Raw genomic sequence first — 57,379 nt, forward strand, 5'->3', positions numbered from 1 at the left:
TGGAGTTCCTTGCGTCGGCGGGCCGGAAGTCGGTCGCCGAAGACCATCCCGTTGATGTGATCGGTCTCGTGCTGCAGGCAACGGCCCAGCACGCCGCCGGCGGTGATCGTGATCGGCTCGCCGTACTGGTCCTGACCGGTGCAGGTGGCCGTGTCCGGACGGGCCAGCTCGATATTGGCTCCGGGGAGGGAGAGACAGCCCTCGTCCCAGGTCACCAGCCTCCGGTCGCTGCCTTCGGGAAGGGTGATCCGCGGATTGCAGATCACCCCGGTCCGCCGGGTCCAGTTCTCGTCCGGACAGTCGTAGACGAATACGGCCAGGTCGACGCCGACCTGCTGGGCGGCCAGTCCGGCACCGTGAGCGGCGGCGTTGCTGGCAAACATGTCGGCGAGCAGTTGCTGGAGTTCCGGGCCGAAATCGGTCACCGACACCGCCCGGTTGTGCAGGATCGGCGCACCCCAGCGGACGATGGTGCGTACGATCCCCAGACGCATCAACTCGGCGACAGGCATGTTCCCTCCAGCTAACGGCTGGACCAAGCTTGATCCATCACTGGCGTCCGGACAACTCCCGGTGCAGGATGGTCGCTTGTGTCTCTTCCCACCGACGTTCTGCGCGCCGTTCGCTACGTGTACGGCGCGGCCGCGGAGGTCACCGGCGTCGAGTGGCCTGGCGACTGGCAGGTCGCTCGGCTGACGGTCCGCCACGCGGCCGGGCGAACGACTCTGGTCGCCAAGTGGTTGCGATCCAACGCCATGGGATGGCGTACGGACCCGCAGCAGATGCTGGCGGAGGCCGAAGGGCTCCGGTTCGTGGCCGGGCTCGCGCAGGAGCTGGTCCCCGCTGTGATCGCAGCAAACTGGGATCCAGGGTCCGGTGGCGTGGTATTGCTGGAGGATCTTGCACCGCGCGAGCCGTTGGACGCGGTCATCCGGCGTCGGGGTGCATCCGCGACCGAGGGTGGCCGTCGCTCGTTCGCCCGGGCGATGGGGCGGCTGGCTGCCGTAACGGCGGGCAGGGATCGGCGGTTCCCGGGCGGAGCGATCGACCCCGCCCTGGCGCGGCGCAAGCGACTCGGTCTCCTCGGACCCCCGTGGGAGGAGCAGCGACACCTTCTCGAACGCTTCGGCGTACGGATCCCGCAGGCGGCGGAGCAGGAGGTTGACAAGCTGCAGGGGCTACTGGCTGAGCCAGGTCCGTTCCTGGCTCTGTCCAACGGGGATCTGGTGACGAACAACTTCATGATCGACGTCGACGACCCCGATGATCACGGTCGGCTGATCGATTTCGAGTTCGTCAAATTCGATCATGCGCTGGCCCATGCTGCGATCTTCTTCGTTCCCGGCCCGCGCTGGATGGTGGTCAACGATCCGATCGGTGACCGATTGGAGCAGGACTTCCGCGCTGCGTTGGTCGCCGGGATCCCCGAGGCGGCCGACGACGGCCCGTACGATCTCGGAGTCTCGGCCGGCTGCATCGCGACGGGATTCGAGCGCTGCGGCAATCTCACAGTGATGGATCGGCGCCCGCCCGGGCATCCGAGTCGGGTCCAACGGATCGCAACCGTCGAGGCGGCAGCGGCGCAGGCTGAGCGCCGTGGCCTGTGGAGTGCATTGAGCGGCGTTCTGCGTGATCTCGCCGGGAGACTCCGGCACCGCTGGGCGGACGCGGATGTCGATCTTGCCGTCCTCGCGCCTTACACGCCGCGGCCGGAGTAGCTGGGCGCGCTCTCAGGCAGCTGATCGCCGACTGACACAGCCAGGCAATACGGTGAGGGCGTCCGTCCGCCGACCCAGGAGCGTGCCGTGCCCAATCTCGACTCACGAACCGATCTGGAGCGGGTCGCCGCGACCTCGTTGCCGTCCGACGGGCTCGATCCGCGTGATGCCTACATGGCCGTGCACGACGAGATGATGCTCGACGGCAACGCCCGGATGAATCTCGCCACCTTCGTCACGACCTGGATGGAGCCGGAGGCGGGTGCGCTGATGTCCGAGGCGTTCGACAAGAACTCCATCGACCATGACGAATACCCGTCGACCTCGCGGATCGACTCGCGACTGTCCTGCATGGTCGCCGATCTCTTCCACGCGCCGGGGATCGATCCGCAGAATCCGGACTCGGCGACCGGGGTGAGCACGATCGGCTCCTCGGAGGCGGTGATGCTCTGCGGGCTGGCGATGAAGTGGCGCTGGCGCCAGGCACGGCAGGCGGCCGGAAAGCCGGCGGACCGTCCGGTGCTGGTGCTGGGCAGCAACGTCCAGGTGGTCTGGGAGAAGTTCTGCCGCTACTTCGACGTCGAGCCGCGCTACCTGCCGGTCGAGCCCGGCCGGTACGTGATCACTCCCGACCAGGTGCGGGAGTCGGTCGACGAGAACACCATCGGCGTCGTCGCGATTCTCGGCACCACCTTCACCGGCGAGTACGAGGACGTGGCCGGGGTCGTACGAGCGCTGGACGAAGTGGCTGCCGCCGGCGGCCCGGACGTCGGTGTGCACGTCGATGCCGCATCCGGCGGCTTCGTGGCACCGTTCCTGGATCCCGACCTGGTGTGGGACTTCCGGCTGCCGCGGGTGAAGTCGATCAACGTCTCCGGCCACAAGTACGGCTTGACCTATCCCGGCATCGGATTCGCCGTCTGGCGGGAGCGCGCGGACCTGCCGGAGGAGTTGATCTTCCACGTGAACTATCTCGGCGGCGATATGCCCACCTTCACGCTGAACTTCTCCCGGCCCGGCAATCAGATCGTCGGCCAGTACTACAACTTCCTGCGACTGGGCAGGTCGGGCTATCGCCGGGTGATGGCGGACCTGCGCACCGAGGCGACCTGGCTGGCGGACTTCATCCGCAACCGGTTGCCGGACTACCAGTTGGTCAGTGACGGGTCGGCGCTGCCGGTCCTCTCGCTGACCCTGGCCGACCCGACCCGGTTCACCGTCTTCGACGTCTCCCACGAGCTACGCTCCTACGGCTGGCAGGTGCCGGCCTACACGATGCCCGCGAACGCCGAACAGGTCGCGGTGTTGCGGATCGTGCTGCGACACGGCTTCACCGCGGACCTGACCCGTCGGTTCGCCGAGGACCTGGCCTCCGTCACCGCCCGGTTGCAGCAGCACGGCTCGGTCGGCTCGTCGGCGCAGCACTTCGCGCACTGACGCGGCGCCGGACCAGCGGATGATCTGAGGTTGATCACCCGAAGTTGATCACCCGAAGTTGATCAATCGAGCGATACCGGATCCGGAGCCGTCGACTGCTCGGCCCGGTGGGAGATCCACAGGCCGACGATGCCGCCCTCCAGGACGAACAGCATGCTCGGGAAGGTGACGAACCGCAGCTCGACGGCCAGATGCTGGCTGAAGCCGCGCGAGTCGAGCAGGAGATGGACCAGGACCGCGAGCACGAAGTTGAGCAGGATGCCGACCACCCAGGACAACAACGGGGACTTGCTGCCCCACATCGCCCGCTGGATGCTGCCGTTGATCGCGCCCAGCGCTGCTCCGAAGATCACCGCGGTCACGGTCCCGTACACGGTGAAGGCGAGCAGGTAGCTCACCCAGCGGGCGGTCTGGGGGAGCAGGGAGGTGTCGGTGCTGCCGGAATTGGTGACCGCGAGGCCGAAGAGGATCGAGCACAGGATGTAGAGCAGCGAACCCCCGAACCCGGCGCCCGCGCCGGCGGCGGCACCGGTCCGGATCATGCCGTCGGGTGGTGTCGGCGCCGGCCGGTTCCTGAGCTCCTCGGCGACGACACGAACATGGGGTTGGGCGCGCATGACTGACCTCTCCAACGGATTCCTTCGCCTCAACTGTCGTCTCCGGGCGGCTATCGCGGCGACTCGTTCACAGGTTCGACTAACCCATCCGACTGACCCCGCCGCCTGACCCCGCCGCCTGACCCCTCCGCCTGACCCATCCGGTCCGCCGCATCCTGCCCCGGTCGGATTACGTTCCGAACAACTTGTATCTATGATGTACTCATGCATGTTCGTCGGAATCCCGGGTGGCAGCGAGTGGCAGTCGCTCTGGCCACGGTCGCTTGGGGTGGCAACCAGTTCACCCCGCTGCTGGTGATGTATCGGCAGCATTCCGGCTTCTCCAGCCAGGCGGTCACGGTTTTGCTGGCTGCCTATGTGATCGGCATCATCCCGGCGCTGCTCCTCGGCGGCCCGTTGTCGGACCGGCACGGGCGCCGGCCGTTGATGTATCCGGCGGTCCCGATCACCGCGCTCGCCAGCCTGCTGCTCGCGCTCGGGGCGGATTCGGAACCGGTGCTGTTCGTAGGCCGGATGTTGTCCGGGGTGGCGCTCGGGCTGGGGATGGCGGTCGGGACCAGCTGGTTGAAGGAGTTGCGGCCCGGCTCCGGTGCGTCACTGGCTTCGACGGCGCTGACGGCGGGCTTCGCCATCGGGGCCGGGGCGGCCGCGGCGCTGGCCCAGTTCGCGCCCTGGCCGACCGGCCTGGCCTACTTGGTGCACATCCTGCTGGCGGTGGCCGCGATGTTCCTGCTGATCGGCACCCCGGAGACCCGCATCTCGCGGCCCGGGCAGGCGCCATCCCGCCCGTTGCTCGCCGACCTCGTCGTGCCGAAGGCGCGAGAGCGGCGGTTCCTGTTGGTGCTGTTGCCGATGGCGCCGTGGATCTTCGGCTTCGCCGGCAGCGCGTACGCCATCCTGCCGAACCTCCTGGTCGGGTGGTCGAAGGGTCTGGCCACCGGTCTGTCCGGCCTGCACTGCTTGATCGCGCTGGGCTGCGGCATCGCCGTCCAGCCGCTCGGCCGTCGGCTGACCTCCTACGGCGCCCCGACCGCGATCGGCGCCGGCCTGGGCACCGGGGTCGTCGGCCTGCTGATCGGCGGATTCGCGATCGCCGGGCAGATCCCTGCCGCATTCCTGGTCGCTGCCGCCGTCCTCGGCTGTGGCTACGGGTTGTTGATGGTCGCCGGACTCGCCGAGGTGCAGCGACTGGCCGGGCCGGACGATCTGGCCGGGCTGACTGCGGTCTTCTACAGCCTGTCCTACCTCGGCTTCTTCGTGCCGGCAGTGCTGGCCGGGCTGAGCCGCGAACTCGGCTATCCGCTGATGTTCGCCGGTGGTGCGGTGCTGGGACTGGTCGCGCTCGGGACCGTCTTGGCCGGAGGTCGCAGCACCCGACCGGAGATCGTCGTGGCCGCGTCGCGGGAGCTCGCGGCCGACGGTGCCGATTAGGCTCTGCCGCTGTGAGCGACACGCCCCGATCAACGAGGATCCCGTCCGATCCAGCCGCCCCCGGGCCGGGCGCCGATGGCGGCACGGCAGCCGACCGCGCCTATGCCCACGTCAAGGAACGGATCCTCTCCGGCGACCTCGAGGGTGGCGAGCTGATCAGTGAGGGCGAGATCGCCGACGGTCTGCAGATGAGCCGTACGCCGGTCCGCGAGGCCTTCCTGCGCTTGCAGACCGAGGGATGGATGAGGCTCTATCCCAAACGCGGGGCGGCGATCACACCGATCAAGCCCCGTGAGGTGGACGAGGTGATCGAGGCCAGGGCGCTGGTGGAGGCCCACGCGGTCGCCTCAGTCGCCGCCGACCCGGCCCGAGCTGCTGATCTTGCTGCCGCACTGACCATGATCATCGACCGGCAACAGCGGGCCGCCGCCGCCGATGATCTTGCCGGATTCGCCGTCGCCGACGCGGATTTCCATGGCAGCATCGCGGCGGCCAGCGACAACGATCTCTTGATCAACTTCTATCTCGGTCTGCGGGACCGTCAGCGCCGGATGACCAGGGACTCGGTGCAGCGGAGTCCCGGCGCACAGGACCGAATCCTTGATCAGCACCGTGAGCTGGTCGACTTGATCGCGGCACAGGACGCCGACGGATTCGCGGCCAGGATCAGCGAACACCTGGACGACATTCACCGGCACTGACCGCAGCACCTGCTGCCGGATCGGGCGTCCGGGCTGATCATGGAATCAGCCCAGCACCACCAGGATGACTGCGAGGACTGCGGCGAGCATGCCGATGATCTGGGTGCGGCTCCAGTGCTCGGCGAGCCGGAAGCGGGCGATCAGCACGGTGCCGGCCGGATACAGCGAGCTCAGAACCCCGACGATGGCGAGCTCACCGAAGCCGGTCGCGACCAGGTAAAGGATGTTGGCGGCGCCGCTGAGGAGTCCCGCGGCGGTCGTCGACAGCACCGCCCGTGCCTGCGGCGTCCTGGCGGACCCGAGGCCAGCGATCGCAATCGGCAACACCAGCAGCAGCACGACCGACTGTCCGGAGAGCAGCGGCCAGGCGCCGTTCCGGGTGCCGGCCTGGGAGAGTGCCACGAAGAGCAGACCGAATCCGGCACCGGCGAGCAGGCCGAGGACGGCGGCGCCGCCGGCGCGCGATCCAGCTGCCGGTCCCGGCTGCCGGGACACCAGCAGTACGGCCGGCAGCGCCAGGACGATGCCGGCGACCTGGATCGCGCTGAGGTGGTTGCCGAGCAGGATCCCGACGACTGCGGGGATCACGCTGGTCAGCACGCCGCACAGGGGAGCGACCACATTCATGCTGCCGACGGCGAGCCCGCGGTAGAGCGCCAGCACTCCGACCGCGCTGCCGATCCCGCTGATGGCTCCCCACAGGATCGGGCCACCGGCCGGTCCGGCACCGGGGAACAACAGCACGGCGACGATCGCAGTCAGCAGCCCGATCACCTGTGCACCGGCGGTGACGAGCCGGAAATCCCAATCGCGGCTGGTGACTCCGGCCAGGTAGTCAGAGATGCCGTACGACAGCGCCGAGGCGAGTGCGAAGACGACAGCCATGGTCAACGGATGGCTAGCAGGGGATCCGACCAGGGCACGGAGCCAGATCCTATAGAGACGGGGCCAGATCCTGTAGAGATCGCCGGGAGGTTGCCGGGTCAGTCGGTGCCGACCTGCCGGCGGAGCTCTCGCAGGAAGTCCAGAAGCAGCTCACCGGCCTCGGCGATGGTCCCGTTGTTGACGATCTCCAGGTCGGCAGAGGTGTCCGGGGCCGGATCGGCCCGATCGAGGCGGGCTGCGATGTCGTGCTCGGCCTCCCGACCACGCGCCGCCAGCCGCACCCGTCGGACGTCCGGCGAGACACTGACGCGGACCACCCGGAGGTGTTCGTAGCGGGCAGCGAGGCCGCCGAGCACCGTGCGCGACACGTTGGCGATCGCGATGCCGCCACCGCGGATGACCGCGTCGACCGAGATCGGCAACCCGTAGCTGAGCCCGTGCGCCTGCCACGTGCTGGCGAAGCCGCCGGAGTCGGCGACGGCTGCGAACTGGGCCCCGGTCAAGTGCTGGGAGTCCTCACCGGTACCGGGTGACCGGGTGATCACGCGCTGGACGAACGCGACCCCCGCCGCGCGATCGCGGGCATAGCCCAGGACCGAATCCTTGCCGACGCCACTGCCGCCCACGACGGCGACGAACGTTCCCGGACCGACCCGATGTGACGGAGCACGGTCCGTGCCGGTGCTCTCGGGCTCGGGCGGTGAGGTCATGCCGCGCTGGTACCCGCGCTCCGGTCGCGTACCGGCATCGGCTCGGTGAGACGGCCGAAATGCGGGCGCAGCGGATGATAGGAGTGCAACTGGAAGTTCGCACCCGGCTCGGGCTCGACGAAGAGCGCCAGCACGTCGAGTGCGATGTCGCGGCCGAGGCTGTTGGCGAACCAGTCACGCAGTACGGCCTCGACCTCGGGGTGGTGCTCCGGTGCGACCCGGTCGGTCAGAGTCAGGTGGAAGCGGAACTCATCGAAGACGTACGGATAGCCCCAGGCGTCCAGCAGGTCGCGCTGTCGTTCGGTGAGCCGTTCCGGCCGACGCCGAGCACGCTCGGCCGGCTCCAGGGGAGCGCGGAATTCGTCCAGGCCGGCGACCACCTGGTCGGCGAGCGCGCGGAGCGGCTTTGCCGTCACTCCCGGTGTGAGTGCGTAGAAGGAGTCCAGCCTGGTCAGCGCCAGCTGGGGGATCAGGACGTCGGAGTGGTCGGCGGCGAACCGGCCCAGGCACCGGTCCAGTTCGCTGAGGCTGCGTCCGGGGGCGAGTCGGAACGGCGCCTTCAAGGTGCCGTGGAAGCCGTATCGCCGAGCATCGACCGTCAGGCCATCGATGGCGTCCCGGGTCCACCCTGTCGGCTCGCGGCCCTGGTCCCCCGTGTAGCGAACCGGTCGACCGACCGTCGACCGACCGAGCCACTCCTCGGCGCGGTCGAGCAGCTGGGCGCCGTACGGATCCGGTCCGGATCCCGGCGCCGCGTAGATGGCGACTCGATACGGTCCGCCCATGCCTCGACTCACCCACCGCCCCTAAGTTGTCTATAGTTCTCGACAACTGAAGGCTAGTCCCGTTGGACTCCGAATCCGCGACCAGCCGGTGAACGTGGCATGAAGTCATCGGATCGGCGGATCCAACCCGGCCGTCGGATCGGCTGGCGAGCGGATGGGAGGCTTGATACATGTCGCAGATCACCCGACCTTCGACCGGCTACGCGGCGTGGCGGCTGATCGCCGAAGAACTGCGGGCCGACATTGTCGAGGGTCGGCTCGGCACCGGCGCCCGGTTGCCGTCGGAGAACGAACTCGCCCAGCGGTTCGGCGTCAACCGCCAGACCGCGCGGCAGGCCGTCACGGCGCTGGCCGGAGAGGGTCTGGTCGAGGCCCGCCGGGGCAGCGGTACCTTCGTCACCGGTGCGCCTGTCCACGTGCACCGGATCGGCGTACGCACCCGGCTGAGCAGCAGCCTGGGACCTTCCGCCGGGCCAGCCACCGGCCGGGTTCTCGATCATGCCCGAGAACGGCCGCCGGCCGGTATCGCGGCCCGACTGCAGCCGCTCGGCGAGCTGGCGATCCGGGTCGAGACGCTGCGGATCGTCGGCGGCAAGCCGCTCAGTCGTGGTACGCATTGGTTCGATCCGGCCCGGGTGCCCGACATCGTCGCCAACCTGCGGCGTACGAGCTCGGTGACGGCGGCACTGCGGGCGGCCGGGATCCACGACTATGTCCGGTTGTCCACGCTGGTCTCGGCCCGGCACGCAACCGCCGCCGAGGTGGTCGAGCTCGAGCTCGAACCGGGTTCGGTCGTGCTGGTCACCGATTCCGTCGACGCGCTGGTCGACCAGACCCCGTTGCAGGTGGGCATCAGCCGCTTCGCGGCGGCACGGATGGCGCTCGACATCGAGCACTCCTGAAATCCGATCCTGGAATCCGTTCCTGGCAATCGAATCCTGACAGTCCCAATTCCTCACAACCACTGGTTGTGACCGTCAGGACGGCTGGGGCCTGAGAAGTCGCGGCAGCGCGGACTGGATGTCGTCCCGTACGACAAGATCGGCAAGCCGGTCCGCCGGTGTCGGTTCTCGGTTGATGATCACGATGCGCGCTCCTGCCGCAGTGGCGGTCTCGGGATACCAAGCGGCAGGCGCGACCCCGAAGGAGGTGCCGACCGCGAGGAACACGTCGCAGTCGGCGACCGCGGACTGTGCCTCCTCGAAGACCGCCTGGTCGAGGTCCTCGCCGAAGAGGACCGTGGTGGTCTTCAGCATGCCTCCGCACCGCGCGCACACCGGGTCGGTGTCGCCGCCCCGGACGCGGTCCAGGATCGTCCGGGTCTGAGTGACGGTGCCACAGGACAGGCATCGTGTCGTCCGCTCGTTGCCGTGCAGTTCGAGGCAGGCCCGGGATCCGGCCATGCGGTGCAGGCCATCGATGTTCTGGGTGATCAGGGCGCGGATGCGTCCTTGGTCCTCGAGATCGACAAGGGCCCGATGGGCCGGCGTCGGAGTGGCGGCCCAAACTGGCGAGGTCGCCAACGCCGACCATGCCCGCCGCCTGACGTCCGGGTTCTCGAGGAAGTCCTCCAGCGTCGACAGCCGTTCGGCTTCGGGATCCTTCGTCCAGACGCCCTCCGGGCCGCGGAAGTCCGGGATGCCGGCCGCGGTCGAGATGCCGGCTCCGGTCAGAACGGTGATCCGTCCGGCCGCGGTCAGCCACGGCGGCGGCTCTTCCAGTCGATTCATCGGATCCCGAATCTAGTCTCCCGAAGTGTCGGAGAGCACATGCACCGAACGCTTTCGCGGACCAGCCGATTGTATGAGTGTGTCCGAGGGGGTCGTGTCCGAGGGGGGATATGTACGCTAAACCCAATGGTCGGAACAGTCGCCTTCGTGATGTGAAACTCCTTGTTGGAACAGCTCTCGGCGGTTTGGTCCACGGGTCGGTTCTACGATGCGGCGATCTCGCGGATCCAGTCGTTGACCTGTGCCACGGCGTTGTCGAGCGACAATCCGATCCCGCCAGAGTCTGCGGCGCGGGCGAAGTCGGCGCCCCAGTGCTGGTGAGCTTCGATAGTCGGCGGCCATGGCCGTGGCGGCCGTCCGAGTTCGGTGGACTCGGTAGCCCTGGCCCCGAACACCGCGGTACTGGCCTGCCGGATTTGGGCGAGAGTCGGGTTTCGGGTAGTGGCTGTAAGGTCGCGGAGCAGGAGTAGGTCGACAATGTCGCGTGCGCGGTCGTTGATGAAGTCCGGGGGTTGGTGCGGGTCAGAGGCCGCATGAAATTTCTGGGCGATCTGGAAGCGCGTGGCGATGGCGACCAGCGTGTCGGGATCGGGTAGGCCGAATCGGTCGAGTGGCGGCGGCTCGATGAGCTCGTATTCGTCGCCGATGCCAGCTTCGTCGGTTGATACTTCGAATTGGATCCGTCGCCATGTCACGCCGCGCAGGTCGAGAATTATGTCGAATCGCCGTGGTTTGATGATCTTGGTCGGCAGGTCGATCACTTCTATCTCCCCGCGGCGGAGCGTCAGTGGTCCCCACGGGTCGGCGAGTGCATCCTCAAGAGCCGCGAAGAAGGTGTCCATTTCACCGCGGATCAGGCCGTCTACATCCTTTGTGGTCCGGGCTGTCGCGTTGAGCCGGTGCTGAAGCAGGGTGCCTCCTTTGAGTAGAAACAGCTGACGTCGGTCGGCATCAACCGCGCGCTGGACGGCTGCGATTGCTATGGACGAGGCGATCAGCCAGCCAAGCCGTCCTGCTCCGGCTTCCTCGCCGAGGATGCGTTCGGCTTGGGCGATCCAGGTGTTGAGTACCTTGGCCGAGACAGGCTGCTTCGTCTTCGGATTAAGCGTTTTGAGCAGCGTGGCCAGCCGGGATCCGATCGGTTCGGCGGTCATGTGCGGTTCTCCAGCTCTTGGCTCAGCGCGTCGCGCTCGCTGGTCTTCAGGTAGCCCTGGGCCTGGCCGCGTTCGATGGCTTGTCTGAGGAGGTAGGCGGGTGTCCCGTAGGACAAGCACTGCTGGATTGCTGTCAGGGGGGTGACGGTCGGGATTTCCTGCCACCAGCCGAGCTGCACGGGTCGGAGGTCCTGGTAGTGAACCACGTAAACCTGGCCGCCAGAGCGCCGGAATCTACGGTGGGTGCCGACGGTGAGGTGGATGCGGTTGGGGTTGATATCGCTGATGCTGTAGACGTCCAGGGCGGTCTCGTGGCTGAGAGCGGCCTCGGGCACCCGGGTCCAGAGCACGGCCAGCGCGAGGTTGTCGTGCTCGCCGACGGGGTAGCGCGGGAACCGGTAGACGCCGTACGCGGCGCGTTCCAGGGTGCCGCGCTGAATGAGCATCTGAAGGGCATGCTTGTCGATGCCAGCAGAGGTGGCCTGTTGAGCGGTGACGAAGCCGTGCTGGGTGGCGGCGATGTCCCACAGCACGTCGCGTGCCAGCAGTCTTGTGCCCATGGCGAAAGTATAACGGAAACGTGCACCTACTGCCAGGCGCGGCGCGGCCCGTTGGCGATTCTGGCGCTGTCGCGGACCGTCGCCGCCGTTGGGTCGGCTTGCCGGGATTGCGGCGAACGCGGTAGCGCTCTTGATCTTGTCGGTACGTTGACCGCGTGTCCGGCGACGAGGAGCGTATGGGCGTGGAAGAAGTTCGGGTGGTTCACGGTCAGGCGGTGGCAGGCAGGGCTGTCGAGTTGGAGCGTCGTCTGGCGACGCTTCGGGTCGAGAATCAGCGGTTGCGGAATTTGCTGCGGGTTTCCGATGGTGTGGAACCGCCATCTGAGCAACAGTTGTTGGTGCCGGCGGATCCCGGACTGGTGACCAACGCCTCGTCGCAGGAGGCGAAGCTGGCGTTGTACGCGCGGCTGTTCGCGGCACGGCGTGATGTGTATGCCCGGTATTGGGAGAACCCGCGGAAGGGAACCAAAGGCTGGTCGCCGGTGGTGCGCGACCAGTTCAGGAGGGGTTCGGTGTGGGAGCGACGGCCGTTGCCGCTGACGACCGAGGTGGTGGAGGCGCACCTGCGCGACAGCGAGCTGTTCATGGGGCTGTACCCGCTGTTGCCGGACGCGACGTGTTGGTGGTTGGCAGCTGACTTCGACGGACCACGGTCGATGTTGGATGCGCACGCGTACGTGAAGTCGGCAGCGTCGCTGGGCGTGCCGTGCGGGTTGGAGATATCGCAGTCCGGCCGCGGTGCACATGTGTGGACATTCTTTACCGGGCCGGTTCCGGCTGCGGATGCGAGGGCGATGGGAACAGCCATCATCCATCGAGCGATGGGCCTGCGTGGGTCGATGTCGCTGACCAGCTACGACCGACTGTTTCCCAACCAGGACACGGTTCCGAGTGGTTCGTCGGGGCTGGGGAATCTGATCGCGGCGCCACTGAACGGAAGACGTCGTGTCGAGCGGCGTACCACTCTGTTCATCGACTTGGCGACGTGGGAGCCGTGGTCGGATCAGTGGGAGTTCCTCTCGAGGCTGGATCGGATGACCCCGCGGCAGGTCGTCGCCGTTGCCCGTACGGAGAGGGTCACTGTCGGGCCGGAGCTGACGAAACTGGAGGCATCACCGGCTACCGCCATCCGACCGAAGCCGGCGCCACAGGTCGAGGCCTCCCTCGGATCGAGATTGATCATCCGGGATGAAGATCTGACACCGGAGTTGTCGGCGGCGCTGCGGCATGCGGCGACGATCCATAACCCGGGCTTCTACGAGGCGCAGCGGGCGCGCCGGTCGACCTGGAACACTCCTCGTTTCGTTCAGGGCTTCGACGTCTCTGTCGACGGCGATCTGTTGCTGCCAAGGGGAATCCGCTGGCAGGCGGAGGATCTGGTTGCCCAGGCAGGCAGTCGACTGATCTGTGACGACGAGCGCAACCAGGGCAGCGAACTGGACGTGACGTTCGGCGGCCTCCTCGATGACCGACAAGTCGCTGCGGTGAACGCCATGCTCGCGGCAGAAGACGGCATCCTGCACGCACCCACGGGCTCGGGAAAGACGATCATGGCGTGCGCGATCATCGCCGAGCGGGCGGTCAGCACCCTGATCTTGATCAACAAGACGACTCTGGCCACACAGTGGAGGAAGCAGATCCTCGACCTGCTCGACATCAAGGCCGGCCAACTGGGTGCAGGGCGCACCAGGACGACCGGCCGGATCGACATCATGATGGTGCAGACACTGGCCCGCCAGACGCCCGAAGAGATCCGCAAGCTGACCGAATGATACGGCCAGGTCGTCATCGATGAATGCCATCACGTCGCAGCCGGTTCGTACGAAAGTGTTGTGTCACAGATCGGCGCCTCCTGGTGGCTCGGCCTGACCGCGACGCCGGAGCGCAAGGACGGGCTGGAGCAGGTGACGACCTGGCAACTCGGGCCCATCCGGCACGTCATGCGTGACACCCTTCCGGACGAGGCGAGCCTGGTCACTCCTTACGACGGCCGGCGACGAACGCTGCACATCCACGAAACCGGCTTCCGCGCCCCTGGAGACTTCGACCCATCCGCACCGGGCGCGATCAGCCAACTTGGAGCCGCACTCGCCGCCGACCCCGATCGCAACGGCCGACTGGCCGATGACATTCGTGCAGCTATAGAAATCGGAAGGAAGTGTCTGGTTCTGTCCCGCCGCCGCGATCAGCTCACGCTGCTGGCCGATCTACTGTCGGATGCCGATCCGATGATCATGCGCGGCGGCATCGGAAACCGGGCACTGGCACAGATTCGCAGCAAGATCGCTGACGCCGAATCGTCCGATCCGTTGCTTGTCCTCACCACCGTCCCGTACGGGGGAGAAGGCTTCGACGCGCCGATCATCGACACGGTCTTCCTCGTCGGGCCCATCTCCTATCCCGGCCTGCTGATCCAGGCAGTAGGAAGGGCGCTTCGCCGACACGAGAGCAAGACCGACGTCATCGTTCATGACTATGTCGACGTACATGTGCCAGTGCTCAATGCGCAGTACAGCCGACGCCGCGCCGCCTATCGACAGATGGGGTTCGTAGCTCAGAGTTGAACGCGACCAACCGATAATCGAACATTTGTACGTTTTGTGTCCGAGGGGGGACTTGAACCCCCAAGCCCTGTAAAGGGCACTAGCACCTCAAGCTAGCGCGTCTACCTATTCCGCCACCCGGACCGGGTCACCGCCGAGAGGCGGGCGCATGAACTATAGCCAAGGGAGGGCTGGACCGCCAAAGCCAAGATCCCCGCGCCTCCCGGGTGGTCGGGCGTAATCACCGTACGACGACCCAGGAGTCCCGCTCGTACGGTGTTCTGCGACGCTTGGCAGTGGATTAGGCAAGGCTAACTTTTCTGGAACTGTTCCAGAAAACGCTCTAAAATCGGGGGCATGAGCGAGATGGCCGCCGAACGAGATGACCAGACCACTGTCACCGCGCCACAGCAGAACGACTCCCACACCGCGACGCCCGAACCGCACGAGGGCATCAACCAACGGCTGAACTGGCTGCGGGCCGGCGTCCTGGGTGCCAACGACGGCATCGTCTCGGTGGCAGGCATCGTGGTCGGTGTCGCCGGCGCTGCGGTCAGCCGCAACGCGATCGGCCTGGCCGGACTGGCGGGACTGGTCGCCGGCGCGCTGTCGATGGCTGCCGGTGAGTACGTCTCGGTCAGCACCCAGCGGGACACCGAGGAGGCGCTGATCGAGAAGGAGAAGCACGAACTCGCGACCATGCCGGAGGAGGAGTTCGAGGAGCTGGTCGCGCTGTATCGCGAGAAGGGTCTGTCGGAGTCGCTGGCCCGCGAGGTGGCCCGGGAGCTCACTGATCATGATGTCCTGCAGGCCCATCTCGACGTCGAACTGGGGATCAACGCGGAAGACCTGACCAGCCCATGGATGGCGGCGGGTGCCTCGGCGGTCTCGTTCACGGTGGGAGCGCTGCTGCCGCTGTTGATGATCATCCTGACGCCCGAGTCGGTCCGCATCCCGTTGACCTTCGGCTCGGTCGTGGTGGCCCTGATGATCACCGGATTCGCCAGCGCCCGCCTGGGTGGTGCGCCCGTCCTGCGGGCGGTGCTGCGCAACGTGATCGGCGGCGCCGTCGCGATGGTGATCACCTATCTGATCGGCATGGTCGCCGGCACCCTCTGAGACGCGGCCGCGGTCGCGCTGGCCCGGATGACAGGATGACGTCATGACGTCTGTTCCCTCCCAGCCTGCACCGAACACGTACGTTCCGGAGGCCGAGGTCGTCGGACTCGCCTCGGAGCTGATCCGGATCGACACCTCCAACTACGGCCCCGAACCGGGCCCGGGGGAGCGGGCTGCCGCCGAACGGGTCGCCGAACTGCTGGACGAGGTCGGGATCAGCAGTCAGCTGTACGAGTCGGAGCCCCGACGCACCAGCCTGGTCGCCGACTGGTCCCCGGACGGGGTGGACGCCTCGGTCCCGCCGCTGTTGATCCACGCCCACCTGGACGTCGTGCCCGCCAACGCTGCCGACTGGCAGGTCGACCCGTTCGCCGGGGAGATCAAGGATGGCTGCGTGTGGGGCCGCGGGGCGGTCGACATGAAGGACTTCGATGCGATGCTGCTCAGCGTCGTACGAGCGCGGGCGAAAGCCGGTGTTGCGCCACGCCGGCCGATCCGGATGATCTTCACGGCCGACGAGGAGGCCGGCGGTCTGCTCGGCTCACAATGGCTTGTTGATCATCATCCCGAACACATCCGGGACTGCACCGAGGCGATCGGCGAGGTCGGCGGATTCTCTGTGACCGTTAAGGATGATCTTCGGCTGTATCTGATCCAGACGGCGGAGAAGGGAATGAACTGGCTGAAGCTGATCGCCGACGGCACGGCCGGTCACGGGTCGATGCGCAACCTCGACAATGCGGTCACCGAACTGTCGGCAGCGGTGGCCCGGATCGGCAACTACAAGTGGCCGGACCGGATCACCGCCTCCCAGCAGGCCTTCCTGAACGCCGTTTCTGAGGCGCTCGAGATTGATCTTGATCCCGACACGGTCGAGGCCACCCTGCAACGTCTGGGCAGCATCTCCCGGATGATCGGCGCCACCATGTCCAACACCGCGAACCCGACGATGTTGCAAGCCGGCTACAAGCACAACGTCATTCCCGGCCAGGCGACCGCGGCCGTCGACGGACGTACGGTGCCGGGCGGCGAGGAGGAGTTCTTCGCCACGATCAAGGAACTGATCGGCGACAAGGTGCATTACGAGGAGATGGTCAACCTGCAGGCGGTCGAGACCGATTTCGCCGGCGCCCTGGTCGAGGCGATGCAGATCAGCCTGGTCGCCGAGGACCCCCAGGCCAAGGCAGTGCCGTACCTGATGAGCGGCGGAACCGACGCCAAAGCCTGGGCCCGGCTCGGCGTTCAGTGCTTCGGGTTCGCGCCGCTGAAGCTGCCCCCGGAACTGGACTTCGTCGGCATGTTCCACGGCATCGACGAGCGGGTGCCGACCGAGTCCCTGGAATTCGGTGCCCGGGTTTTGGACCGCTTCCTCGCGATCGCCTGAAGCCGGGACTACTCTGGGCGGGCAATGGCGATCACATCTGTCGGACCGGTCCAGTACCAGGTCGAGAAGGTTCGGCTCAGCCGCGACCTCTCTCGCGGCGCCGTGCGCAAACTGCTCACCGATCACGCGGAGTACGGCGGCTGGGAACTGACCCGGCTGCGCCGCTACCGCGACGGCACCCGCGAGGTGTGGATACGCCGCAAGATCATCAAGGTCGCCTCGACGCTCTGAACGCCGAGGGGTCAGTTACTACTCGATCTGTGTGGCGTGTCGTCAGGATCGGTTGACTTCCCTCACGACACGCTGGACACACCGAGGGATTAGTGATCCCTCGGCGTGAGAGGGCGGGCGGTGAGGCGGCCGCCCGAGACGTCGTCGAGGGCGACGGCGATCTCGGTCGGCAGCGCCTTGCCTTCGACTGCGAGTGCCGGAGCCAGTTGCGCAGCCGTACGGGCGCCGAGCAGCGGGGCGGTGACGCCGGGGGCGTCGCGGACCCAGAGCAGCGCCACTTGCAGCGGATGCAAGTCCAGGCCCTCGGCCGCGCGGCCGACGGCTTCGACGACGGCACGCGACCGGGTCTGGAGATACGGCTCGGTGAACCAGGAGAAATGGTCGGTCGCCGCGCGCGAGTCGCGGGGGATCCCGGTCCGATACTTGCCGGTCAGGACCCCGCGGCCGAGCGGCGACCACGGGAACAGACCGAGGCCGAGCGCTCGGACGGCCGGCAGCACTTCGACCTCGGCCCGCCTGGCCAGCAGCGAATATTCGACCTGGGTGCTGGTGATCCTGGCCCTGCCGGGGACCGCCTGCTGCCAGGTGGCGGCCTGGGCGGTCTGCCAGCCGACGAAATTCGAGATCCCCACGTAGCGGGCCTTGCCGCTGTCGATCGCATGGTCGAGAGCCGACAATGTCTCATCCAGCGGTGCCGATCCCCATGCGTGCACCTGCCAGATGTCCACATGATCGGTGTCCAGCCGGCGCAGCGACCCTTCCAGGTCACGAAGCAGTGCCCGGCGGGAGGTGTCGGTGATTCGCTTGCCGTTGCGGATCGCGAACCCGGCCTTGGTGGCGATCACCAGCTCATCCCGGTCGACCACCTCACGGGTCAGCTTGGCGATCAGCCGCTCCGCGTCACCGCCGGCGTACGCGGCCGCCGTGTCGATCAGGTTGCCTCCGGCCTCGCAGAAGCTGGCCAGCAGGTCGCGGGCGTCGTCGGCGCTGGTATCCCGGGCCCAGGTCAGCGTCCCGAGCCCGAGCCGGGAAACCTGGAGTCCACTGTCGCCGACCTGCCGCATCTCCATGGGACGTGACCCTAACTTGTCCGGCCGCAGATCCTTATTCAGCCTGCGATGCGACGAGGGCCGCTCCCAGCAGGGCCGACTGATCCGGATCCTCGCTGCGGCGAAGCTCGAACGAGGCCCCCGAGGACGCGGATGCGAACCCGTCGCCGAGCGCCGGTTCGACCAGGTCCCAGGATCCGGCGATCGATCCGCCGACGACGACCACTTCGGCGCCGAACGCCGCGATGTACGGCGTCAGCGCGCGGGCGGCCGCCCGCCAGGCGCCCTGGAAGATGTCGAGCGCCGTCCGGTCGCCGCCCCGTGCCCGTTCGGTCAGCGCACTGACACTCGTGAGGTCGACACCGCACGCCCGGTTGTACGCCGCCAGCACCGCCCGGCTCGAGGCCGTCTGCTCCAGCGGTCTGCCGTCGATCGTCAGCCGGTAGGCACTCCCTTCCGGTGGCACGGTCTCGCCCTCGGTCACCGCCAGCCCGTTGTGGACGAACCCGGTCCCGACGCCCGTGCCGAGCGTGATCCCGACCAGCCGGGCCGGCCTTGGTTCGCCGATCGCGAGCCATTCCCCGACAGCGAAGGCATCGGCGTCGTTGCTGAAACGGATCCGTACGCCCTCGCCGATCGCGGCGGCTAATCCGGCGCCGATGTCCAGCCCGGCCAGGGCCGAGAACTTGCCGACCCCCGCGAACCGGCCGATCCCTCGCCGGTAGTCGAAGGGCCCGGGCATGGCGACGCCCCAGCTTGCTTGACCCGGACCGAGCCGTCGGGCCGTTGTCGCCCAGTGGCCGATGATCTCGGCAGCGGACCCGCTCGGATCCACGGTGGCACGGAAGCGGCTGCCGGAGACGAGCCTGCCCGCCATCAGGTCGGCCAGCCCGACGCTGACATGCGAGCCGCCGACGTCCATCGCCGGATAGCGGCGCGGATCAGGGGGCACGGAGCGGCTCTCCATAGCTGATCAGTTTCGTCGGAAGCACGTCACGGACCGGCGGGCCCGATGGCCGTCGCTCGCCATCGCCGGTGCCGGTCGTTCGCGGTCGTTGACGCTCGAACAGCACCTCGGCGCTGCGCTCGCCGAGCTGGTCGGCGTTGAAGGTCACCAGGGTCAGCGACCGTTGGAAGAGGTCGGCCACCTCGATGTCGTCGAAGCCGGCCAGCGTGATGTCACTGCCGGCATCCCGGACAGCTCGCAGCGCGCCGATCGTCATCAGGTTGTTGGCGGCGATCACGGCCGACGGAGGATCGCTGAGCCTGAGCAATCGACGGGTCTCGCGCATGGCCCAGTGGCTGTCGCCGGCGTGCTCGGTGATCAGCCGCTCATCGAACCGTACTCCCTGCTCGGCATGCGCTGCCGCGAAGCCCCGGAACCGTTCCGAGCCGGTCCACATCGCCCGGTTCAACCTGAGCAGTCCGATCCGCCGGTGACCCGCCGCCAGCAGCCGTCCGCACAACTCCCGCATACCGCCGAAGTCGTCGACGATCACCGAGCTGGCCTCGACACCGTTCGGCGGGGTGGTGGCGAACACGACCGGGCTGCCCGGACCGCCGAGCTCAGCCAGATGCCGGTGGTCCGGGGTCGCCGGGACGATGATCACACCGTCCACCTGGCGGGCCCTCAGATCGTTGATCACCTGGCGCTCGTTGGCAAGGTCATTGTTGGTGCTCATGATCATCAACCGGGTGCCGTGCTGGGCTGCGACGCGTTCGACACCGACGGCGAACTGGGCATAGAACGGGTTGGCCAGGTGCCCGACCACCAACGCGATCACGTGGGTCGGGCCGCCCGTCCGCAACTGACGGGCGAATTCGTTCGGCTGATAGCCGAACGCCTTCACGGCCGCCAGCACCTGCGCGCGCGTCGCCTCGGACACACCCGGATCGCCGCGCAGTGCACGGGAGACGCTCATCGGGGAAACGCCCGTCTGGGCGGCGATATCGCGCATCGTCGGCCGCGAGCGTGGTCCCGATCCGTTGTCGCCGGCGGAGCCGCTCATGTAGCCGTCCCGATCATGTCCCTGACTCTTTGACCAATGCTTTCACCAATCGCACCCTGCCATTCGATGTTGACCGGACTCTATAGCCACCGACCCCGGCAGGGACGGCGATCGTCTCCGCGTAATGGAGATCATGATCACCGGCAGCCGTCTCCAGCCGGCAGGAGTCTCCCTCGACCAGCGTGAGGACGTGGAACCTGCCGTCGTCGGGCTGCTCCGCGGCGGCCCCCGGATCGATCACCAGGCGACGGACCTCGAAGAACATCTCCGGCAGGCTGCCGAGGAGCTCCTCCTGCCAGCCTTCTTCCTTGACGATGGTCCGTGGCGACTGGATCAGATCGTCGACGACGGATCGCCCCCGTCGCTGTGGATCGAGATTGGCGAAGGCATGTTCGACGTGCACCGGGCGTTGCTGTCCCCGACCGTCGGTCCGTAGCCAGTCGAAGAAGCGCAACGAGTACAGGTACGGGGTCGCCGACACCTCGAGCACGACATTGCCCGCTCCGCTGCCGTGTGGCGTACCGGCTGGGACCAGGAACAACTGGTGCCGGGTTGCCGGGAAGGTCTGCACGAAGCGTTCGATGTCGAAGGTGCGTCCCTGTTCGTGGGCGGCCGCCGCCTGGTCGTGGAACGCGTCGAGGTCGACCTGGTCGTGCAATCCGAGATACACCAGGTTCTCCGGTCCGCCGACCATCAGGTAATAGGTCTCGTGCTGGGTGTACGGCCAGCCGAAGACCTCGCGCATGAACTCGGGCCGGGGGTGGGTGTGGACGGAGAGATTGCCGCCGTCGACAGTGTCCAGATAGTCGAAGCGGATCGGGAACGAGGTACCGAACCGGTCCCGGACATCGGCGCCCATCATCCCGGCCGGGTCACGGGAAACGACCAGCTGGAAGGGAATCTCGACAGCCAGGTCCGGATGATCACCGATCAGTACGCCACTCTCCGGCGCGATCAGCTCGTAACCGAGCGCGGTGTTGGTGCGTTCGAGGTTCATGCCCAGCTCGCGCTGCGCCCAGTGCCCGCCCCAGGGCGTCGAGTTGAAGGTCGGCAGCGTACGGAACGGCCGGCGGGCCAGGGTCGCGCAGGTGGTCCGCAGTCCGTCGCCCGAGATCCAAATCGGATCGTCAAGATCGCTAAGGTCGATCCAGAGGTCGATCCGATCACTGGTGGCGTCGCGATGCCGGTCCAGCAGTGGCCAGTCGATGTAGAACAGCCGCTTGGTCGTGGCCTCCGTGCCGGGTCGCTGGAAGAGGTTCACACCGGCCCCGCCGGTGACTTCCTCCTCGGCGTACCGCTTCGGCCGGTCGGCCCACCAGACCACTTCCGGATCGGTCAGCGCGGCGCCCGGACCGTAGACCAGCAAGATCGAATCCGAGCCGGCACCTGGCGAGCCGGCCGACAGGTCGGCCAGCCGTCCGAGGTCCATCAGGTCGCCGATGGTGCCGCCGGCGAGCTTGGCGAAATGCGGATCGTCGGCCAGCTCGGGGGTGCCGGTGAGGTCGACGATCTCCGGCCACGGTCTGGCCAGGGTCGAGGTGGGGACCGGCCTGACCTCGCTCTCCGTCGTCGCCCGGATCACTGCGGCGGCCTGGTCGGCGACTTGGTCCCAGTGCGGCATGGCGGGCCCGTCGAGGGCGAGCCGGCGGATGCCCGGCGGCACGGTGTCGGCTGCAGCCGCCCACCCACGGCGCACCGCGTGGGCGCCCGCTGCCGGGTAGTGCGGCTGCTGTACGTACTGGGCCACAATCAGACTCCCGTCGGCCGTTGGTGGGTGTGAGCAACGATATCGATACCTTTTCATCCCTGCTATCTCTCCGCATCTATTGCCACGGCCGGGACGGTATCGGTAACGTTCACGCCGCCGGACCACTCTGTCGAGAGGAATCGATGACCACCAAGGCGTTGATCAAGGACCATCCGTGGTCGAACGAGAAGGCGCGGGCCGGGACGGTTGCCTTGGCCGTTGCCGCGAGCGGCCGGCTCGGTGGTCACACAGTGCGGGTGGTCCCGGAGCATCTCGTCCGCCGCGGGACGTCCGGTCGCGAGCGTACGCTGCGGTTGATCATCGACGGGGTCGAGGGTGGTGCCGTCGACCATGATCAGCTGTCCGTCGCGTTGCACGCCGGCGGATCCGACCGTCCGATCCACGCCGAACCTGGGCCGGAGGGCACGCTGCGGCTCTTCACGCCGGTGCTTGACCAACCGGCGCCGGTTGTCCTGACGGTGAGCAACGGCTCGGATCGGGTCGAGCTGGAATTCGTCCTCGATCCGCCTCGCGAGTGGACCATCCACCTGGTCCACCACTCGCATCTCGACATCGGCTACACCGACCCCCAGGGCGTCGTCCTCGGTGAGCATGTGTCCTTCCTCGACTCGTGCCTTGACCTGACCAGCACCACCGACGGCTGGCAGGACGATGCCCAGTTCCGCTGGGCGGTCGAGTCCTTGTGGTCCTTCGAGCAGTGGGCGGCAGCGCGGCCGGCACACCGCGTCCAGCAGTTCATCGACCGGGTCAAGGAGGGCCGGATCGAGTTGACGGCGATGCCGTTCAACCTGCACACCGACACCTGCTCGACCGATGAGCTGCACGAGCTGCTCCGGCTCGCCCGCCGGGTCGAACAGACCTACGGCATCAAGCTGCACGCCGCGATGCAGACCGATGTCCCCGGCACGGTCGCCGGATTGCCGGATGCGCTGGCCCAGTTGGACATCCGCTATCTGTCGGTCGCCCACAACTGGGCCGGCCGGTCGGTGCCACAGCTGGTCGGAGGGCAGCACCTGCCGCGGCTGTTCCGCTGGCGCTCACCGGCCGGTCACGAGGTGATCGTCTGGATGACCGACAGCCCGCACGGCCTGGCCTACATGGAGGGCCCGGTGCTCGGCTTCGACACCTCCTACGACATGGTCGATGATCTGCTGCCGGCCTATCTGACGGCGATGGCGACCAACCCGTATCCGTTCCCACCCGGCATGTTCGGTTGGCACGGCGCGGCGGTCGAAGATCGCGAGCCGTATCCGTGGGACCTGCTGCACCTGCGCGTCCAGGGACATTTCGGCGACAACGCGCCGCCGCGGCTGATCCTGGCCGAGACCGTACGGCAGTGGAACCAGACCTGGGAGTATCCGCGCCTGCGGCTCAGCACGAACACCGACTTCTTCACCGACGTGGAGGAACGCCTCGGTGATCAACTGCAGACCTTCGAAGGCGACTGGGGCGATTGGTGGGTCGAAGGCGTCGGCTCCGGCGCCCGACCGCAGGCGATGGTCCGCCAGGCCCAGGCGTCGATCAATTCGAGCCAGTCGCTGTACGGCATGGCCGCGGCCCTCGACGGCACCGCTCCCGCAGCAGCCAGGGTCGACGCCGAGGCCTCGGACGTCTACCACTACATCTCGCTCTTCAACGAGCACACCTGGGGTGCCTCGAACTCCTGGACCTACGGCGACGCCGGGATGAATTCCGGCGCCCAACAGGAGATCTGGAAATTCGCCAACGCGATCAACGGCTTCGACCAGGCCGCCGTGATGGCCGATCATGCCGCCGCCGCGCTCGGCACCGCCCTGCCCAGCGGAAGCAGTGCGACGGTCAGCTACTGGGCGACCAACCCGACCGCGATCGACCGGCAGGGTGGGACCGTACGGCTGTTCCTTCGGGAGAGCCGGATCCCGCTCGAGCACGCGGTGACGGTGACCGACGGCCGAACCGGCGAGGAACTCGACTTCTCGATCACGCCGCAGACCAATCCGACCCACCGCGACGCCGGCCGGTTCCTCAACGTCCATATCGGCGACGTCCGGGCTTTCGGCCTGGTCCGCATCGATGTCGTGGACCGGCAGCAGCCGGTCACCGAGGCCGCGCGCTCCGGTCAGCCGTCGCCGGGCACACCGGCGGTCCTGGAAAATGATCATCTGCGGGTCGAGGTTGACCTCAGCCGGGCGGTGATCGCTTCCCTGGTGGAGAAGGCGACCGGCCGCGAGTTGATCAACACTGATGCGCTGATCGGCTTCAACGGCTACCTCTACGACACCTACACCACCGCCGGTGGCTACAACCACCAGGCCGACAAGACCTCGGTCTCACCGGCCCTGGAACTGCTCGGCAGCCGGTCGCTGGCCCGGCCGGCCGCGCTGATCGACTACGGCGACGACGGCGTCGAACAGCACCTGACCTACGAGTGGAACGCCGATGGCGTCAAGCGCGGCTGGACGACACTGCGACTCGGTGCCGACGCGAGCGAGTTGATCATCGACAACCGGTTCGACAAGCCGGCGACGATGACCAAGGAGAGCGCCTACCTGTCCTTCCCGTTCGCCCTCACCGACCCGGAGGTGAAGTACGAGATCAGCGGCACCGTGACCGGGTCCGGGCTTGATCATGTGCCCGGAGCTCCGCGGCACATGCGGGCCGTACGCTCGTTCGTCACACTCACCGACGCTTCCGGTCCGGTGGCCTGGGTCACCCGGGACGCGCCGCTGCTGCAGACCGGCTCGATCGCCCTGCCGTACGCGCCGTTCCCGGAGTCGACGGCGCCCTATGAGCCGGCGACGCTGTACTCCTGGGTGCACAACAACCTCTGGGACACGAATTTCCCGCCCCAGCAGGCATTCGAGGCCACCTGGCGGTATGCGGTCGGTGTCCGGCGCAGCACCGAAGGTCCGGTCACGGCCGCCCAACTCGGGCTCCGGACGGCCGCCGCCGTTGATCAACCGTTGATCGGAGTGCTCGCCACCGGCGGCGTCGGTGACGAGGATCCGCAGCGCAGCCTGCTTGCTGTCGACGACCCCGATGTCCGAGTGATCGCGGTGCGGCCAGTCGCCGGAGCCGACGGCCGGGACGACCTCCAGGTCCGGCTGCAGAGCTTCGCCGATGACGATCGTGAGGTCACGGTCACGGTGCCGGTCGATCCGGCAGGTGCCGCCCGGACGACCTTCCTCGGCGATGATCGTGAAGAGCTGGCGGTCTCCGCCGGTGGTCCGGGGCAGTACCTGATCCGGATCTCCGTACCCCGGCTTGGCGCGACCGCTGTTCGGCTTCGCCGATGAACGTTCGCTGATCACCCAACCATCGTGTCCGGGTCAAGGAGGATCCATGTCGAGTAAGAAACGCCTGGCCGCCGTTGCGGCGGCCGCCGCCCTCGCCATCACCGCAGCCTGCTCGGCCGGGACGACCGGTGGCAGCGGCGGGAATTCCGGCGGAGGCGGCGATTCCGGCTCCGGCGGGGCGGCGCCGTACCTGTCCTTCGCACCGTGCTGCAGTTGGGGTACGACCTGGTCGAACAACCCGTACAACGTCAACGGGCTGGGGATCCAGAACGACTTCATCACGCTGCGGTTGGCGATCCAGAACTACCCGAGCCTGACCGACTACACGCCGCAACTGGCCTCCAGCTGGGACGTCAAGGGCAGTGAGCTGACGGTGCATCTGCGCCAGGGCGCCAAGTGGCAGGACGGCAACCCGGTCACCAGCAAGGACGTCTACGACACGGCCCTGTTGGACGGCACCCGCGGCGATGGCTTCTGGAACGACATCATCGGCGTCAAGGCGACCGACGACTCGACCGTGGTCTTCACGCTGCGCAAGGGTCAGCCGGTTCCGCTGGCGGAGAACGACATCCTGGCCAACATCCTGCCGTACCCCTCGAGTGTGTACGGCAAGTTCGTCACGCCGCAGCTTGAGAAGGACGTCCCGACGTATTTCCAGGAGTTCCAGAAGGATCCTGATAAGGCCGGCACGATGCCCGAATTCAAGCGGATGGGCAAGGTCTTCCAGAGTCTGGCGGCCGAGAAGGTTGACAAGCTGATCGGTGACGGCCCGTTCCAGCTCGACAACATCACCACCAAGGAGGCCAAGCTCTCCAAGTGGTCGGGCTTCTGGGGTGCGGACAAGATCAAGATCGGCGGCATCGACTACGGCGACGGGAACACCGACACGATCTATCCGCAGCTCTTCAGCAACACGATCGACTTCTCCAACGTCTACATGCCGCCTCCGATCCTGAAGCGGTGGACCAGCACTCCGGATGCCCACACCCCGTTGCCGCTTGCCTTCGGGTTCGTGCTCGGCTTCAACAACCAGAAGTACCCCTTCACGATCAAGGAAGTCCGGCAGGCACTGGCGTATGTGATCCCGCGGCAGCAGATGAGCGAGGCGGCGTACGGGACCGCGAAGGGCGCCGGTGGCACCTGGAAGGAGGTCAACACCGGCATCTCGCCGACGATGGAGAAGCTCTACCTGCCGCAGGACAAGATCAATCAGCTGAACAAGTACCCGGTCGATACCGCCAAGGCGACCCAACTCCTGCAGTCGAAGGGATTCACCAAGAAGGGCAAGCAGTGGCTGATGCCCAACGGCAAGCCGTTCACCATGACCTTCATCGTCAACTCCCAGACCACCGACATCGTGACCTCGTTCCACTCGGCGGCGACTGCGCTGACCGCCTTCGGCATCAAGGCCGACGTCGATGCGACCTCGGGCGCGCAGCAGGATGCCGACCAGCACAATGGCAACTTCGACGCCGGGATGTATTTCATCGGCGGCAACGATTCCCTGCAGATGTACGACGGCATGCTCGGGACCGGCAACAACTACTCCAGTTCCGGCACCTACGCCGGCAAGCGCGGCCTGGGCTTCGGGCCGAAGATCGACGTGCCGGGGATCGGGACCGAGGAGATCGCCACCGCCCTGGACGCGCAGGCGCGCAACGTGGCACCGGGCCCGAAGCTCCAGGAGCTGACCTGGGACTACGCGCAGCTCGTCAACGACCAGGTGCCGTACATCTGGTACGCCACCAAGGTCTACCAGTTCCCGTATTCGACCAAGAAGTTCACCAACTGGCCGCCGACCGGCAAGAACGGCAGCAGCCCGCTGTGGGACATCATCGGCGCCAACATGACCGGCGGGATCTCGCTGGCGCTGCAGCAGGGCTACATCGTGCCGAAGTGACGGCGGCTCGATAGCGTGAGCCCATGCGGCTGGCACTCAATCTCGGCTACCTCGTCGGTGCGGACGACCCGCAAGATCAACTCCGCCTGACCCGGCATGCCGAGGACCTCGGCTTCGACTCGGCCTGGGCGGCGGAGGCGTACGGCTCCGACACGCCCAGCCTGCTGGCCTGGCTGGGCGGCCAGACCACCCGGATCACGCTGGGTGCCGCGGTCATGCAGATCCCGGCCAGGACGCCGGCGATGACGGCGATGACCGCCGCCAGCCTGGACCGGCTCACCGACGGTCGCTTCCGGCTGGGGCTTGGCGTGTCCGGACCGCAGGTGTCCGAGGGCTGGCACGGTGTCCGCTTCGACGCTCCGCTGCAGCGCACCCGCGAATACCTGGACATCCTGGAACTGGCGCTGGACCGCAGGACTGTCGAGTATCACGGCAAGCATTTCGACCTGCCGCTGCCCGACGGCCCGGGCAAACCACTCAAACTGATGATCCGCCCGGTCAGCGAGCGGGTGCCGCGATACCTGGCCGCCATCGGGCCGAAGAATCTGCAGCTCTGCGGTGAGCTCACCGACGGCTGGCTCGGCATCTTCTTCGCACCGAGCTTCGCGGCGGAGCAACTCGGCCACCTCGCCGCCGGCCGGGCGAAGGCAGGCAAGGACCTGACGGGATTCGACGTGCTGGCGACCTTCCCGTTGGTGGTCGGCGCCGATCTCGAACGCGCGGCCCAACCGGTCAGGCCGTACGCCGCCCTCTACGTCGGCGGGATGGGCAGCCGGGAACAGAATTTCTACAACCGGCTCGCCGCCCGGATGGGCTACGAGGCCGAGGCGGAAGAGATCCAGGACCTCTACCTCGGCGGCAGGCAGCGCGATGCGATGGCCGCTGTGCCGCAGCAGTTCATTGACGACACCTCGCTGCTGGGCGACGTGTCGCGGCTCGCCGATCGACTCCAGGCCCTGGACGCGGCCGGGCTGACGACCTGCGCGGTGTCGCCGTACGGTCCGGTGGAGGCCAAGCTGGCAGCGCTCACCGCGGTCGCCGAGGCCCTGGACAAGTCCGGCCTCGCCTGACCCTTCGGCAGCTCAGGGAGTGCTTCCGAGGGGGTCGAGGACACCGGTCAGCAACAGCACTGCAACGATCGCCGCGACGAGGATCCGGTAGATCACGAACGGCCAGAAGCTGTGCGTGCTGACGAAGCGCAGGAACCAGGCGATCATCGCCAGCCCGACGACGAAGGAGACGACCCCGGCCAGCAGTGTCGGTCCCCAGGCGACCTGCGCGCCACCGGTGACTCCCTGATACAGCTGAAAGAATCCGGCGCCGAGCACGGCCGGGATCGCCAGCAGGAACGAGTAACGGGTCGCGGCCTCGCGCTTGTAGCCCATCGCCAGGCCGGCGGTGATCGTGCCGCCGGAGCGGGAGACGCCGGGGATCAGCGCCAGCGCCTGGGCCAGGCCGTAGAGAATGCCGTGACCCCAGGTCAGCTGGTCCAATGACCGCTTGTGAGTGGCCAGGCTGTCGATGATCCCGATCACGAGGCCGAAGCCGGCCAGCATCGCGACTGTGACCCACAGATTGCGCAGGGCATGCTCGATCGGATCCTGGAAGAGCAGGCCGAGGATGATGATCGGGATGGAGCCGATGATCACCAGCCAGCCCATCCGGGCGTCAAGATCGCTGCGCGGCACCCGCCCCGACAGGGACAGGAACCAGGCCTTGATGATCCGGCCGATGTCCCGGGCGAAGTAGACGACGACCGCGACCTCGGTACCGATCTGGATGATCGCGGTGAAGGCCGCCCCCGGGTCGCCGTGGCCGAAGAGCTGGCCGACGATCGAGATGTGCGCGCTGGAGGAGATCGGCAGAAACTCGGTCAGACCTTGTACGAGCCCGAGCACCAATGCCTCGAACCAACCCATCCGCGTTCCTCTCCCTGAGCGGCCGGCGCCCCGTTCGGCGCTCGACCGCCCATCCTGTCGTCTCGATTCGTCGCCGCCAACTCAGCACGCGGCATTCGGGGCTCTGGATTCTCAGGTCGGCAGAATTCGGGACCATGGTCTGACCGGGCTACGACCGCGGGGTGAGTAGATCCGCGGTCTGGATTGCGCTCAACCCCCGGATCAGGCCGGAAGGCAGATCTGGACCGCAGGATTACTCACCGATCGGATACAACAGACAGGTGTCCATCCATTCCGAGCACCCGTTCCTGACACCCGAGCCCGACCGGGACCCGGTACGTCGGTTCCGCGGACGCCTGAATGCTCCGGTGACGATCTGGACCACCGGTACCGGACGCGGCCGTGCCGGGCTCACGGTGTCCTCGGCCTTCATCGCCGAAGGCGAGCCGGCGGAGGTGGTCGGCCTGGTCAATGTGGATTCTGCCCTCGGTGAGGAGCTGGAGGAGACCCGGACGCTGGTGGTCAGCGTGCTCGGGGCCGAGCACCGGACGACCGCCGATGTCTTCGCAGGTCGTACGCCCTCGCCCGGCGGGACCTTCCGCACCGGCAACTGGACCGACACGGACTGGGGCCCGGTGCTCGAGGGCGCACCGGCGTGGATGGGCGCGCGGCTGGTCGAAGGGCCGCTGCTGCGGTCCGGCTGGGCGTACCTGGTCCGGGCCGCGATCGAACACGTGGAACTGCGAGCTCTGACCGAAGGAGAGCAGGCGCTGGGCTATCTCCGCGGTCATTACCACTTCCCGGTCTGGTGACAGCTGCCCGGCCGGTGGGCGCCGCGTGTGACGACGTAGGGTCGGCCACGTGACCACGGTGCTGTTGCTACGCCACGGCCGGACCAATGCCAACCTGACCGGTGTCCTCGCCGGGAGATCGCCCGGTGTCGAACTCGACGATGTCGGGGTGCGCCAGGCGGCCGCAGCGGCCGAGCGGATCGCGCCGCTGCCGGTCCGTGCGGTCGTGAGTTCGCCGCTGCGGCGCTGCCGGCAGACCGCCAAGGCGGTCGTCGATGCCCGAGTCGCGCAGTTGGCCAGTACCGACGGGGGACCGGTCCCGGTCCAGACCGAGGCCGGACTGATCGAGTGCGGGTACGGCAGCTGGACCGGGCGCAAACTCGCCGAGCTGTCCAAGGAGAAGCTGTGGGCGGCGGTGCAGCAGCAGCCGTCGGCGGTCCGGTTTCCCGAGGGCGAGTCGATGGCTGAGATGTCGGCCCGGGCGACCGCGACGATCCGCAACTGGGACCAGAAGATCGCCGCCGAGCACGGGGACAGCGCGTTGTGGGTGGCCGTTTCGCACGGCGACGTGATCAAGGCGATCCTGGCCGACGCACTCGGGATGCACCTCGACCAGTTCCAGCGGATCATGGTCGACCCGGCGTCGATCTCGGTGGTCCACTTCGCAGCCACCAGGCCGTTCGTGCTGCGGATGAACACCGTCGGTCAGGACCTCGAGTCGCTGATCCCGAAACCGGCGCCGGCCAAGCGGGCCGCGAAGAAGTCGGCAACCAAGCAGTCGGCAACCAGGAAGCCTGCGGCCGGCTCACCCGCGGACGCCGCCATCGGTGGCGGCCTCGGCACCGACGACCTGGTCTGAATCCGGACGACTAGGCTTGAAGCTATGGCGATTCTTGTGCACCGGTATGACTCGCCGGATCGATTCGTCGCCGGCACCGTCGGACAGCCGGGCGAGCGTACCTTCTTCCTGCAGGCGCGCGAGGGCAACCGGATCACCAGTGTGGTCGTGGAGAAGCAGCAGGTCTTGGTGCTCGCCGAGCATCTGGAACGGGTGCTGGACGAGATCCTGAGGCGCAGCAGCGGTCAGGTCGAGGTGCCGCCGCCGGTCAATCGCGCCGCCGACAACTCGCCCCTGGACGCGCCGATCACCGAGGAGTTCCGGGTCGGCACCATGACAATCGCGTGGGACCCGGCGGTCAACCGGGTGGTGATCGAACTGTTCTCCAATGTCGACCAGGCCGACGAGACCGAGGACGAGCCCGATGAGAGTCCTGCATCGGGGGAGGGCGAGGTCGATGCCGACGAGGTGATCGTGGTCAAGATCAGCCCTGCCTACGCTCGGGACTTCATCGCCCGAGCCCAGGCATTGGTCGCCGCCGGTCGCCCGGCATGCCCCTTCTGCCTGCAGCCGATCGACGCCGACGGTCACATCTGCCCGAGAGCCAATGGCTATCGGCGACCACTCTTCTGATCATGGTGGCTCCGGGGACCCGGAGCCGTTCCCCAGCGATCAGGAGATTGATCACCAGCATCCCGGCCAAGATCATCCAGCGCTGACCACTCAGCCGCCCGACGGCGAGGTGGAGATCGTCGGCCGGTTGCGGCAGGCATCCAACCAGACCTTCCTGGTCAAGATCACCAACGCCGACGGCGAGGTGAACGCGGTCTACAAGCCGATCGAGGGCGAACGGCCGTTGTGGGACTTTCCCGAAGGCACGCTCGGTTTCCGCGAGGTCGCCGCCTACCAGGTGTCCCGGCTCGGCGGCTTCGACGTGGTGCCGGTGACGGTGCTCGCCGACGGCCCGTTCGGCTTGGGATCGCTGCAGACCTGGGTCGACTCGCGGCCGGCGGAAGTCGATCAACTCGTGGATCTGGTACCGGTCGACAAGGTGCCCGACACGGGCTGGTTCCCGGTGGTCGAGGGGTACGCCGCCGATGACAGCCCGATCGCGGTGATCCACGCCGACGATCCGCGGCTGCGCCGGATGGCGGTTTTCGACGCGCTCGTCAACAACGCCGATCGCAAGGGTGGCCACATCCTGGCCAACGCCGGACGGGTCTTCGGGGTCGATCATGGGATCTGTTTCCACACCGAGAACAAGCTGCGGACCCTGCTGTGGGGCTGGGCCGGCGAACCGCTGACCACCGACGAGCTCCGCCGGATCCGTACGGTCTCCGACGGCGCGATCGATCTACTCGCCGACCTGCTCAGCGAGGAGGAGATCGAGGCCTTGATGCTGCGCGCCGAGGGCTTGATCACCAGCGGCCGGCTCCCGTATCCGCACGGGGACTGGCACACCATCCCCTGGCCGCCCTTTTAGCGGGCGATCGCTAGGCTTCTCCCATGCTGGCCTGGAAAGCGACGTCGATCCCTTCTGCTGCGCGCCATGACGGGGAGGGCCACGCGCTGACGATCTTCGACTCGGCGGCCGGACAAGTCGTCGACCTCGGGCCTGAGGACGGCACCGCGCGGATGTACGTCTGTGGCATCACGCCCTACGACGCGACCCACATGGGCCACGCCAACACCTATGTCACCTTCGACCTGCTCAACCGGGTCTGGCGTGATCACGGACTCGCCGTGAACTACACCCAGAACGTCACTGACGTCGATGATCCGCTGCTCGAGCGCGCCGACCAGACCGGCGTCGACTGGCGGCAGCTGGCCGCCGACCAGATCCAGCTGTTCCGCGAGGACATGGAGGCGCTCAACGTCATCCCGCCGGACGCCTACGTCGGGGCGGTCGAGTCCATCGATCTGGTCGTCGAACTAATCGAGCGACTCCAGCAGCGCGGCGCTATCTATGCCGTCGGCGATCCTGATTACCCGGACCTGTATTTCCGCCGAAAGAGCGACGACGAATTCGGCTCGGTCGGCCATCTCGACGGTACCGAGGCGCTGGAGATCTTCGCCGAACGGGGCGGCGACCCGGCGAGGCCGGGCAAGGAGGATCCCTTGGACTGTCTGGTCTGGCGACTGGAGCGACCGGGGGAGCCGGCCTGGGACAGCCCGTTCGGGCGGGGCCGACCCGGCTGGCACATCGAGTGCACGGCGATCTCGCTGAAGGAACTCGGGCCGGGCTTCGACGTCCAGGGCGGCGGCAGCGACTTGATCTTCCCGCACCACGAGATGTGCGCTGCCGAGGGCCGCGTCGCCACCGGCGAAGACTTCGCCCGGGCGTACGTACACGGCGGCATGGTCGGCCTGGACGGCGAGAAGATGTCGAAGTCGCTGGGCAACCTGGTGCTGGTCTCCCAGCTGCGCGCCCAGGGGGTCGATCCGATGGCGATCCGGCTGGCGCTGCTGGCCAACCGCTATCGCGCGGACTGGTTCTGGACCGCCGATCTGCTGACCGCGGCGCAGGCCCGGCTGGAGCGCTGGCGGGAGGCTGCCCGACTGAGTGCCGCTCTGCCGGCCGCCGATGTGATCGCCCAGCTGCGGACGGCGCTGAACAACGATCTCGACGCGCCGGCGGCGCTGGCCGTCGTCGACGCCTGGGCGTCGGGTTCGCTCGACATCGACTCCGACGACGCCGAGGCGCCCGGTCAGGTGGCTCAAGCCGTCGACGCTCTGCTCGGCGTTCGGCTCTGACCTGGCAGGCCCTCCTGGTCGTGATGGTGGGAATATCCGCCAGGCGGTCCCGGTTGTGGACCGCGTGCACATCTGGTGCACAATGAGTGCGAAGTCTCGTACAAGGTTCCGGGGTCGGTGAAAGTCCGAACCGGCGGTGACAGTCCGCGACCCGGATCTGGTCCCAGGATCAGATCCGGTTGATGTGGTGGAATTCCACGACCGACGGTTAAAGTCCGGATGGGAGGAACCTAGGGTCTGCTGACCGCGGACGCCCTCTCGGGCATCCCGCGGTGACGGCTCCATTTCCCCGGTCTCGTGTACGACCGGATGGGTGGAGGAACGAGAAGTGGACATCACCGAGTTGCTCGGACGACTGGTCAACGCACAGATCAACATCGGCCCGGGCGTCACCTGGCGGGAGATCGTCGGCAACGCTTTCGGCATCGCCAGCGCACTGCTGGGCATGGTGCGCAAGATCGCCGCGTGGCCGATCGGGATCATCGGGAACGCCTTGCTGTTCACGGTTTTCCTGGGCGCGACCTTCGGCACGCCGCAGGACCTGAACCTCTGGGGACAGGCCGGACGCCAGGTCTTCTTCGCGATCGTCAGCGTCTACGGCTGGGTGCAGTGGTATCGCTTCCGTCGCCGGAACCAGGAGAGCGGCGACGAGCGAGCGGTTGCCGTCCAACCCCGCTGGGCAACCCGGTTCGAGCGGCTGCAATTGATCATCGGCGCGGCCGTGCTCTGGGTGATCTTCTACTTCGTGCTCAAAGCCCTGGCATCGTACGGCCCCGCCTCCGACGCGTGGATCCTGACCGGATCGATTCTGGCGACCTACGGAATGGCCCGCGGCTGGACCGAATTCTGGGTGATCTGGATCGCCGTCGACGCTGTCGGCGTGCCGCTGCTGTTCACCGCGGGCTACTACCCGTCGGCGATCATGTACATCGTCTACGCCGCGATCGTCATCATCGGCTTCGTGTCCTGGATCAGGATCCAGCGCCGCGAGCGCGACGCGAAGCTGATCGGCGACACTCCGGCACCGGTGGCCGTACCCGAGTAGGCCGTAACCGAGTAGGCCGGGAGCGGGCCCGGCAACTACGCTGTCGGGGTGACTTCGGGCCAGACCCACCAGACCGGACCCCAGGACGGGGCGGGTAAATCCTTCGACGCGCTCTTCGCGGAGCTGTCCGAGAAGGCCCGCCTCCGGCAGCCCGGCTCGGGCACTGTCGCGCGGCTGGACGCGGGCGTGCACGAGATCGGCAAGAAGATCGTCGAAGAGGCGGCCGAGGTGTGGATGGCCGCCGAGCACGAGGGCGGCGAGCGCACCGCCGAGGAGATCAGCCAGCTGCTCTACCATCTGCAGGTGTTGATGCTGGCGCTCGAGCTCGACCCCACCGACGTCTACCGGCACCTGTAAGCGCCGCGCACCGAAGGATTCCGACGTGACAACCGAACCTGGCAGCCGTGGCGATCGTCCCCTGCTGCGGGTGGCCGTGCCCAACAAAGGCTCGCTGTCCGAGGGCGCTGCCGCCATACTTCGTGAGGCCGGTTACAGCCAGCGCACTGATTCCAAGCAGCTGGTCCATCTCGACTCCGACACCGGGGTTGAGTTCTTCTACCTGCGTCCGCGTGATATCGCCACCTACGTCGGCGAGGGCACCCTGGACGTCGGCTTCACCGGCCGCGATCTGTTGATCGATTCCGGCGCCGCCGCCGAGGAGGTGCTGGGGCTCGGCTTCGCACGCAGCCGGTTCCGGTTCGCGGCGCCGACCGGCACCGACTACACCGAGGAGAGCCTCGACGGCGTCCGGCTGGCGACGTCGTATCCGCGCGTCGTCGGGCAGTATCTGGCACGTCGCGGCGTGACCCCCCGGTTGATCGAGCTCGAGGGCGCGGTCGAGTCCTCGATCCGGCTCGGCATCGCGGATGTGATCGCCGACGTGGTCGAGACCGGCACCACCCTGCGGCAGGCCGGGCTGCAGCTCTTCGGCGAGCCGATCCTGCAGTCCGAGGCGATCCTGATCAAGCACACCGGCCGGGACGCGATGCCGACTGCCTACGACACCCTGGTCCGGCGGCTCAACGGCGTGCTGATCGCCAGGACATACGTGATGCTCGATTACGACGTCGACAACGATCATCTCGACGAGGCCTGCAAGATCACTCCCGGGCTCGAGGGGCCGACGATCTCGCCGCTGGCGCGCGACGGCTGGTACGCCGTGCGCGCGATGGTGAAGCGCGCCGAGGCCCAGCAATTGATGGACCAGCTGTGGGATCTCGGCGCCCGGGCCATCCTGGCGACCGACATCGCCGCCAGTCGGCTGTAAGAGCGGCCGTGGATTCGGTGACTCCCGGCCTGGTCGTCAGCTACCCGCGCCGGATGCGGATCGTGGGCAGCATCTTCTCCGCTGCCTTGGTCGTGATCGCGTTCGGTGGCTGGATCGCGCTCCCTGCGTCGTTGCGCGCGCAGTTCACCACCTCGGAGTTGATCACCCTGCTGCTGGTGCTGATTGCGATCGTCGGCATCATCATGTCGGTGGCGATGAGCGTGGTCCGTGCCGACCATCAGGGGCTGACCATCCGCAATGCATTGCGGACGCACCGGATCGGCTGGCAGCAGGTGCACAATCTGGTCTATCGCAACGGTGATCCGTGGCCGACGTTGTTGATCAACAACCGCGATGATCCCGACAAGATCATGTTGATCGCTATCCAGCGAACTGATCATGAGCGTGCCGACGAGGCGGTCGCCGGTCTGCGTCGCCTCTACGCGGAATTCGACCGGTCGCGTTGAGATCCTCGACCGCCGTGGTCAGTCGGCGAGCTGCTTCTCCCACATCCCGGCGACCACGAACGGCCGGAAGCCCAGTGCCCGGTTGATCCGCAGCATCGCCTCGTTCTCACCGGCATTGCCGGTGATCACCCGGGCGGCGCCATGATCGACACCAGCCAAGGCGCGCAAGTTGTTGATCTTGATCCGGACGCCGAGATTGTGGCCCCGGTGTTCGGGGAGCACCATCGTGTAACCCTGCATGACGGCTCGTCCGTCGGTGACGGCGGGCCGGGTCAGCGTGGTGAAGGCGACGAGGTCGCCGCTCGGCCGGTGCCGAGCCACGGTGGTTTGCGTGACCACTCCGGCCGCGGCGTTACGGCGGTCCCGGTCGCGTACCCGGTCGGCGTCCCAGACCTGCACCTCCTCGGTCAACTCGCCGCTGGGCACGGCGGTGCTGACGACCGTACGGAGTCGTGCGTACGCATCGATCAAGTCGTCCGGGGTCGTACCGACCCAGCCGATCAGCTCGTAATCGCCGGCCGGCCGGGCATCGTCGACGAGTGCGGACAGCAGGTCGTCGGAGACCGGCAGCGGCAGCCCGCTCATCACCTCAACCTGGCCGAGCCGGAAGCCGAGGACCTGCAGGAACCGGACGGTCGCTGCCTGGGCGGGGATCGTTCCCGGACCGGCCGGTGACGCCAACCGCGGTTCGGTGTCCAGATCCGCGTGGAAACTGCCGGCCTGGAGAGTGCGGGCGCCGGCGGCGCGAGCAGCGGCGGTGAGCAGGTCGGCAAGCTGGGAGCCGAGCCCGGTTCCGCGCTCGCTCCGGCTGACTCCGGCCCAGAGCCAGGCGACCTGCTGTCCGCGTTCGAGGTCGAATTCGCCGAATCCGACGAGTCGGTCGTCCCGGTAGGCGCCGAAGATCCTGCTGATGGTGTACGGGCTGCCGGCCCGTGCCAGGATCTGCTCGGGCCGCTCGTCAAGGTCGGGCGATCCGATCTCGTCGTGGATGAGCTGGTTGCTGAGATCGGCATAGCCGACCAGCTCGTCCCAGCCGTCGGCTCCGACGGCGTCGGGAATTGTCAGCTCACGGATCTCGATCTCGGACACCCGCGGAGTCTGCCGGATCCGGCTACTCGATGCCACGGGATTTCAGCAGCGCCTCGATCTCGGCCAGTTCCGGATCGATGTCGGCGAGTTGCTTATTGCTCGCCGCCGCCTTGGATGCCTGGGAGCCGGGCTTGGAGCCGGACGCCGGGCCCGCGGCCACGGCCTGACCGGAGGAGCGACCCGCCACCGGCCGGCCGGCCGGCTTGTCGGACGACTTCGCCCGGCCACCGAAACGCGCGAGCACGGCGCCGATCACGAACAACACGATGCTCAGCGCGATGATGGCGAATCCGAACCAGTGCAGCGGAGAGAAAACCAGGTGGATCGCCCAGCGGACCAGCGCGACCACGAAATTCCACAGCACCGTCAGCAACCCGGTCAGATAGAGCCCGAACGGAATCACCACCAGCGCCGCGGCCTGCACCACCCGGCCCTTGTTGCCCCGGCGCCAGGCCAGCCCGGCCAGCACCACGCCGATCAGAGCGATGGCGACGCACAGGGGGAGGAGAACCGAATCTGCTGCGGGCATGTATCCAGGCTGCCACGCCCAACGGCCGATCGCGATCGGTGACAGCCCCCAACCTGCCCGGATCGCCGATATACCCGGGTCGTAGCTGGGACCGGATACCGTGGGGCGGCGATGACCGAACTCAACGATCACGACCCACACGACCACCAGGTCCAGCCGGATCGGGGGCCGCACCTCCAGCACCAGCGGACCCTGGCCGACACCCCGTTCGCCGGGGACGACGGGCAGCCCGACCCGCAGATCCGCGATCTGCTGGCCGCGGGTGGAGCCGACACCCAGGGCTACCTGCGGGCGATCGCCGGGCTGTGCACCGTCCGGCTGCTGGTGCCGGTGGTTGCCACGGCGACGGTTCGGGGGCGTACGGAGTCCGGGTCCCTGGCAGAGAAGGAACTGGAGTCGGACAAGGAAGCCGATATGGCGGTGGTGATGTTGCAGACCGGCGACGGGCGTACGGCGATGGTCGCGTTCACCGGGCTGGACACCCTGACCGCCTGGAACCGGCAGGCGCGACCGGTTCCAGTCACTCTCGACCTCGCGGCGGCATCGGCCCGGCAGGACGGCGCCGAGGCGCTGCTGGTCGACGTCGGCAGCGAGCATCCGCTGGCGATCGACGGCCAGATCCTGGCAGAGCTCGCCGTCGGACATGCCTTGGTCGAATTGCCCGACGGCCAGTTCGGGTGGGCACAGCCGGCCCGGGGATCCGCGGGGTCCGAGCGCTGAAGAGGGCTGACGTCCTCGAGGAATGGATTTCGGCGCCAAGCTGTTAAACTCAGTGCGACTGATCCGGTGGCCTGCCACCGGATCCGCAAGCGGAGACCCGAATCTCCCACCTGTACGACACCCGGACCGAGGCTTCGGCCGGGCCGTTGTCAGGTCGTCCCGAGCACGACGCCGAGACTGAATGACGGTGTCAGCGTTGGGTCGTACGCTCGTCGCGTACGACCGAGCCGGTGCCCGGACAGATGGGGTCTTCGCCGTCGGCGGGGCCCTTTTTTGTTGCCCGCCGGTGTGTGCGGATCCGCTGTCGGCACGGGTGAGGTCGCGCACCGAAGGAAGAACCGAAGACCGCATCAAACCTGGAGGAATGATCGCAACCGAACCGCGAATCAATGAACGAATTCGCATCCCCGAAGTTCGCCTGGTAGGACCTGCCGGCGAACAGGTCGGGATCGTCCGGATCGAGGACGCGCTGCGGCTGGCCCGCGAAGCCGAGCTCGATCTGGTCGAAGTCGCGCCGATGGCGCGGCCGCCCGTCGCCAAGCTCATGGACTACGGCAAGTTCAAGTACGAGAACGCGCAGAAGGCCCGTGAATCCCGGCGGAACCAGACCAACACCGTCATCAAGGAGATGAAGCTTCGTCCCAAGATCGACGCGCACGACTACGAGACCAAGAAGGGTCACGTCGTCCGGTTCCTCAAGGAAGGCGACAAAGTCAAGATCACGATCATGTTCCGTGGTCGGGAGCAGTCCCGGCCGGAGCTCGGCTACAACCTGCTGCAGCGGCTGGCCACCGACGTCGAGGAATTCGGCTTCATCGAGTCCTCGCCCAAGCAGGACGGGCGCAACATGCTGATGGTGCTGGGCCCGCACAAGAACAGGTCGGCCCTCAAGGCCGAACGCGGCGGAGATGCGAAATCCTCCGCGGCCGATGAGGATCTGCTCGACGAGGATCGTGCGAAGCCGGTGACGCGCCAGAAGGACGCGATGGCCGGGCTCGATCCCGATCAGATCTGACGCAACGGTTCGTCTCGCTGCCGGACCGGTCACCCGACAGCGACGGTGCAGGGCTGCGCCCGATCCAGCCGGATCGAGGCAGCCGGACCAACAGCAGGACCCGAACCGCAGTGATGCGGGACGGGAGCCGGCCGGCATCCCCGGTGCGGTAAGCAGGACAGACACGTAAGGAGCGGCATCGCCATGCCGAAGATGAAGACGCACTCCGGTGCCAAGAAGCGGTTCCGGACGACCGGCTCCGGCAAGATCGTGCACCGCAAGGCGGGCAAGACCCACCTGAACGAGCACAAGCCGAGCAAGCGGCTCCGCCGCATCGACGCCTTCGGCACCCTCGAGGGCGGCGACGCCAAGACCATCAAGAAGCTGCTCGGTAAGTAAGGGCGTGCCATGGGGAGTTGCGACATCGCAGTGAGCAACGCCTCGTCCCTTCATGCAGTAACCCGCAGGACATAAGGAGATATCTCATGGCACGCGTCAAGCGTTCCGTCAACGCGCAGAAGAAGCGTCGCGAGGTCCTCGAGCAGGCCTCCGGCTACCGTGGCCAGCGCTCGCGGCTCTACCGCAAGGCCAAGGAGCAGTTGGCTCACTCGTTCACCTACTCCTACCGCGACCGCCGTGCGCGCAAGGGTGAGTTCCGCAAGCTGTGGATCCAGCGGATCAACGCCGCTGCCCGCGCCGAGGGCATCACCTACAACCGGTTCATCGCCGGTCTGCACGCCGCCGGTGTGGAGGTCGACCGCAAGATCCTCGCCGATCTCGCGGTCAGCGATTCCGCCGCCTTCGCCGCATTGGTGCAGGTCGCCATGGATCATCAGACCGAAGCCGCCGCTGCCTGATCACACGCCTGATCACGGGTAGGTGTGCCGTTACGATCTCTGACACCACCGCCGACGAGCCGACCCGGCTGACTCCCGCCTCCGCGGGGCAGCTGCGGTCGGCTCGTCGTCTCTCGCGCCGCAAAGAGCGCGCCGCCCGCAGCGAGTTCCTCGCCGACGGCCCCCAGGCTGTCCGCGAAGCTCTCAGCTCCGCGGCGCAGCCGCGACTGTTGCTGGTCACCGGACGGGGCGCCGGCCGGCATCCCGAGATCGTCGACCTCGCTCTCCGATCCCGGGTACCGGTCGGGCTGGTCACCGATCAGGAGTTGGCGACGGTCTCCGACGCGACCACCCCGCAGGGGATCGTCGCCGTCTGCCCGGCCCTGGATGTCGACCTGGCGACCGCCCTGGCCGGAGCACCCAGACTGATCGTGTGTTGCGCCGAGATCCGTGATCCCGGCAACGCCGGCACCGTGATCCGTTGCGCCGATGCTGCGGGGGCCGATGCCGTGATCCTCGGATCTGCTTCGGTCGACCTCTACAACCCCAAGACCGTACGGGCCAGTACCGGGAGCCTCTTCCACCTGCCGATCGTCACCGATGCCGACCTGCCCGTTGCGCTGGACCGCTGCCGCGACCGAGGACTGCAGGTGCTCGCCGCGGCGGGCGGTGGTGCGTACGCCCTGGATGAGCTCGTGCGCAACGGCGATCTTGCGCAGCCGACCGTCTGGCTGCTGGGCAACGAGGCCCGCGGCCTCGATCAGGACCTGCTGGTCGCGGCCGATCGGGTCGTATCGGTGCCCATCTACGGCGCCGCCGAGAGCCTCAATCTGAGTACGGCTGCAGCCGTCTGCCTTTACGCGTCGGCATTCGCCCAACGCTGATCACTTCGGCCCAGCTGGATCCTTCGCCGAATTCCGTCGCCGAATCCCGTCGCGAAACCTCTCTCGTCCAACCCATTCGCCGGCCCTGAATGACCCTGCTGCTGCCGCAGCGATGGCGTCCACCTACTGAACCGCGGATTGTTCTGTGACAAAACCTAGTATAAATACCGAAAATACCGAGAAGATCGGGTTTACTAGAGGCGCCGACGTCGGTCGGCGGGGCTCGTACGGGGATGAAGGGGATCAATGATGGGGATACGGATCAAGGCCGCGACTGCGGCAGTCGCCGCAGGACTGCTGGCGCTGACCGCCTGCGGCTCGACGGCGGGAACCGGCAGTTCCGATGACGGCACGACACTGCGGATCAGCGGCTTCTCGGTGCTCGGCCAGGCCAACGTTCCGGTCTTCAAAGCGTTCCAAGCGACCCCGGCGGGCAAGGGCGTGCGGTTCCAGACCTCCTACGGAGCCTCCGGTGACCAGAGCCGCGCTGTCGACGCGGGCCAGAAGGCCGATGTGGTGCACTACTCGCTGGAGACCGATGTCACCCGGCTGGTGAAGTCCAACCTGGTCTCCGCGGACTGGAACAAGACGCCGACCAAGGGCATCGCGACCTCGTCGGTCGTGGTGCTGGTCGTGCGCAAGGGCAATCCCAAGCACATCACCGGCTGGGACGACCTGGCCAAACCGGGGATCAAGATCATCACTCCCGATCCGGGCTCCTCCGGGTCGGCCCGCTGGAACATCCTGGGCGCCTGGGCCCACATCACCGGCAACGGTGGCAGCGAGGCCGACGCCAAGGCGTACCTGACCAAGGTGCTCAAGAACACCATCGCCCTTCCTGGCAGCGGCCGGGAGGCGACGACGGCGTTCACCAGCGGATCGGGCGACGTGCTGATCTCCTACGAGGACGAGGCGATCGAGGCCAAGCAGGCCGGGGACGACATCGACTACATCGTGCCGTCGGACACCCTGCGGATCGACAACCCGGCCGCAGTCACCGTCGGGGCCAATCCGAAGGCCAAGGACTTCCTGAACTTCATGACCAGCGCGCAGGGGCAGAAGATCTATGCCCAAGAAGGCTTCCGCCCGGTGATCAGCGGAGTCGACGTGGGTCAGGTCAAGGGAGCCAACAACCCGTCCGACCCGTTCCCGCAGCCGAAGCAACTGTTCACCATCGACCAGAACTTCGGCGGCTGGAGCAAGGCGGCCGACAAGTACTTCGGCGACGGTCAGAACGGTGACCCGCTGGGCATCATCACCGCATTGCAGAAGAGCACCGGCAAGGTCGGCTCGAACTGATGGCCCGAACTGATGGCTGATACCGCGACGCCCGTTCGCGCGCCGAGCGTGGCCAGGCCGCCGACACCGGACACCAGCGCTCGTGGTTTCGGCGGCCGCGTTCGAAGCCGGGTGAGCACGCTCACCCTAGGCTCCGGACTGGGTCTCGGCGCGGCAATGATCTGGTTCAGCCTGCTGGTGTTGCTGCCGTTGGCGGCGGTCGTCGCGACGGCCGCCGCGGGCGGGTGGAAGGCGTACCTGTCGGTGCTGACCGACTCCCAGACTCTCGCCGCGATCACCCTGACCGTCGGCCAGGCTGGGTTGGTCACGCTGGTCAACGTGGTGATGGGCACCGTGATCGCCTGGGTGCTGGTCCGGGACCGGTTCTGGGGGCGGGCGGTACTGAACGTGATCATCGACGTACCGTTCGCACTGCCCACGGTGGTCGCGGGGCTGGTGCTGCTGACCTTGTACGGGCCGACGAGCCCGATGGGGCTGGATTTCGCCTTCACCCGGATGGCGGTCTGGCTGGCGCTGGCCTTCGTGACGCTGCCGTTCGTTGTCCGTGCGGTGCAACCGGTGCTGGAGGAGCTGGACACCGACGTCGAGGAGGCGGCAGCCTCGCTCGGCGCCTCGCCGGCCACCATCATCGGACGAATCATCCTGCCGGCCCTGGCACCGGCGATCACCACCGGCGCGGCACTGTCCTTCGCCCGGGCGATCTCCGAGTACGGCTCCCTGGTGCTGCTCAGCGGCAACCGGCCCTTCCAGACCGAGGTGGTCTCGGTCCGGGTGCTTGCCTTCATCGAGAACGGCAACAACGCCGGTGCCGCGACCGTTGCCTCGGCGATGCTCGCCGTCGCTCTGGTGGTGATCATCGCGCTGGATCTGCTGCAGCGGATGGTGGCGCGCCGTGGTTAGGACCTCGGCACCGGTCCGCTGGCTGCTGCGGGTGCTGGCGATCGGCTACCTGCTGTTCCTGGTGGCGCTGCCGCTGATGATGTTGTTCGGCGACACCTTCGCTGACGGGCTGTCCACCTTGGGCAGCATTCTCAGCGATCCGGATGTGATCAGCGGCTTCCGGCTGACGATCATCGTCGCGCTGTGGGCGGTGGTGATCAACTTGTTCTTCGGGGTCACGATCTCGATCCTGCTGGTGCGCTACGAATTCCCGGGCAAGCGGGCATTGTCGGCACTGGTCGATCTGCCGCTGTCGGTCTCGCCCGTCGTCGTCGGCCTGGCGCTGGTCCTTGTCTACAACGGCCGAACCGGCTGGTTCGGCCCGTTCCTGGAGGACCACGGGCTGCAGGTGATCTTCAACTCACCCGGAATGATCATGGCCACCACCTTCGTCGCGCTGCCGTTGGTGATCCGTGAGGTGGTCCCGACCCTGACCGAGATCGGTGAGGATCAGGAGCAGGCGGCCCGCAGCCTCGGCGCCGGCCCGCTGCAGACGCTGTGGCGGATCACGCTGCCCAGCATCAAATGGGCCGTCGTGTACGGCGTCGTGCTCAGCCTGGCCCGTTCGGTGGGGGAGTTCGGCGCCGTCAAGGTGGTCTCCGGCAACGTCACCGGCAGCACCCAGACCGCGACGCTGGTGGTCGAGTCCAAGTACGAGGGCTTCGCCCAGCCGGAGGCGTACGGCGTCGCCTTCCTGCTGGTCATGGTCTCGATCGCCTGCCTGATCGTCGTGGCCGTCGTACGGCCCCGCGAGAACGAGCCCCGCCGGAACAAGAGATGATCTGAGGACGCAATGAGTATCGAGGTCTCGGGTGTCACCAAGCGCTTCGGCGAATTCGTGGCACTGGACGATGTCAATCTGTCGATCCCGACGGGGGAGTTGACCGCCCTGCTCGGACCGTCGGGTGGCGGCAAGTCGACGTTGTTGCGGATCATCGCCGGACTGGAGTCGGCCGACCGCGGAACGATCATGATCGAGGGCGCTGACGCGACCCGGGTACCGGCCCGGCATCGCAACGTCGGATTCGTCTTCCAGCACTACGCCGTCTTCAAGCACATGACTGTGGCCCGCAATGTCGCCTTCGGGCTGCAGATCCGGGCCAAGCCGGCGGTGCCGTTCAGTACGACCTGGCGTGAGGACCGGGCCCGGATCAACCACCGGGTCGAAGAACTGCTGGACCTGGTGCATCTGTCCCAGTTCGCCCAGCGGCTGCCCTCCCAGCTCTCCGGCGGCCAGCGGCAGCGGATGGCGCTGGCCCGGGCACTCGCGGTCGAGCCGAAGGTGCTGTTGCTGGACGAACCGTTCGGAGCCCTGGATGCCAAGGTGCGCAAGGAATTACGGGACTGGCTCCGCCGATTGCACGACGAGGTGCACGTGACCACGGTGTTCGTCACCCATGATCAGGAGGAGGCGCTGGAGGTCGCCGACCGGATCGTGGTGATCAACGACGGGCGGATCGAGCAGATTGGTTCACCGGACCAGCTGTACGACGAGCCGGCCAACGACTTCGTGATGGGTTTCCTGGGCGAGGTGACCGAACTCGGCGGTGTGCGGCTGCGGCCCCACGACATCGACGTGGCCGTGTCGCCGGGAGTACACGGAAGCGTACCGGGTGTGATCAGCCGGGTGCTGCGGGTCGGCTTCGAGGTCCGGGTGACCGTCGTACCGGATCCGGTCATCGGCGCAGCACCGGCGCCCGAGGTCAACGTTGTGATGAGCCGGGCGCATCAGCGTTCGCTGGGGCTGGCGGAGGGTGCCAAGGTCTGGTTGTCCCCGGCGCCGGAAGCCGCCCGTGCCCGGCTCGCTGCGGTGCGCTGACGACCCGCCGAACCTGAGACGAAACCTAGAGCCGAGTCCCGCTCGGGTCCGCAAGGAGAGACCCGAGGAATACCTCTCGACCCGAATCCCTTAGCCTAGCTAAGGAAATCGGCGGACAGGGAGGTCTTCCGGGCATCGGGTAGTTCATCAGGTGGAGGGCAAGGTTGGTGCGGACGGGATCGACGACAGCGCCGGAGTTGACAGACCAGCAGATCGACCGGCGGGCCGAACGCGCGGCGGCCGCGACCGCCAGGCCGGGCTACAAGTGGATCGCCCTCTCCAACACGACGATCGGCGTCCTGATGGCGACGATCAACTCCTCGATCGTGATGATCGCCCTTCCGGACATCTTCCGCGGCATCGGGGTGAATCCGCTCGAGCCGGGCAACACCAGCTACCTGCTCTGGCTGATGATGGGCTACATGGTCGTGACCGCCGTCCTGGTGGTGGCGTTCGGCCGGCTGGGCGACATGTTCGGTCGGGTCCGGATGTACAACGCCGGCTTCGCGGTCTTCACCCTCTTCTCGATCATGTTGTCGGTCACCTGGATGCACGGCTCCGCCGGTGCGCTGTGGCTGATCGTGATGCGGATCCTGCAGGGCGTCGGCGGCGCACTGCTGATGGCGAACTCGTCGGCGATCCTGACCGACGCGTTCCCCACCCACCAGCGCGGTCTTGCCCTTGGCCTCAACCAGGTCGCCGGGATCGCCGGCTCCTTCATCGGGCTGGTCCTCGGTGGCCTGCTGGCCCCGATCGACTGGCGGATCGTCTTCCTCGTTTCGGTCCCGGTCGGCCTCTTCGGCACCGTCTGGGCGTACTGGAAACTGCACGACACCGGCGAGCGGCACCACTCCTCGGTCGACTGGTGGGGCAACATCAGCTTCGCCGTCGGTCTGATCGCGGTGCTGATCGGCATCACGTACGGCATCCAGCCGTACAAGACCCACACCATGGGCTGGACCAACCCGATGGTGCTCAGCTGTCTGATCGGCGGCGTGGTCGTGCTGGCGATCTTCTGCGTGATCGAGACCAAGGTCGCCGAGCCGATGTTCCGGCTCAGTCTCTTCAAGATCCGTGCCTTCACCGCCGGCAACATCGCCAGCCTGCTCGCCAGCCTCGGCCGCGGCGGCCTGATGTTCGTGCTGATCATCTGGCTGCAGGGCATCTGGCTTCCCCAGCACGGCTACAGCTTCGAGCAGACTCCGCTGTGGGCCGGCATCTACATGCTGCCGATGACCGTCGGCTTCCTGGTCGCGGGACCGGTGTCCGGTTATCTGTCGGACCGCTTCGGCGCCCGGGCGTTCGGCACCGGCGGCATGATCGTCGCGGCCTTCAGCTTCGCCTGGCTGGCGCTGATGCCGGTGAACTTCCACTACTGGGAGTTCGCCACCGCGCTGCTGCTCAACGGGCTCGGCATGGGCCTGTTCGCGTCGCCGAACCGGGCCGGGATCATGAACAGCCTGCCGCGGCAGCGTCGCGGCGCCGGCGCGGGCATGACCGCGACCTTCCAGAACGCCGCGATGGTGCTCTCGATCGGTGTCTTCTTCACCCTGATGATCGCCGGGCTCTCCAAGGCGTTGCCGGGCGCGATGACCTCAGGTCTGACCGCTCAGGGTGTGCCGGCCGATGTCGCGTCCAAGGTCGCCGGGCTGCCTCCGGTGTCGGTGCTGTTCGCCTCGCTGTTGGGCTACAACCCGGTGCAGACCATCCTCGGCCAGCAGGTGCTCGGCGCCCTGCCGGCGCACAACGCGGCCTACCTGACCGGCCGGGCCTTCTTCCCGTCGCTGATCTCCCAGCCGTTCTCCGACGGCCTGGGCGTCGCGTTCCTGTTCGCGATCATCGCCTGCCTGATCGCCGGTGTCGCCTCGCTGCTGCGCGGGGGCAAGTACGTCTACGTCGAGCCGGAGGCCGAGCCTGACGACGGCGCCGTCCCGGCAACGGTGGCGCCGGTCGAGCCGAGCCATGCTGACCGGGTTGAGGCCGACGAGATCGAGGCGGAGGACGAGCGGGCCGACGAGGAGACCTTCGCGACCGACAACTCCCGGACCGCCGGAGTCGGGGTCGGCGGCAGCGACTGAACCGCTCGCGTACGTCCGGGTCGCGTACGTCCGGGTCGCGCACGTCCGACTTCCGGCCCGGTACACGAACTCGCGACAACTCGACTTCCGCGGGCCGCCGCCTCGAAGTCGAGTTGTCGCGACTTGCGCGCGCGAAATCGCCCGAATCCGGCCCCGGATCTCGTGTTGTCGCGACTTTGCCGGTGGCGACGGCCGGAACTCCGGGGTTTACCTGACGCGTCTGTTCCGGCAATCCGGTTCGCGGTGTGTGCCCGGTCGTTTCTAGACTGTCTGGCGCTGCCATCGTCCGGCAGCTTCCACACCGAAGAGGAGTCCGATGTCTGGGCCGAACTCGAGCTACGACCCCGTACAGGTCGCATCGCTGAGCGAAGAGAACGTCGAAGCCATGGTGGCCGAGGCGCTCCGCGCGTTTAGCGAGGCGACGACGGTCGCCGAGCTCAAGCAGGCCCGCATCACCCACACCGGCGACCGTTCGCCGCTGGCGCTGGCCAACCGAGAGATCGGCGCGCTGCCGCCGGAGGCCAAGCGCGAGGTCGGCAAACGGATGGGGCAGGCCCGCGGCCGGGTCAACCAGGCACTCAAGGAGCGCGAGACCGAGATCAGTGCGGCCGAGCTGGAACGCCGGCTGGCCGAGGAGAAGGTCGACGTCACCCTGCCGACCGAACTGGTGACCCAGGGCGCGGTGCACCCGGTGCCGGCGGTGATGGACCTGATGAGCGACATCTTCGTCGCGATGGGCTGGGAGATCGCCGAGGGTCCCGAGCTCGAGGCCGAGTGGCTGAACTTCGACGCCCTCAACTTCATCCCCGATCATCCGGCCCGGACCATGCAGGACACCCTGTTCATCGATCCGCCGGAGCACAATCTGCTGCTGCGCACCCACACCTCTCCGGTCCAGGCGCGTTCGCTGCTGACCCGCGAGCTGCCGGTCTACGTGGTCTGTCCAGGCCGGGTCTACCGCGCCGACGAGTACGACGCCACCCACCTGCCGGTCTTCAACCAGATCGAGGGTCTGGCGGTCGATAAGGGGATCACCTTCGGCAACCTGCGCGGCACCTTGGAGCACTTCGCCCGCGAGCTGTTCGGTCAGGACATGGTGCTGCGCTGGCGACCGTCCTACTTCCCGTTCACCGAGCCGTCGGCCGAGGTCGACCTGCTCTGCTTCAACTGCCACGGCACCTCGGTCGGCGATCCGGACAACCCGTGCCGGATGTGCAAGAGCGAGGGCTGGATCGAATGGGGCGGCTGCGGGGTGGTCAACCCGCGGGTGCTCGAGGCCTGCGGCGTCGACAGCTCGGTCTACTCCGGTTTCGCCTTCGGCATGGGCGTCGATCGCACGCTGATGTTCCGCAACAATCTGTCCGACCTGCGCGACACCGTGCAGGGTGACGTCCGGTTCAGCCGGTCGCTGGTGGGAGGTGCACGATGAGGGTCCCGCTGAGCTGGCTGCGGACGTACGCCGCAGTGCCGGAGTCGGTGCCGACGCGCGAGGTCTCCACCGCGCTGGTCCGCGTCGGCCTGGAGGTCGAGACCATCGACGAGACCGGTGCCGAGGTCACCGGCCCGCTGGTGATCGGCCGGGTCGAGGAGTTCAGCGAAGAGACCCACTCCAACGGCAAGACCGTGCGCTGGTGCCGGGTCGACGTCGGCCCGCACAACGAGGGCGGTACGCCTACTGATTTCGGTGCGCCAGGTCGCGGAATCATCTGCGGGGCCAAGAACTTCGCCCAGGGTGATCTTGTCGTCGTCGCGCTGCCGGGTGCGGTTCTTCCGGGTGACTTCGCGATCGCCTCCCGCAAGACCTATGGCCACGTCAGTGACGGGATGATCTGCTCGGCGCGCGAGCTGGGCATCGGCGATGATCATGCCGGCATCATCGTGCTCAAGCCAGATGTCGTCGGCCCGCTGGCCGCGGGACAGACCGCGACAGCACCGGCCGAGCTTGTTGTCGGTGCCGACGCCGGTCCGGCGATCTATCTGCGCGACGATGTCCTGGACATCGCCGTGACGCCCGATCGCGGCTATTGCTGGTCGGTCCGCGGAGTCGCCCGGGAGGCTGCGCTGGCCTTCGAGGCGGGCTTCACCGATCCGGTCGCGCTCCCGGTGCCGGCCACCACCGCCGACGGTTACCCGGTGGTGATCAACTCCGACGCCTGCCCGGTCTTCGTGGCACTGACCGTGACCGGTATCGACCCGACCGCGGCCAGCCCGCGCTGGCTGCAACGCCGCCTCCACCAGGCCGGGATGCGGTCCATCTCGCTGGCCGTCGACGTCACCAACTACGTGATGCTCGAATCCGGCCAGCCGATCCACGCCTACGACAAGGCGAAGTTGTCCGGTCCGATCGTCGTCCGCAAGGCGGCCGCCGGGGAGAAGTTGATCACCCTCGACGACGTCACCCGTGATCTTGATCCCGATGATCTGCTGATCACCGACGACTCCGGCCCGATCGGCCTGGCCGGTGTGATGGGCGGCCAGAACACCGAAGTGGACGCGAACACCAACGCCGTGGTGATCGAGGCGGCGAGCTTCGACGCCCTGACGATCGCCCGCACCTCGCGCCGGCACAAGCTGTCCTCGGAAGCCTCCCGCCGGTTCGAACGCGGCGCCGATCCGGGCGCCACCTATGCGGCGGCTCGTCGCGTCGCCGAACTGCTGATCGCCCTCGGCGGCGGCACGCTGGAAACGGCCGAGACGGTCGCCGGTGGCGTCCCTGAGGTGCCCACCCAGACCATCGATGATCAACTGCCGGGCCGGATCATGGGGGCCGGGATCGATCACGCAACGGTGATCTCCGCGCTGCAGGCCGTCGGCGTCGCAGTCGATGATCATGGCGACACCCTGGTCGTGACTCCGCCGAGCTGGCGGCCGGACCTGACCGATCCGTACGACTACGTCGAAGAGGTCGGACGGGTCTTCGGCTATGAGAAGGTCCCCGCCGTCATCCCGACACCCCCGGCCGGTCGCGGACTCACCCGCCGGCAGCGGCTTCGGCGATTGGTCGGCCAGGCGCTCGCCGACGCCGGCTATGTAGAGGCGCAGACCCTCCCGTTCATGGGCAAGGCGATCCTTGATCAACTGCGGATCCCGGCCGATGACGACCGCCGGCGGCTGATGCGGATGGCCAATCCGCTGTCGGAGGAGCAGGCCGAGTTGCGGACGACGCTGCTGCCTGAGTTGCTCGCCTCGGTGAACCGCAACACCAGCCGTAGCCTGGACGATCTGGCGATCTTCGAGATCGGCCCGGTCTTCCTGGCGCCGCGCGAGCGGACCGCTGCGCCGCGGCCGGCCGTTGATCATCGTCCGACCGCCGACGAGCTTGCGGCGATGGATGCGGCGATCGGTGATCAGCCGCGTCATCTGGGCGCCGTGCTGACCGGAGCCGTACGCCCTGCCGGGTGGACCGGGCCCGCCCAGCAGGTCACCTGGCGGCATGCGATCGCCGTCGCCGAGGTGGCTGCCCGGGCGGTCGGCGGCACGATCACCGTCGAGCAGGCAGAGCAGGCGCCCTGGCATCCCGGCCGTTGCGCGGCGATCATCGCCGTCTCGCCGGACGGCACCCGGACGCCGATCGGCTTCGCCGGTGAGCTGCATCCCTCGGTGATCGATGATCTTGGTCTGCCGGCACGCACCGCGGCCGCCGAGATCGATCTGGACGCGTTGGTCGCAGCAGCGCCCGAGATCGGCACGATCCGTCCGCTGTCCAGCCACCCGGTGGTCAAGGAGGACATCGCGTTGATCGTCGATACGGACGTCCCAGCGGCCGCGGTGGAGGCAGCCGTACGCTCCGGGGCGGGGGAGTTGCTGGAGGACATCCGGCTCTTCGACGTCTACACCGGCACGCAGATCGGCGAGGGCAAGAAATCGCTGGCCTATGCGCTGCGGTTCCGGGCCGAGGACCGTACGCTCACCGATGCCGAGGTCGCCCAGGCCCGCGAGGCCGCCGTGTTCGCGGCAGCCGAGGCCACCGGTGCGACCCAGCGGATGGAATGATCATGCCTGACGCTGTCGACGGCCCGAGCAGTTTCGGTACGCCGCTCACCCCTGGTGCGATCACCGCCGTCCTGCTCGGCTCGGGAGAGCTCGGCAAGGAAGTTGTCATCGAGCTGCAGCGGCTCGGGGTGCAGACGCTGGCCGTCGACCGCTACCCGGATGCGCCGGCGATGCAGGTGGCCCACCGCAGCGCGGTGATCGACATGCGCGACCCCGAGGCGCTCCGGCAGTTGTTGATCACCGAGAGGCCAGCCGTCGTGATCCCGGAGATCGAGGCGATCGCGACCCAGGTGCTGGCGGAATTGGAGCAGTCGGCCGACTGGCCGCTGCGGATCGTGCCGACCGCCCGGGCGACGGTGTTGACCATGAACCGGGAGGGCATCCGCCGACTCGCCGCCGAAGAACTCGGCCTGTCGACCAGCCCGTACCGGTTCGTGGAAAGTCTTGATCAGTTCACCGAGGCAGCCGATGCGCTCGGCTGGCCGGTGGTGATCAAGCCGGTGATGTCGTCCTCCGGCAAGGGCCAGTCGGTGGTGAAGGACCGGGCCGGCATCGAGGCCGCGTGGCAGTACGCCCAGACCGGCGGCCGGGCCGCGGCCGATGCAGGACACGCGGTGCGCTGCATCGTCGAGGGATTCGTCGACTTCGAGGTCGAGATCACCCAGCTGACCGTCCGGCACGCCGGCGGCACGACCTTCCTCGACCCGGTCTTCCATCGTCAGGTGGACGGCGACTACGCCGAAAGCTGGCAGGAGCCGTCCGGGATCTCATCGCTGCCGGAGGCGGTCCAGGTCGAGGCCCGCGATGTCGCCCGCACGATCACCGACGCCCTGGGCGGGTGGGGCGTGTTCGGCGTCGAACTGTTCATCGCCGGCGACCGGGTGATCTTCTCCGAGGTCTCGCCCCGTCCCCACGACACCGGTCTGGTGACGCTGGTCAGCCAGGACCTCAGCGAGTTCGCCGCACACGCCCGGGCCGTGCTGGGACTGCCGGTCGACACCGTGACCCGGTTTCCGGGTGCGGCGGCCAGCCTGCCGATCAAGGCGCACGGCACCGGCGTAGCGACCTTCGACGGCATCGGCGAGGCACTGGCGACCGACCCGTCGGTCCAGGTGCGGCTCTTCGGCAAGCCGTCGGTCGACGGCGAACGCCGGGTGGGAGTGGTGCTGGCCCGCGGCGCCGACACCGCGCAGGCCCGGGCGGTGGTCGCCAACGCCGCTGCCCGGATCAGCACCCGCCTCACCTGACAAGCGCGAGGGGTCACAAATCCCTTAATCCATGCGGCGTGTCGTGAGCACGGTGCTGTCCGCGGTCGTACAGGTGTTGTCCGTTCGCCTCGTTGTCCACAGATCTGCCGCCCGGGCGCGAACGGACCGGCCGGCCGGGCCGATCGTTGTCCTCATGACTGAGTCCCTGTCCGCGGTCGCCGCTCGGCACATCGATGCCTGCCTACCGAATGACCGTCCGTTCACCTCGCGCCAGGCCCGGCAGGTCGGAGTGGACTCCAATGTGCTGGCCAGACTCGTCCGCCAGGGCCAGCTGCGGCGGGTGCTGCACGGCGTCTACGTCGACACGTCCCTGCCGGAAACGATCTTGGTGCGGGCCGAGGCCCTTGCGCTGGCGGTGCCGGAGTCGGCCGTGGTCACCGATACGACGGCCGCTTGGCTGTACGGCGTGGACCTGCTGCCACGGGGCAGCCACCACGATCCGACGCCGCAGGTGCATTACTTCCGGCCGCCCGACCAAACGCGGGTTCGCCGACCCGGCGTCCAGGGCGGTCGGCGCAGCTTCGAGGAAGCTGATCTTCGCCGGCTGGGACGGATGGTGGCGACCACACCGCTGCGTACGGCCTGTGATCTCGGTCGGTCGCTGCCGCGCGAACGTGCGCTCGGCGCCCTGGACGCACTGCTGCACCTCGGTGAGTTCACCGCGGCCGAGCTGGCCGGACAGCTCGACCGCTTCACCGGCCGTCGGGGTGTCGTACAACTTCGTGATCTTGTTCCGCTGGCCGACGGCAGGGCAGAATCCGTACGCGAGTCGGAGTTGCGATTGTTGTGGATCGACGCCGGTCTGCCGAAGCCGGAGTTGCAGATCCCTGTTGCAGCCCTCCCGGGTCGCGAACCGTTCCGGCTCGATCTCGGGGACAGCCAGGTCAAGTACGCCGCCGAGTTCGACGGTGAGGACTGGCACTCGAGTCCGGGGCAGGTAGCCCGCGATGAGTGGCGACGAGATTTGATCCGCCGCGACGGTTGGACGATCGATGTGTTCCGGGGCGAGGACCTGCACGGCTGGAGGACGATCGACCGGCTGCGGGACGGACATCGTCGGGCGGCGGAACGAACCTTGGACCGAGCAGCGGGAGCCGTGAGCGATACCGAACGAGCAACCCGTGCCTTCGGCCGCCCGCATCACCAGGAAGACTTCCTGGCATTCGAGGACTCCCTCTGGTCTGCGCCCGAGAGCCCGGATGACCCACGCGTGCGCGATGTGGATGAGTACGGTGCGGGTCCCGATGACTGGACGGCTCCGGACGACATCATCGAGAGCCTGACGACACGCCGCGAATATTGAGGAATATGTGACTCCTCGCGGAATGAGTTGGAATAAGTATGCAGAGCATGGCATGATCATTCCGTGACTTCGAAGTACAGGGCCGCCGTGGCGGGCGCGACCGGCTACGCCGGTGGCGAGCTGCTGCGACTCCTGCTCAGCCATCCGAATATCGAGATCGGCGCCGTCACCGCCGCCAAGAGCGCGGGCACGCTGATCGGCGAGCATCATCCGCACCTGGTCCCGCTGGCCGATCGTCTGGTCGAGCCGACCGACGTCGAACATCTGGCTGGTCACGACATCGTCTTCCTCGCCCTGCCGCACGGCGCCTCGGCCGAGATCGCCGCCCAACTCGGCCCCGACGTCCTCGTGGTCGACTGCGCTGCCGACCACCGGCTGGTCGATCCCGCGCAGTGGCGGCAGTACTACCACTCCGAGCACGCAGGCACCTGGCCGTACGGTCTGCCGGAGCTGCCTGGCCAGCGCGAGATCCTCGCCGGGACCAAGCGGGTCGCAGTTCCGGGCTGCAATCCGACCGCGTCGACGCTCGCGCTGCTGCCGGCCGTCGCGGCCGGGCTGATCTCTGCCGACGACATCGTCGTCGTCCTAGCCACCGCGCCCTCGGGTGCCGGCAAGAAGCTGGCGGTGACCTACCTGGCGTCGGAGATCATGGGCTCGGCGAGCCCGTACCAGGTCGGCGGCATCCACCGGCACACGCCGGAGATGGAGCAGAATCTCGTCGCCTGTGGCGCGACCGACCCGCACGTCTCCTTCACTCCGGTGCTGGTCCCGATGACCCGGGGCATCCTCGCCACCTGCACGGCGAAGCTCAGCGATCCGTCGATCACCGCTGACGAGGTGTACGCCGCCTACCAGAAGGCGTACGCCTCGGAGCCGTTCGTGCACCTGCTTCCGCAGGGCGTCTGGCCGCAGACCCAGGCAACCCTCGGCGCCAACACCTGCCACCTCCAGGCGACGGTCGACCCGAACACCGGCCGGCTGGTGGCGATCTCGGCGCTCGACAACCTCGCCAAGGGAACCGCCGGTGCAGCCATCCAGTGCACCAATCTCGCTCTCGGTCTCGACGAGACGACCGGCCTGTCCACGATCGGAGTCGCACCATGAGCGTGACCGCTGCCAAGGGCTTCGCGGCCGTGGGCCTGGCCGCCGGGATCAAGCCCTCCGGGGATCCCGATCTGGCTCTGGTCCGCAACCTCGGCCCCGATTTCGCCGCTGCGGCCGTCTTCACCTCCAACCGGATCAAGGCCGCGCCGGTGGTCTGGTCCCAACAGGTGATCAAGGACGGCAGCCTGCAGGCGGTGATCCTCAACTCCGGCGGCGCCAACGCCTGTACGGGGCCGGACGGCTTCGCCGACACCCACAGCACAGCGGAGCGGCTGGCCTCCGAGCTCGGTGTCGGCGCGATCGACATCGCGGTCTGCTCGACCGGCGTGATCGGTCACCGGATCCCTGTCGACAAGATCACCTCCGCGGTCCCGGCGTTGGTCGCCCGGGCGACCGAGGACGGCGGCCCCCTCGCCGCCCGGGCGATCATGACCACCGACACCGTCGCCAAACAGTCGGTGCAGACCCGCAACGGCTGGACCATCGGCGCGATGGCCAAGGGTGCCGGGATGTTGGCGCCCGGCCTGGCGACGATGCTGGTGGTGATCACCACCGACGCGGTGGTCAACGCCGCTGATCTTGATGCCGCGCTCCGTGCCGCCACCCACGTCACCTTCGACCGGGTGGACAGTGACGGCGCCATGTCGACCAACGACACGGTGCTGCTGCTCAGCAGCGGTGCCTCCGGCGTGGAGGCCGACCCCGGCGAATTCACCGAGGCGCTGACCACGGTCTGCTCCGACCTGGCGCGTCAGCTGGTCGCCGATGCCGAGGGCGCGACCCACGACATCGCGATCACGATCTCCGGTGCCGCCAGCGAAGAGGATGCGGTCGTCGTCGGCCGCAGCATCGCCCGGAACAGTCTCTTCAAGTGCGCGATGTTCGGCAACGATCCTTACTGGGGCAGGGTTCTCGCAGCGTTGGGCACCACCCAGGCGACTTTCGATCCGGATGCGATCGACGTCTCGTTCAACGGGGTGTTGATGAGCAGCAAGGGATTCGGCGTCCCGGACGCGGAGGTCGACATCAGCGCGAACCGTGAGATCCGTGTCGATGTCGATCTTCATGCCGGTGATCATGCGGCGACGATCTGGACCAATGACCTGACGTACGACTACGTCAAGGAGAACGCGGAGTACCTGTCGTGACGATCATCAGGAAGGCGGAGAAGCTTTCCCTGGTTGAGAAAGCCTCCATCCTCACCGAGGCCCTGCCGTGGCTGGAGACCTACGCCGGCAAGACGGTGGTGATCAAGTACGGCGGGAACGCCATGATCGACGAGGATCTGAAGAAGGCATTCGCCCAGGACATCGTCTTCATGAAGCGCTGCGGAGTGCACCCGGTGGTGGTGCACGGCGGCGGGCCGCAGATCTCCGCCATGCTGAAACGGCTCGGCATCCCGTCCGAATTCAAGGCCGGGCTGCGGGTCACCACTCCGGAGGCGATGGAGATCGTCCGGATGGTATTGGTCGGCCAGGTCGGTCGCGATCTCGTCGGGCTGATCAACCAGCAGAGCGCTCTGGCCGTCGGCATGTCCGGTGAGGACGGTGGCCTTTTCACCGCGACCCGCAAGAAGGCTCTGATCGACGGCGAAGAGGTCGATCTCGGTCTGGTCGGCGAGGTGAGCAGCGTCCGGACCGAGGCCATCAACGGCTTGATCAACGCTGGCCGGATCCCCGTCGTCGCCAGCATCGCGCCGGACCGCGACGGCGTCGTCCACAACGTGAACGCCGACACCGCCGCCGCGGCTCTGGCGATCGCGCTGAAGGCCGAGCGGATGGTGATGCTCACCGATGTCGAAGGGCTCTATGCGGACTGGCCGAACAGCACTGACGTGATCAAGGAACTCCCCGCCTCCCAGCTGCGGCAGCTACTGCCGAAGCTGGAGTCCGGGATGGCGCCCAAGATGGAAGCCTGCCTGAAGGCCGTCGAGGGTGGCCTGACCAGGGCCACCGTCACCGACGGTCGCGTCCCCCATGCGCTGCTGCTGGAGATCTTCACCAATGCCGGCATCGGGACCATGGTGACCCAGGACGGTTTGATCCGGCTCGGCAGCCGGGTGTTCCCGGCGTCGGAACCGATCCCGCCGGAGGAGTACGCCAACGGCGATTTCGGCGCCTTCCTGCCCGACGTTCCCGGCAATCTGAACGAGGTGGACCAGTGACGGGCATTCCGGCCTCCGAGCCGGCCTCTACCAGTTCGATCAGCGCGGTGAGTGATCAACTCGCCGCAGCCCAGGGCCGCGGCAGCGCGGCGATCTTGGACGGCTACAGCCGGTCGGTGATGAACACCTTCGGTCCGCCCAAGCGGGTCTTCGTCCGCGGGGAGGGCTGCAACGTCTGGGATGTCGAGGGCCGCAAGCATCTCGATCTGCTCTCCGGCCTCGCCGTCAACGCACTGGGCCATGCCCACCCGACCGTGCTCTCGGCGATCACCGGCCAGATCGCGACGCTTGGTC

At 67.5% G+C, this 57,379-nt stretch carries 54 protein-coding genes, 1 tRNA gene, 1 pseudogene and 1 riboswitch (2 of these 57 running past the window's edge); of the genes and pseudogenes, 40 read left to right on the forward strand and 16 right to left on the reverse strand.

Annotation, left to right across the window (positions count from 1 at the left end; all coding sequences use genetic code 11):
* A protein-coding gene (gene def, locus IEY07_RS02015; protein ID WP_188893489.1) for a peptide deformylase crosses the window boundary here: on the reverse strand, positions 1-512 show its 5' portion. 64 nt of this gene lie to the left of the window's left edge; 512 of the gene's 576 nt are visible here — the first part of the coding sequence; its start codon is at positions 510-512; its stop codon lies off the left edge, out of view.
* A 78-nt stretch (positions 513-590) separates the two neighbouring features.
* Between def and IEY07_RS02020 the strand changes: the two genes are divergently transcribed.
* Together IEY07_RS02020 and gad are read left to right on the forward strand one after the other, a co-directional pair.
* On the forward strand, positions 591-1,718 hold the full coding sequence (locus IEY07_RS02020) for a phosphotransferase family protein (protein ID WP_188893490.1): 1,128 nt from the start codon (positions 591-593) through the stop codon (positions 1,716-1,718).
* An 87-nt stretch (positions 1,719-1,805) separates the two neighbouring features.
* Positions 1,806-3,155: a glutamate decarboxylase gene (gene gad, locus IEY07_RS02025; RefSeq protein ID WP_188893491.1), complete on the forward strand. Its 1,350-nt coding sequence runs from the start codon at positions 1,806-1,808 to the stop codon at positions 3,153-3,155.
* Between the two features lie 62 nt (positions 3,156-3,217).
* Here the strand turns inward: gad and IEY07_RS02030 are convergent, their stop codons facing one another.
* Complete coding sequence (locus IEY07_RS02030; RefSeq protein WP_188893492.1) at positions 3,218-3,772, reverse strand: hypothetical protein; 555 nt, start codon at positions 3,770-3,772, stop codon at positions 3,218-3,220.
* A 204-nt stretch (positions 3,773-3,976) separates the two neighbouring features.
* Between IEY07_RS02030 and IEY07_RS02035 the strand changes: the two genes are divergently transcribed.
* Together IEY07_RS02035 and IEY07_RS02040 are read left to right on the forward strand one after the other, a co-directional pair.
* Entirely contained in the window at positions 3,977-5,203 is a 1,227-nt protein-coding gene (locus tag IEY07_RS02035) for an MFS transporter (RefSeq protein ID WP_188893493.1), read from the forward strand.
* A gap of 11 nt (positions 5,204-5,214) precedes the next feature.
* Entirely contained in the window at positions 5,215-5,904 is a 690-nt protein-coding gene (locus IEY07_RS02040; protein ID WP_229669612.1) for a GntR family transcriptional regulator, read from the forward strand.
* A 45-nt stretch (positions 5,905-5,949) separates the two neighbouring features.
* On the opposite strand, the gene IEY07_RS02045 is transcribed toward IEY07_RS02040, so the two are convergent.
* From IEY07_RS02045 to IEY07_RS02055, 3 genes are all read right to left on the reverse strand, one after another.
* Positions 5,950-6,789, reverse strand: coding sequence for an EamA family transporter (locus IEY07_RS02045; protein WP_188893494.1), 840 nt, complete (start codon positions 6,787-6,789; stop codon positions 5,950-5,952).
* A 98-nt stretch (positions 6,790-6,887) separates the two neighbouring features.
* Positions 6,888-7,499 carry a phosphonate metabolism protein/1,5-bisphosphokinase (PRPP-forming) PhnN gene (gene phnN, locus IEY07_RS02050; protein ID WP_188893495.1) on the reverse strand — a complete coding sequence of 204 codons (612 nt, stop codon included), beginning with the start codon at positions 7,497-7,499 and terminating at the stop codon, positions 6,888-6,890.
* On the reverse strand, positions 7,496-8,296 hold the full coding sequence (locus IEY07_RS02055; RefSeq protein ID WP_229669613.1) for a DUF1045 domain-containing protein: 801 nt from the start codon (positions 8,294-8,296) through the stop codon (positions 7,496-7,498). The genes phnN and IEY07_RS02055 overlap by 4 nt, the downstream gene beginning before the upstream one ends.
* Before the next feature lie 158 nt (positions 8,297-8,454).
* Here IEY07_RS02055 and phnF point away from each other — a divergent pair, with 158 nt between their 5' ends.
* A complete protein-coding gene (gene phnF, locus IEY07_RS02060) occupies positions 8,455-9,186 on the forward strand; it encodes a phosphonate metabolism transcriptional regulator PhnF (protein WP_188893497.1) in 732 nt (243 codons plus the stop codon).
* 75 nt (positions 9,187-9,261) lie between these two features.
* Here the strand turns inward: phnF and IEY07_RS02065 are convergent, their stop codons facing one another.
* The 3 genes from IEY07_RS02065 to IEY07_RS02075 all read right to left on the reverse strand — a co-directional run bounded on the left by IEY07_RS02065 (position 9,262) and on the right by IEY07_RS02075 (position 11,728).
* On the reverse strand, positions 9,262-10,014 hold the full coding sequence (locus tag IEY07_RS02065; protein ID WP_188893498.1) for an SIR2 family NAD-dependent protein deacylase: 753 nt from the start codon (positions 10,012-10,014) through the stop codon (positions 9,262-9,264).
* Positions 10,015-10,217: 203 nt separating this feature from the next.
* Complete coding sequence (locus IEY07_RS02070) at positions 10,218-11,168, reverse strand: nucleotidyl transferase AbiEii/AbiGii toxin family protein (protein ID WP_188893499.1); 951 nt, start codon at positions 11,166-11,168, stop codon at positions 10,218-10,220.
* On the reverse strand, positions 11,165-11,728 hold the full coding sequence (locus IEY07_RS02075) for a type IV toxin-antitoxin system AbiEi family antitoxin domain-containing protein (RefSeq protein WP_188893500.1): 564 nt from the start codon (positions 11,726-11,728) through the stop codon (positions 11,165-11,167). The genes IEY07_RS02070 and IEY07_RS02075 overlap by 4 nt, the downstream gene beginning before the upstream one ends.
* A gap of 359 nt (positions 11,729-12,087) precedes the next feature.
* Here IEY07_RS02075 and IEY07_RS24630 point away from each other — a divergent pair.
* Both IEY07_RS24630 and IEY07_RS24635 read left to right on the forward strand, forming a co-directional pair.
* Positions 12,088-13,602: pseudogene (locus IEY07_RS24630) on the forward strand (TOTE conflict system archaeo-eukaryotic primase domain-containing protein); the annotation flags it as partial.
* Between the two features lie 66 nt (positions 13,603-13,668).
* Entirely contained in the window at positions 13,669-14,292 is a 624-nt protein-coding gene (locus IEY07_RS24635) for a DEAD/DEAH box helicase (RefSeq protein WP_373288798.1), read from the forward strand.
* Positions 14,293-14,329: 37 nt separating this feature from the next.
* Here the strand turns inward: IEY07_RS24635 and IEY07_RS02085 are convergent.
* Positions 14,330-14,415 (reverse strand) — tRNA-Leu (locus tag IEY07_RS02085).
* A gap of 213 nt (positions 14,416-14,628) precedes the next feature.
* Here IEY07_RS02085 and IEY07_RS02090 point away from each other — a divergent pair.
* Genes IEY07_RS02090 through IEY07_RS02100 form a run of 3 tightly spaced genes read left to right on the forward strand, consistent with a single transcriptional unit; the run spans position 14,629 to position 17,005 of the window.
* Positions 14,629-15,390, forward strand: a complete 762-nt coding sequence (locus IEY07_RS02090; protein ID WP_229669614.1) for a VIT1/CCC1 transporter family protein — start codon at positions 14,629-14,631, stop codon at positions 15,388-15,390.
* Between the two features lie 43 nt (positions 15,391-15,433).
* Entirely contained in the window at positions 15,434-16,774 is a 1,341-nt protein-coding gene (locus IEY07_RS02095) for a M20/M25/M40 family metallo-hydrolase (RefSeq protein WP_188893501.1), read from the forward strand.
* 24 nt (positions 16,775-16,798) lie between these two features.
* A complete protein-coding gene (locus IEY07_RS02100; protein ID WP_188893502.1) occupies positions 16,799-17,005 on the forward strand; it encodes a DUF5703 family protein in 207 nt (68 codons plus the stop codon).
* Between the two features lie 89 nt (positions 17,006-17,094).
* Here the strand turns inward: IEY07_RS02100 and IEY07_RS02105 are convergent, their stop codons facing one another.
* The 4 genes from IEY07_RS02105 to IEY07_RS02120 are packed head-to-tail and all read right to left on the reverse strand — an operon-like array spanning position 17,095 to position 21,810.
* Complete coding sequence (locus tag IEY07_RS02105) at positions 17,095-18,075, reverse strand: aldo/keto reductase (RefSeq protein ID WP_188893503.1); 981 nt, start codon at positions 18,073-18,075, stop codon at positions 17,095-17,097.
* 34 nt (positions 18,076-18,109) lie between these two features.
* A complete protein-coding gene (locus IEY07_RS02110) occupies positions 18,110-19,006 on the reverse strand; it encodes an ROK family protein (protein WP_188893504.1) in 897 nt (298 codons plus the stop codon).
* Positions 18,996-20,063 carry a LacI family DNA-binding transcriptional regulator gene (locus IEY07_RS02115; protein ID WP_188893505.1) on the reverse strand — a complete coding sequence of 356 codons (1,068 nt, stop codon included), beginning with the start codon at positions 20,061-20,063 and terminating at the stop codon, positions 18,996-18,998. Before IEY07_RS02115 ends, IEY07_RS02110 begins: the two co-directional genes overlap by 11 nt.
* 13 nt (positions 20,064-20,076) lie before the next feature.
* On the reverse strand, positions 20,077-21,810 hold the full coding sequence (locus IEY07_RS02120; protein ID WP_229669615.1) for a class I mannose-6-phosphate isomerase: 1,734 nt from the start codon (positions 21,808-21,810) through the stop codon (positions 20,077-20,079).
* 143 nt (positions 21,811-21,953) lie between these two features.
* Between IEY07_RS02120 and IEY07_RS02125 the strand changes: the two genes are divergently transcribed.
* Genes IEY07_RS02125 through IEY07_RS02135 form a run of 3 tightly spaced genes read left to right on the forward strand, consistent with a single transcriptional unit; the run spans position 21,954 to position 28,076 of the window.
* Positions 21,954-25,106, forward strand: coding sequence for a glycoside hydrolase family 38 N-terminal domain-containing protein (locus IEY07_RS02125; protein WP_188893506.1), 3,153 nt, complete (start codon positions 21,954-21,956; stop codon positions 25,104-25,106).
* 46 nt (positions 25,107-25,152) lie between these two features.
* The gene (locus IEY07_RS02130; RefSeq protein WP_188893507.1) at positions 25,153-27,006 is read left to right on the forward strand and encodes an ABC transporter substrate-binding protein; all 1,854 of its coding nucleotides are present in this window, start codon (positions 25,153-25,155) and stop codon (positions 27,004-27,006) included.
* A gap of 23 nt (positions 27,007-27,029) precedes the next feature.
* A complete protein-coding gene (locus tag IEY07_RS02135; protein ID WP_188893508.1) occupies positions 27,030-28,076 on the forward strand; it encodes an LLM class F420-dependent oxidoreductase in 1,047 nt (348 codons plus the stop codon).
* A gap of 12 nt (positions 28,077-28,088) precedes the next feature.
* Here the strand turns inward: IEY07_RS02135 and IEY07_RS02140 are convergent, their stop codons facing one another.
* Positions 28,089-28,925, reverse strand: a complete 837-nt coding sequence (locus IEY07_RS02140; RefSeq protein ID WP_188893509.1) for an undecaprenyl-diphosphate phosphatase — start codon at positions 28,923-28,925, stop codon at positions 28,089-28,091.
* A gap of 260 nt (positions 28,926-29,185) precedes the next feature.
* On the opposite strand from IEY07_RS02140, the gene IEY07_RS02145 reads away from it, so the two are divergent.
* The 9 genes from IEY07_RS02145 to IEY07_RS02185 all read left to right on the forward strand — a co-directional run bounded on the left by IEY07_RS02145 (position 29,186) and on the right by IEY07_RS02185 (position 36,066).
* Positions 29,186-29,716 carry a flavin reductase family protein gene (locus IEY07_RS02145; RefSeq protein ID WP_188893510.1) on the forward strand — a complete coding sequence of 177 codons (531 nt, stop codon included), beginning with the start codon at positions 29,186-29,188 and terminating at the stop codon, positions 29,714-29,716.
* Between the two features lie 49 nt (positions 29,717-29,765).
* Complete coding sequence (locus IEY07_RS02150) at positions 29,766-30,554, forward strand: MSMEG_4193 family putative phosphomutase (RefSeq protein WP_188893511.1); 789 nt, start codon at positions 29,766-29,768, stop codon at positions 30,552-30,554.
* Between the two features lie 24 nt (positions 30,555-30,578).
* A complete protein-coding gene (locus IEY07_RS02155; protein WP_188893512.1) occupies positions 30,579-31,166 on the forward strand; it encodes a DUF3090 domain-containing protein in 588 nt (195 codons plus the stop codon).
* Positions 31,141-32,016, forward strand: a complete 876-nt coding sequence (locus IEY07_RS02160; protein WP_188893513.1) for an SCO1664 family protein — start codon at positions 31,141-31,143, stop codon at positions 32,014-32,016. Before IEY07_RS02155 ends, IEY07_RS02160 begins: the two co-directional genes overlap by 26 nt.
* 23 nt (positions 32,017-32,039) lie before the next feature.
* Positions 32,040-33,287 carry a cysteine--1-D-myo-inosityl 2-amino-2-deoxy-alpha-D-glucopyranoside ligase gene (gene mshC / locus IEY07_RS02165; protein ID WP_188893514.1) on the forward strand — a complete coding sequence of 416 codons (1,248 nt, stop codon included), beginning with the start codon at positions 32,040-32,042 and terminating at the stop codon, positions 33,285-33,287.
* A 100-nt stretch (positions 33,288-33,387) separates the two neighbouring features.
* Positions 33,388-33,522: riboswitch (FMN riboswitch) on the forward strand.
* Positions 33,523-33,621: 99 nt separating this feature from the next.
* Complete coding sequence (gene pnuC, locus IEY07_RS02170) at positions 33,622-34,332, forward strand: nicotinamide riboside transporter PnuC (RefSeq protein WP_188893813.1); 711 nt, start codon at positions 33,622-33,624, stop codon at positions 34,330-34,332.
* Between the two features lie 48 nt (positions 34,333-34,380).
* Entirely contained in the window at positions 34,381-34,689 is a 309-nt protein-coding gene (locus IEY07_RS02175) for a phosphoribosyl-ATP diphosphatase (RefSeq protein ID WP_188893515.1), read from the forward strand.
* A 61-nt stretch (positions 34,690-34,750) separates the two neighbouring features.
* A complete protein-coding gene (gene hisG, locus IEY07_RS02180) occupies positions 34,751-35,599 on the forward strand; it encodes an ATP phosphoribosyltransferase (RefSeq protein WP_188893814.1) in 849 nt (282 codons plus the stop codon).
* Between the two features lie 8 nt (positions 35,600-35,607).
* Positions 35,608-36,066 (forward strand): PH domain-containing protein, encoded by a 459-nt coding sequence (locus tag IEY07_RS02185; RefSeq protein ID WP_188893516.1) that lies wholly within the window; start codon positions 35,608-35,610, stop codon positions 36,064-36,066.
* Positions 36,067-36,084: 18 nt separating this feature from the next.
* On the opposite strand, the gene IEY07_RS02190 is transcribed toward IEY07_RS02185, so the two are convergent.
* Together IEY07_RS02190 and IEY07_RS02195 are read right to left on the reverse strand one after the other, a co-directional pair.
* The gene (locus IEY07_RS02190; protein WP_188893517.1) at positions 36,085-37,155 is read right to left on the reverse strand and encodes a GNAT family N-acetyltransferase; all 1,071 of its coding nucleotides are present in this window, start codon (positions 37,153-37,155) and stop codon (positions 36,085-36,087) included.
* A 22-nt stretch (positions 37,156-37,177) separates the two neighbouring features.
* Complete coding sequence (locus tag IEY07_RS02195; protein WP_188893518.1) at positions 37,178-37,684, reverse strand: hypothetical protein; 507 nt, start codon at positions 37,682-37,684, stop codon at positions 37,178-37,180.
* A gap of 111 nt (positions 37,685-37,795) precedes the next feature.
* Between IEY07_RS02195 and IEY07_RS02200 the strand changes: the two genes are divergently transcribed.
* The 18 genes from IEY07_RS02200 to IEY07_RS02285 form a co-directional block, all read left to right on the forward strand.
* Positions 37,796-38,404 carry an SseB family protein gene (locus IEY07_RS02200; protein ID WP_188893519.1) on the forward strand — a complete coding sequence of 203 codons (609 nt, stop codon included), beginning with the start codon at positions 37,796-37,798 and terminating at the stop codon, positions 38,402-38,404.
* Positions 38,405-38,768: 364 nt separating this feature from the next.
* Complete coding sequence (infC, locus tag IEY07_RS02205) at positions 38,769-39,419, forward strand: translation initiation factor IF-3 (RefSeq protein WP_188893520.1); 651 nt, start codon at positions 38,769-38,771, stop codon at positions 39,417-39,419.
* Between the two features lie 183 nt (positions 39,420-39,602).
* On the forward strand, positions 39,603-39,797 hold the full coding sequence (gene rpmI / locus IEY07_RS02210; RefSeq protein WP_188893521.1) for a 50S ribosomal protein L35: 195 nt from the start codon (positions 39,603-39,605) through the stop codon (positions 39,795-39,797).
* Between the two features lie 86 nt (positions 39,798-39,883).
* A complete protein-coding gene (gene rplT / locus IEY07_RS02215) occupies positions 39,884-40,255 on the forward strand; it encodes a 50S ribosomal protein L20 (RefSeq protein WP_188893522.1) in 372 nt (123 codons plus the stop codon).
* 92 nt (positions 40,256-40,347) lie between these two features.
* Entirely contained in the window at positions 40,348-41,118 is a 771-nt protein-coding gene (locus IEY07_RS02220) for a TrmH family RNA methyltransferase (RefSeq protein WP_188893815.1), read from the forward strand.
* 249 nt (positions 41,119-41,367) lie between these two features.
* Positions 41,368-42,417: a sulfate ABC transporter substrate-binding protein gene (locus tag IEY07_RS02225; protein ID WP_188893816.1), complete on the forward strand. Its 1,050-nt coding sequence runs from the start codon at positions 41,368-41,370 to the stop codon at positions 42,415-42,417.
* 111 nt (positions 42,418-42,528) lie between these two features.
* On the forward strand, positions 42,529-43,317 hold the full coding sequence (gene cysT / locus IEY07_RS02230; RefSeq protein ID WP_229669616.1) for a sulfate ABC transporter permease subunit CysT: 789 nt from the start codon (positions 42,529-42,531) through the stop codon (positions 43,315-43,317).
* On the forward strand, positions 43,310-44,137 hold the full coding sequence (locus tag IEY07_RS02235) for a sulfate ABC transporter permease (RefSeq protein WP_188893524.1): 828 nt from the start codon (positions 43,310-43,312) through the stop codon (positions 44,135-44,137). The genes cysT and IEY07_RS02235 overlap by 8 nt, the downstream gene beginning before the upstream one ends.
* 12 nt (positions 44,138-44,149) lie before the next feature.
* Complete coding sequence (locus IEY07_RS02240; RefSeq protein ID WP_188893525.1) at positions 44,150-45,175, forward strand: sulfate/molybdate ABC transporter ATP-binding protein; 1,026 nt, start codon at positions 44,150-44,152, stop codon at positions 45,173-45,175.
* Positions 45,176-45,372: 197 nt separating this feature from the next.
* Positions 45,373-47,253, forward strand: coding sequence for an MFS transporter (locus tag IEY07_RS02245; protein WP_229669617.1), 1,881 nt, complete (start codon positions 45,373-45,375; stop codon positions 47,251-47,253).
* A gap of 316 nt (positions 47,254-47,569) precedes the next feature.
* A complete protein-coding gene (gene pheS, locus IEY07_RS02250) occupies positions 47,570-48,682 on the forward strand; it encodes a phenylalanine--tRNA ligase subunit alpha (RefSeq protein ID WP_188893526.1) in 1,113 nt (370 codons plus the stop codon).
* Positions 48,679-51,246 (forward strand): phenylalanine--tRNA ligase subunit beta, encoded by a 2,568-nt coding sequence (pheT, locus tag IEY07_RS02255; RefSeq protein ID WP_188893527.1) that lies wholly within the window; start codon positions 48,679-48,681, stop codon positions 51,244-51,246. The genes pheS and pheT overlap by 4 nt, the downstream gene beginning before the upstream one ends.
* Positions 51,247-51,248: 2 nt before the next feature.
* Positions 51,249-52,493: a formate-dependent phosphoribosylglycinamide formyltransferase gene (gene purT, locus IEY07_RS02260; RefSeq protein WP_188893528.1), complete on the forward strand. Its 1,245-nt coding sequence runs from the start codon at positions 51,249-51,251 to the stop codon at positions 52,491-52,493.
* Positions 52,494-52,647: 154 nt separating this feature from the next.
* On the forward strand, positions 52,648-53,817 hold the full coding sequence (locus IEY07_RS02265) for a type IV toxin-antitoxin system AbiEi family antitoxin domain-containing protein (RefSeq protein WP_188893529.1): 1,170 nt from the start codon (positions 52,648-52,650) through the stop codon (positions 53,815-53,817).
* 63 nt (positions 53,818-53,880) lie between these two features.
* Positions 53,881-54,921, forward strand: a complete 1,041-nt coding sequence (argC, locus tag IEY07_RS02270; protein ID WP_188893530.1) for an N-acetyl-gamma-glutamyl-phosphate reductase — start codon at positions 53,881-53,883, stop codon at positions 54,919-54,921.
* A complete protein-coding gene (gene argJ / locus IEY07_RS02275; protein ID WP_188893531.1) occupies positions 54,918-56,069 on the forward strand; it encodes a bifunctional glutamate N-acetyltransferase/amino-acid acetyltransferase ArgJ in 1,152 nt (383 codons plus the stop codon). Before argC ends, argJ begins: the two co-directional genes overlap by 4 nt.
* Positions 56,066-57,085 (forward strand): acetylglutamate kinase, encoded by a 1,020-nt coding sequence (gene argB, locus IEY07_RS02280; RefSeq protein WP_188893532.1) that lies wholly within the window; start codon positions 56,066-56,068, stop codon positions 57,083-57,085. The genes argJ and argB overlap by 4 nt, the downstream gene beginning before the upstream one ends.
* A 47-nt stretch (positions 57,086-57,132) precedes the next feature.
* Positions 57,133-57,379, forward strand: partial view of an acetylornithine transaminase gene (locus IEY07_RS02285; RefSeq protein WP_373288799.1) — the 5' end (the start) only. The gene runs 1,016 nt beyond the window's last position; 247 of the gene's 1,263 nt are visible here — the first part of the coding sequence; the start codon lies at positions 57,133-57,135; its stop codon lies off the right edge, out of view.

The organism is Microlunatus endophyticus (genome assembly GCF_014646195.1).
Classification (GTDB): domain Bacteria; phylum Actinomycetota; class Actinomycetes; order Propionibacteriales; family Propionibacteriaceae; genus Microlunatus; species Microlunatus endophyticus.

Coding starts and splice junctions, on each gene's coding strand:
- IEY07_RS02125 (WP_188893506.1), top strand. CDS start 21,954: ATGACCACCAAGGCGTTGATCAAGGACCATCCGTGGTCGAACGAGAAG.
- IEY07_RS02100 (WP_188893502.1), top strand. CDS start 16,799: ATGGCGATCACATCTGTCGGACCGGTCCAGTACCAGGTCGAGAAGGTT.
- rpmI (WP_188893521.1), top strand. CDS start 39,603: ATGCCGAAGATGAAGACGCACTCCGGTGCCAAGAAGCGGTTCCGGACG.
- phnF (WP_188893497.1), top strand. CDS start 8,455: ATGTCGCAGATCACCCGACCTTCGACCGGCTACGCGGCGTGGCGGCTG.
- IEY07_RS02195 (WP_188893518.1), bottom strand. CDS start 37,684: ATGCCCGCAGCAGATTCGGTTCTCCTCCCCCTGTGCGTCGCCATCGCT.
- pheT (WP_188893527.1), top strand. CDS start 48,679: ATGAGGGTCCCGCTGAGCTGGCTGCGGACGTACGCCGCAGTGCCGGAG.
- argJ (WP_188893531.1), top strand. CDS start 54,918: ATGAGCGTGACCGCTGCCAAGGGCTTCGCGGCCGTGGGCCTGGCCGCC.
- rplT (WP_188893522.1), top strand. CDS start 39,884: ATGGCACGCGTCAAGCGTTCCGTCAACGCGCAGAAGAAGCGTCGCGAG.
- IEY07_RS02070 (WP_188893499.1), bottom strand. CDS start 11,168: ATGACCGCCGAACCGATCGGATCCCGGCTGGCCACGCTGCTCAAAACG.
- IEY07_RS02075 (WP_188893500.1), bottom strand. CDS start 11,728: ATGGGCACAAGACTGCTGGCACGCGACGTGCTGTGGGACATCGCCGCC.
- IEY07_RS02090 (WP_229669614.1), top strand. CDS start 14,629: ATGAGCGAGATGGCCGCCGAACGAGATGACCAGACCACTGTCACCGCG.
- IEY07_RS02225 (WP_188893816.1), top strand. CDS start 41,368: ATGGGGATACGGATCAAGGCCGCGACTGCGGCAGTCGCCGCAGGACTG.
- IEY07_RS02065 (WP_188893498.1), bottom strand. CDS start 10,014: ATGAATCGACTGGAAGAGCCGCCGCCGTGGCTGACCGCGGCCGGACGG.
- IEY07_RS24635 (WP_373288798.1), top strand. CDS start 13,669: ATGCGTGACACCCTTCCGGACGAGGCGAGCCTGGTCACTCCTTACGAC.
- IEY07_RS02030 (WP_188893492.1), bottom strand. CDS start 3,772: ATGCGCGCCCAACCCCATGTTCGTGTCGTCGCCGAGGAGCTCAGGAAC.
- IEY07_RS02045 (WP_188893494.1), bottom strand. CDS start 6,789: ATGGCTGTCGTCTTCGCACTCGCCTCGGCGCTGTCGTACGGCATCTCT.
- phnN (WP_188893495.1), bottom strand. CDS start 7,499: ATGACCTCACCGCCCGAGCCCGAGAGCACCGGCACGGACCGTGCTCCG.
- IEY07_RS02265 (WP_188893529.1), top strand. CDS start 52,648: ATGACTGAGTCCCTGTCCGCGGTCGCCGCTCGGCACATCGATGCCTGC.
- IEY07_RS02035 (WP_188893493.1), top strand. CDS start 3,977: ATGCATGTTCGTCGGAATCCCGGGTGGCAGCGAGTGGCAGTCGCTCTG.
- IEY07_RS02160 (WP_188893513.1), top strand. CDS start 31,141: ATGGCTATCGGCGACCACTCTTCTGATCATGGTGGCTCCGGGGACCCG.
- infC (WP_188893520.1), top strand. CDS start 38,769: ATGATCGCAACCGAACCGCGAATCAATGAACGAATTCGCATCCCCGAA.
- IEY07_RS02095 (WP_188893501.1), top strand. CDS start 15,434: ATGACGTCTGTTCCCTCCCAGCCTGCACCGAACACGTACGTTCCGGAG.
- IEY07_RS02155 (WP_188893512.1), top strand. CDS start 30,579: ATGGCGATTCTTGTGCACCGGTATGACTCGCCGGATCGATTCGTCGCC.
- IEY07_RS02115 (WP_188893505.1), bottom strand. CDS start 20,063: ATGAGCGGCTCCGCCGGCGACAACGGATCGGGACCACGCTCGCGGCCG.
- IEY07_RS02130 (WP_188893507.1), top strand. CDS start 25,153: ATGTCGAGTAAGAAACGCCTGGCCGCCGTTGCGGCGGCCGCCGCCCTC.
- IEY07_RS02105 (WP_188893503.1), bottom strand. CDS start 18,075: ATGGAGATGCGGCAGGTCGGCGACAGTGGACTCCAGGTTTCCCGGCTC.
- IEY07_RS02135 (WP_188893508.1), top strand. CDS start 27,030: ATGCGGCTGGCACTCAATCTCGGCTACCTCGTCGGTGCGGACGACCCG.
- IEY07_RS02240 (WP_188893525.1), top strand. CDS start 44,150: ATGAGTATCGAGGTCTCGGGTGTCACCAAGCGCTTCGGCGAATTCGTG.
- purT (WP_188893528.1), top strand. CDS start 51,249: ATGCCTGACGCTGTCGACGGCCCGAGCAGTTTCGGTACGCCGCTCACC.
- mshC (WP_188893514.1), top strand. CDS start 32,040: ATGCTGGCCTGGAAAGCGACGTCGATCCCTTCTGCTGCGCGCCATGAC.
- pheS (WP_188893526.1), top strand. CDS start 47,570: ATGTCTGGGCCGAACTCGAGCTACGACCCCGTACAGGTCGCATCGCTG.
- IEY07_RS02200 (WP_188893519.1), top strand. CDS start 37,796: ATGACCGAACTCAACGATCACGACCCACACGACCACCAGGTCCAGCCG.
- IEY07_RS02140 (WP_188893509.1), bottom strand. CDS start 28,925: ATGGGTTGGTTCGAGGCATTGGTGCTCGGGCTCGTACAAGGTCTGACC.